The 57,671-nt window shown below is 47.1% G+C and carries 47 protein-coding genes, 6 tRNA genes, 1 other RNA gene and 2 pseudogenes (1 of these 56 running past the window's edge); 29 read left to right on the top strand and 27 right to left on the bottom strand.

Going from position 1 to position 57,671, the window contains the following annotated elements; translation table 11 throughout:
* From FTT89_RS02725 to FTT89_RS02710, 4 genes are all read left to right on the top strand, one after another.
* Positions 1 to 125: the 3' end of a hypothetical protein gene (locus FTT89_RS02725; protein WP_104484164.1), read on the top strand. 394 nt of this gene lie to the left of the window's left edge; only the last 125 of its 519 coding nucleotides appear in the window; the start codon falls outside the window, past its left edge; it ends in the stop codon at positions 123 to 125.
* Between the two features lie 62 nt (positions 126 to 187).
* Positions 188 to 1,504, top strand: a complete 1,317-nt coding sequence (locus FTT89_RS02720) for a hypothetical protein (RefSeq protein WP_005179289.1) — start codon at positions 188 to 190, stop codon at positions 1,502 to 1,504.
* 82 nt (positions 1,505 to 1,586) lie between these two features.
* Positions 1,587 to 2,246, top strand: coding sequence for an adenylate kinase (adk, locus tag FTT89_RS02715; protein WP_005179287.1), 660 nt, complete (start codon positions 1,587 to 1,589; stop codon positions 2,244 to 2,246).
* An 88-nt stretch (positions 2,247 to 2,334) separates the two neighbouring features.
* Positions 2,335 to 2,541 (top strand): hypothetical protein, encoded by a 207-nt coding sequence (locus tag FTT89_RS02710; RefSeq protein WP_104487352.1) that lies wholly within the window; start codon positions 2,335 to 2,337, stop codon positions 2,539 to 2,541.
* A 94-nt stretch (positions 2,542 to 2,635) separates the two neighbouring features.
* On the opposite strand, the gene nth is transcribed toward FTT89_RS02710, so the two are convergent.
* Together nth and FTT89_RS02700 are read right to left on the bottom strand one after the other, a co-directional pair.
* Entirely contained in the window at positions 2,636 to 3,346 is a 711-nt protein-coding gene (gene nth, locus FTT89_RS02705) for an endonuclease III (protein ID WP_180006731.1), read from the bottom strand.
* Positions 3,347 to 3,349: 3 nt separating this feature from the next.
* The gene (locus tag FTT89_RS02700) at positions 3,350 to 4,147 is read right to left on the bottom strand and encodes an RnfABCDGE type electron transport complex subunit B (RefSeq protein ID WP_104470011.1); all 798 of its coding nucleotides are present in this window, start codon (positions 4,145 to 4,147) and stop codon (positions 3,350 to 3,352) included.
* Between the two features lie 341 nt (positions 4,148 to 4,488).
* Here FTT89_RS02700 and gdhA point away from each other — a divergent pair, with 341 nt between their 5' ends.
* The gene (gdhA, locus tag FTT89_RS02695) at positions 4,489 to 5,832 is read left to right on the top strand and encodes an NADP-specific glutamate dehydrogenase (protein ID WP_160232379.1); all 1,344 of its coding nucleotides are present in this window, start codon (positions 4,489 to 4,491) and stop codon (positions 5,830 to 5,832) included.
* 78 nt (positions 5,833 to 5,910) lie between these two features.
* Here gdhA and FTT89_RS02690 read toward each other — a convergent pair whose 3' ends face one another.
* The 3 genes from FTT89_RS02690 to rlmH form a co-directional block, all read right to left on the bottom strand.
* Positions 5,911 to 6,672 (bottom strand): META and DUF4377 domain-containing protein, encoded by a 762-nt coding sequence (locus FTT89_RS02690; protein WP_168417279.1) that lies wholly within the window; start codon positions 6,670 to 6,672, stop codon positions 5,911 to 5,913.
* Between the two features lie 155 nt (positions 6,673 to 6,827).
* Complete coding sequence (locus FTT89_RS02685; RefSeq protein ID WP_087662515.1) at positions 6,828 to 7,604, bottom strand: dioxygenase; 777 nt, start codon at positions 7,602 to 7,604, stop codon at positions 6,828 to 6,830.
* Between the two features lie 112 nt (positions 7,605 to 7,716).
* Positions 7,717 to 8,199: a 23S rRNA (pseudouridine(1915)-N(3))-methyltransferase RlmH gene (rlmH, locus tag FTT89_RS02680; protein WP_005179274.1), complete on the bottom strand. Its 483-nt coding sequence runs from the start codon at positions 8,197 to 8,199 to the stop codon at positions 7,717 to 7,719.
* 152 nt (positions 8,200 to 8,351) lie between these two features.
* On the opposite strand from rlmH, the gene FTT89_RS02675 reads away from it, so the two are divergent.
* A complete protein-coding gene (locus FTT89_RS02675) occupies positions 8,352 to 9,314 on the top strand; it encodes a M28 family peptidase (protein ID WP_005179272.1) in 963 nt (320 codons plus the stop codon).
* A gap of 236 nt (positions 9,315 to 9,550) precedes the next feature.
* Here the strand turns inward: FTT89_RS02675 and lon are convergent, their stop codons facing one another.
* Together lon and FTT89_RS02665 are read right to left on the bottom strand one after the other, a co-directional pair.
* The gene (gene lon, locus FTT89_RS02670) at positions 9,551 to 11,977 is read right to left on the bottom strand and encodes an endopeptidase La (RefSeq protein WP_016659256.1); all 2,427 of its coding nucleotides are present in this window, start codon (positions 11,975 to 11,977) and stop codon (positions 9,551 to 9,553) included.
* Between the two features lie 126 nt (positions 11,978 to 12,103).
* The gene (locus FTT89_RS02665; RefSeq protein WP_180172712.1) at positions 12,104 to 12,712 is read right to left on the bottom strand and encodes a 5-formyltetrahydrofolate cyclo-ligase; all 609 of its coding nucleotides are present in this window, start codon (positions 12,710 to 12,712) and stop codon (positions 12,104 to 12,106) included.
* 274 nt (positions 12,713 to 12,986) lie between these two features.
* Here FTT89_RS02665 and FTT89_RS02660 point away from each other — a divergent pair, with 274 nt between their 5' ends.
* The 3 genes from FTT89_RS02660 (at position 12,987) to FTT89_RS02650 (ending at position 16,571) form a co-directional block, all read left to right on the top strand.
* Positions 12,987 to 14,237: a YncE family protein gene (locus FTT89_RS02660; RefSeq protein WP_104484165.1), complete on the top strand. Its 1,251-nt coding sequence runs from the start codon at positions 12,987 to 12,989 to the stop codon at positions 14,235 to 14,237.
* A 71-nt stretch (positions 14,238 to 14,308) separates the two neighbouring features.
* Positions 14,309 to 14,773 (top strand): hypothetical protein, encoded by a 465-nt coding sequence (locus FTT89_RS02655; RefSeq protein ID WP_180036469.1) that lies wholly within the window; start codon positions 14,309 to 14,311, stop codon positions 14,771 to 14,773.
* A gap of 217 nt (positions 14,774 to 14,990) precedes the next feature.
* Complete coding sequence (locus tag FTT89_RS02650) at positions 14,991 to 16,571, top strand: sensor domain-containing diguanylate cyclase (RefSeq protein WP_160241792.1); 1,581 nt, start codon at positions 14,991 to 14,993, stop codon at positions 16,569 to 16,571.
* Positions 16,572 to 16,780: 209 nt separating this feature from the next.
* On the opposite strand, the gene ssrS is transcribed toward FTT89_RS02650, so the two are convergent.
* The 3 genes from ssrS to FTT89_RS02635 form a co-directional block, all read right to left on the bottom strand.
* Positions 16,781 to 16,964, bottom strand: a non-coding RNA gene (gene ssrS, locus FTT89_RS02645) — 6S RNA.
* 97 nt (positions 16,965 to 17,061) lie between these two features.
* On the bottom strand, positions 17,062 to 17,349 hold the full coding sequence (locus tag FTT89_RS02640) for a cell division protein ZapA (RefSeq protein ID WP_168397558.1): 288 nt from the start codon (positions 17,347 to 17,349) through the stop codon (positions 17,062 to 17,064).
* Between the two features lie 2 nt (positions 17,350 to 17,351).
* Positions 17,352 to 17,903 (bottom strand): hypothetical protein, encoded by a 552-nt coding sequence (locus FTT89_RS02635; RefSeq protein ID WP_005179239.1) that lies wholly within the window; start codon positions 17,901 to 17,903, stop codon positions 17,352 to 17,354.
* A gap of 64 nt (positions 17,904 to 17,967) precedes the next feature.
* Here FTT89_RS02635 and FTT89_RS02630 point away from each other — a divergent pair, with 64 nt between their 5' ends.
* From FTT89_RS02630 to FTT89_RS02610, 5 genes are all read left to right on the top strand, one after another.
* Positions 17,968 to 18,597: a UPF0149 family protein gene (locus FTT89_RS02630; RefSeq protein WP_180108530.1), complete on the top strand. Its 630-nt coding sequence runs from the start codon at positions 17,968 to 17,970 to the stop codon at positions 18,595 to 18,597.
* A 47-nt stretch (positions 18,598 to 18,644) separates the two neighbouring features.
* On the top strand, positions 18,645 to 19,973 hold the full coding sequence (pepP, locus tag FTT89_RS02625; RefSeq protein WP_180172662.1) for a Xaa-Pro aminopeptidase: 1,329 nt from the start codon (positions 18,645 to 18,647) through the stop codon (positions 19,971 to 19,973).
* 797 nt (positions 19,974 to 20,770) lie between these two features.
* Positions 20,771 to 21,979 (top strand): 2-octaprenyl-6-methoxyphenyl hydroxylase, encoded by a 1,209-nt coding sequence (ubiH, locus tag FTT89_RS02620; protein ID WP_104499109.1) that lies wholly within the window; start codon positions 20,771 to 20,773, stop codon positions 21,977 to 21,979.
* Positions 21,976 to 23,217: an FAD-dependent monooxygenase gene (locus tag FTT89_RS02615; RefSeq protein ID WP_168398253.1), complete on the top strand. Its 1,242-nt coding sequence runs from the start codon at positions 21,976 to 21,978 to the stop codon at positions 23,215 to 23,217. The genes ubiH and FTT89_RS02615 overlap by 4 nt, the downstream gene beginning before the upstream one ends.
* A 176-nt stretch (positions 23,218 to 23,393) precedes the next feature.
* The gene (locus FTT89_RS02610) at positions 23,394 to 23,642 is read left to right on the top strand and encodes a hypothetical protein (RefSeq protein ID WP_016659239.1); all 249 of its coding nucleotides are present in this window, start codon (positions 23,394 to 23,396) and stop codon (positions 23,640 to 23,642) included.
* A gap of 53 nt (positions 23,643 to 23,695) precedes the next feature.
* Here the strand turns inward: FTT89_RS02610 and rsmI are convergent, their stop codons facing one another.
* Positions 23,696 to 24,541, bottom strand: a complete 846-nt coding sequence (rsmI, locus tag FTT89_RS02605) for a 16S rRNA (cytidine(1402)-2'-O)-methyltransferase (RefSeq protein ID WP_180172661.1) — start codon at positions 24,539 to 24,541, stop codon at positions 23,696 to 23,698.
* A gap of 11 nt (positions 24,542 to 24,552) precedes the next feature.
* Here rsmI and FTT89_RS02600 point away from each other — a divergent pair, with 11 nt between their 5' ends.
* The 4 genes from FTT89_RS02600 (at position 24,553) to FTT89_RS02585 (ending at position 27,563) form a co-directional block, all read left to right on the top strand.
* Positions 24,553 to 25,521 carry a penicillin-binding protein activator gene (locus tag FTT89_RS02600; protein ID WP_104473186.1) on the top strand — a complete coding sequence of 323 codons (969 nt, stop codon included), beginning with the start codon at positions 24,553 to 24,555 and terminating at the stop codon, positions 25,519 to 25,521.
* The gene (locus FTT89_RS02595) at positions 25,522 to 25,944 is read left to right on the top strand and encodes a YraN family protein (protein ID WP_075167708.1); all 423 of its coding nucleotides are present in this window, start codon (positions 25,522 to 25,524) and stop codon (positions 25,942 to 25,944) included.
* A 61-nt stretch (positions 25,945 to 26,005) separates the two neighbouring features.
* Positions 26,006 to 26,689 (top strand): BON domain-containing protein, encoded by a 684-nt coding sequence (locus FTT89_RS02590; protein ID WP_016659235.1) that lies wholly within the window; start codon positions 26,006 to 26,008, stop codon positions 26,687 to 26,689.
* Positions 26,679 to 27,563, top strand: a complete 885-nt coding sequence (locus FTT89_RS02585) for an alpha/beta hydrolase (RefSeq protein WP_104470026.1) — start codon at positions 26,679 to 26,681, stop codon at positions 27,561 to 27,563. Before FTT89_RS02590 ends, FTT89_RS02585 begins: the two co-directional genes overlap by 11 nt.
* An 11-nt stretch (positions 27,564 to 27,574) precedes the next feature.
* On the opposite strand, the gene nudC is transcribed toward FTT89_RS02585, so the two are convergent.
* The 3 genes from nudC to dnaQ all read right to left on the bottom strand — a co-directional run bounded on the left by nudC (position 27,575) and on the right by dnaQ (position 31,599).
* The gene (nudC, locus tag FTT89_RS02580; RefSeq protein ID WP_075167710.1) at positions 27,575 to 28,342 is read right to left on the bottom strand and encodes an NAD(+) diphosphatase; all 768 of its coding nucleotides are present in this window, start codon (positions 28,340 to 28,342) and stop codon (positions 27,575 to 27,577) included.
* Complete coding sequence (locus FTT89_RS02575; RefSeq protein ID WP_005179216.1) at positions 28,342 to 29,985, bottom strand: hypothetical protein; 1,644 nt, start codon at positions 29,983 to 29,985, stop codon at positions 28,342 to 28,344. The genes nudC and FTT89_RS02575 overlap by 1 nt, the downstream gene beginning before the upstream one ends.
* A gap of 126 nt (positions 29,986 to 30,111) precedes the next feature.
* A complete protein-coding gene (dnaQ, locus tag FTT89_RS02570) occupies positions 30,112 to 31,599 on the bottom strand; it encodes a DNA polymerase III subunit epsilon (RefSeq protein ID WP_104505759.1) in 1,488 nt (495 codons plus the stop codon).
* A 206-nt stretch (positions 31,600 to 31,805) separates the two neighbouring features.
* Here dnaQ and FTT89_RS02565 point away from each other — a divergent pair, with 206 nt between their 5' ends.
* The 6 genes from FTT89_RS02565 (at position 31,806) to FTT89_RS02540 (ending at position 41,900) form a co-directional block, all read left to right on the top strand.
* The gene (locus FTT89_RS02565) at positions 31,806 to 35,015 is read left to right on the top strand and encodes a LysM peptidoglycan-binding domain-containing protein (RefSeq protein ID WP_180172660.1); all 3,210 of its coding nucleotides are present in this window, start codon (positions 31,806 to 31,808) and stop codon (positions 35,013 to 35,015) included.
* A gap of 27 nt (positions 35,016 to 35,042) precedes the next feature.
* Positions 35,043 to 36,881 carry an extracellular solute-binding protein gene (locus FTT89_RS02560; protein WP_168395956.1) on the top strand — a complete coding sequence of 613 codons (1,839 nt, stop codon included), beginning with the start codon at positions 35,043 to 35,045 and terminating at the stop codon, positions 36,879 to 36,881.
* A gap of 29 nt (positions 36,882 to 36,910) precedes the next feature.
* The gene (locus tag FTT89_RS02555; protein WP_005179212.1) at positions 36,911 to 37,981 is read left to right on the top strand and encodes a microcin C ABC transporter permease YejB; all 1,071 of its coding nucleotides are present in this window, start codon (positions 36,911 to 36,913) and stop codon (positions 37,979 to 37,981) included.
* Positions 37,981 to 38,994, top strand: coding sequence for an ABC transporter permease (locus FTT89_RS02550; protein WP_075167714.1), 1,014 nt, complete (start codon positions 37,981 to 37,983; stop codon positions 38,992 to 38,994). The genes FTT89_RS02555 and FTT89_RS02550 overlap by 1 nt, the downstream gene beginning before the upstream one ends.
* On the top strand, positions 38,969 to 40,555 hold the full coding sequence (locus FTT89_RS02545) for an ABC transporter ATP-binding protein (RefSeq protein ID WP_180108538.1): 1,587 nt from the start codon (positions 38,969 to 38,971) through the stop codon (positions 40,553 to 40,555). Before FTT89_RS02550 ends, FTT89_RS02545 begins: the two co-directional genes overlap by 26 nt.
* 100 nt (positions 40,556 to 40,655) lie before the next feature.
* Positions 40,656 to 41,900, top strand: coding sequence for an NADH:flavin oxidoreductase/NADH oxidase family protein (locus FTT89_RS02540; protein ID WP_075174999.1), 1,245 nt, complete (start codon positions 40,656 to 40,658; stop codon positions 41,898 to 41,900).
* A 256-nt stretch (positions 41,901 to 42,156) separates the two neighbouring features.
* Here FTT89_RS02540 and FTT89_RS02535 read toward each other — a convergent pair.
* The 11 genes and pseudogenes from FTT89_RS02535 to pyrC all read right to left on the bottom strand — a co-directional run bounded on the left by FTT89_RS02535 (position 42,157) and on the right by pyrC (position 50,080).
* Positions 42,157 to 42,232 (bottom strand) — tRNA-Glu (locus FTT89_RS02535).
* A 44-nt stretch (positions 42,233 to 42,276) separates the two neighbouring features.
* Positions 42,277 to 42,352: transfer RNA gene (locus FTT89_RS02530), tRNA-Glu, on the bottom strand.
* 24 nt (positions 42,353 to 42,376) lie between these two features.
* Positions 42,377 to 42,452 (bottom strand) — tRNA-Glu (locus FTT89_RS02525).
* Between the two features lie 133 nt (positions 42,453 to 42,585).
* Positions 42,586 to 43,485: pseudogene (locus tag FTT89_RS02520) on the bottom strand (alpha/beta fold hydrolase).
* Between the two features lie 90 nt (positions 43,486 to 43,575).
* Complete coding sequence (locus FTT89_RS02515) at positions 43,576 to 44,994, bottom strand: amino acid permease (RefSeq protein ID WP_005179201.1); 1,419 nt, start codon at positions 44,992 to 44,994, stop codon at positions 43,576 to 43,578.
* A 113-nt stretch (positions 44,995 to 45,107) separates the two neighbouring features.
* Positions 45,108 to 45,183: transfer RNA gene (locus FTT89_RS02510), tRNA-Glu, on the bottom strand.
* Between the two features lie 229 nt (positions 45,184 to 45,412).
* Positions 45,413 to 45,571 (bottom strand): hypothetical protein, encoded by a 159-nt coding sequence (locus FTT89_RS02505; protein ID WP_180006721.1) that lies wholly within the window; start codon positions 45,569 to 45,571, stop codon positions 45,413 to 45,415.
* 83 nt (positions 45,572 to 45,654) lie between these two features.
* Positions 45,655 to 48,150 carry a TonB-dependent siderophore receptor gene (locus tag FTT89_RS02500; RefSeq protein ID WP_180172659.1) on the bottom strand — a complete coding sequence of 832 codons (2,496 nt, stop codon included), beginning with the start codon at positions 48,148 to 48,150 and terminating at the stop codon, positions 45,655 to 45,657.
* Positions 48,151 to 48,305: 155 nt separating this feature from the next.
* Positions 48,306 to 48,381: transfer RNA gene (locus tag FTT89_RS02495), tRNA-Glu, on the bottom strand.
* 20 nt (positions 48,382 to 48,401) lie between these two features.
* Entirely contained in the window at positions 48,402 to 49,061 is a 660-nt protein-coding gene (gene rnt / locus FTT89_RS02490) for a ribonuclease T (RefSeq protein ID WP_075167718.1), read from the bottom strand.
* Positions 49,046 to 50,080, bottom strand: coding sequence for a dihydroorotase (pyrC, locus tag FTT89_RS02485; protein ID WP_034597856.1), 1,035 nt, complete (start codon positions 50,078 to 50,080; stop codon positions 49,046 to 49,048). The genes rnt and pyrC overlap by 16 nt, the downstream gene beginning before the upstream one ends.
* A 148-nt stretch (positions 50,081 to 50,228) precedes the next feature.
* Here pyrC and FTT89_RS02480 point away from each other — a divergent pair, with 148 nt between their 5' ends.
* Positions 50,229 to 51,500: a GGDEF domain-containing protein gene (locus FTT89_RS02480; RefSeq protein WP_005179187.1), complete on the top strand. Its 1,272-nt coding sequence runs from the start codon at positions 50,229 to 50,231 to the stop codon at positions 51,498 to 51,500.
* Positions 51,501 to 51,557: 57 nt separating this feature from the next.
* Here the strand turns inward: FTT89_RS02480 and argG are convergent, their stop codons facing one another.
* Positions 51,558 to 52,898, bottom strand: a complete 1,341-nt coding sequence (gene argG / locus FTT89_RS02475; RefSeq protein WP_005179184.1) for an argininosuccinate synthase — start codon at positions 52,896 to 52,898, stop codon at positions 51,558 to 51,560.
* Between the two features lie 221 nt (positions 52,899 to 53,119).
* Between argG and FTT89_RS02470 the strand changes: the two genes are divergently transcribed.
* From FTT89_RS02470 to FTT89_RS02455, 4 genes and pseudogenes are all read left to right on the top strand, one after another.
* The gene (locus FTT89_RS02470; RefSeq protein WP_180134261.1) at positions 53,120 to 53,473 is read left to right on the top strand and encodes a hypothetical protein; all 354 of its coding nucleotides are present in this window, start codon (positions 53,120 to 53,122) and stop codon (positions 53,471 to 53,473) included.
* Between the two features lie 104 nt (positions 53,474 to 53,577).
* Positions 53,578 to 55,614, top strand: coding sequence for an NADPH-dependent 2,4-dienoyl-CoA reductase (locus FTT89_RS02465; RefSeq protein WP_180006718.1), 2,037 nt, complete (start codon positions 53,578 to 53,580; stop codon positions 55,612 to 55,614).
* A gap of 87 nt (positions 55,615 to 55,701) precedes the next feature.
* Positions 55,702 to 55,791 (top strand) — tRNA-Ser (locus FTT89_RS02460).
* A 172-nt stretch (positions 55,792 to 55,963) separates the two neighbouring features.
* A pseudogene (locus FTT89_RS02455) lies at positions 55,964 to 57,213 on the top strand (tyrosine-type recombinase/integrase).
* Positions 57,214 to 57,243: 30 nt separating this feature from the next.
* Here the strand turns inward: FTT89_RS02455 and FTT89_RS02450 are convergent.
* The gene (locus tag FTT89_RS02450) at positions 57,244 to 57,510 is read right to left on the bottom strand and encodes an AlpA family transcriptional regulator (RefSeq protein WP_180006717.1); all 267 of its coding nucleotides are present in this window, start codon (positions 57,508 to 57,510) and stop codon (positions 57,244 to 57,246) included.
* Positions 57,511 to 57,671 lie beyond the last annotated feature (161 nt).

The following is a 57,671-nucleotide window of genomic DNA, read 5'->3' as shown; positions in this document are numbered from 1 at the left end:
AACGGATCAGTACCTTTAGTGTGGGGATTGGTGCAGGTGAAAAACTGGAAGATCGGGCCGGTCGGGTGATTGCAGAAACCGAGCCAAAACTACAATTTTCCTATACTTTAAGTGTGGGTTTATAGCCAGAATAGCGAGTTAAATGCTTTTAGAATCCGGTAATTAGAAATAAATATGGAAAATATGCATGCTTGAGTACATCAATCAGTTGTGGCAAACCTTTTTGAATCGCCCGGATTTTTGGGCTGTGCTCAGCATTATCCCTGTCACCGCTTTTGTGACCTGGGCCCACGTGTGGATGGCACTGAAAATGGTGTTCTATCCCATTAATTTCTGGGGCTTTCATCTGGGGCCGTTGCCGGTGGGCTGGCAGGGGATTGTGCCGAGAAAAGCCGGGCGTATTTCAGGCATTATTACCGACAATACCTTGTCTAAACTGGGCTCATTGCGCGAATTTCTGGATGCCATGGACCCGGAAGATATGGCACGGATTATTGGCGAGCAGGTCGGTTTCGAGCTGGAGCATTTAATTGATGAGGTGATGATCGACCGCAATGCTGTGCTGTGGGAGAACCTGCCCTATTCAATTAAACGCCGCATTTATGCCCAGGCACATAAACAGCTGCCTGCGGTGCTACGTGAACTGGTCACTGAACTGACTTTGAATGTCGAGTCACTGGTGGATATGCGCGAAATGGTGGTACGCCAGATGGAAGGCGACCGCCGTTTAATGGTGCGCATGTTCCTGAAAGTGGGCCAGAAAGAAATTAACTTTATCTGGCATATCAGTGCGTTAATCGGGATGTTCTTTGGTATATTCCAGATGATTGTCTGGTTTATTGTGCCGTGGCACTGGACCGTACCATTCTGGGCCGCCATCTGGGGCTTTTTAACCAACTGGATTGCGATCTGGATGGTGTTCAACCCGATTGAACCGCATTATGTGAAGTATCCACAATTTTTTACGCGAACACAGAGTCGCAAATTTCCGTGGATTAAACCTGTTATTCCGCGCATTGGCACCTATAATGTTCAGGGTGCCTTTATGAAGCGCCAGGAAGAGGTGTCTGATGTATTTGCCAGTGTGGTCACCGAAGATTTAATTACTTTAAAATCCATTATGACCGAAATGATGTATGGCAGTAAAAAAGACAAGACCCGTCGGATTGTTAAACGCCATATTAATGAAATTATGGAAACCCCACTGGTCAGAACCTCTTTACAATTGTCTTTAGGGCCAAAAGAATACGCAAAACTCAAGACAGACTTGATCGATCGCTCAATTGAAATTACGATGGTGCCTGTATGCGACCCAGCCTTTAATGCGAGCCGTGCACAGAAAATCTATCAAATGTTTAGAGAACGTATTCTTGAACTTACACCAAGAGAGTTTCAAAATTTATTGCGTCCTGCCTTTCAGGAAGATGAATGGATCTTGATTGTATTGGGAGGGGTAACCGGTTTTATTGCTGGTTTAATACATTTGTTTGTCGCTTTCTTATAATTGGATGCTGGACAGCATGTCGAACCTGAGTTCGTCATGAACAAAGTGTCATGTACATTGTTAAAAATGAGGATGTTTTTTTATGCGCATTATCTTACTCGGACCACCTGGAGCAGGTAAAGGTACACAAGCTCAGTTGATCTGTAAGCGCTACAATATCCCACAAATTTCAACCGGTGATATGCTCCGTGCTGCGATTCGTGAAGGTACTGAATTAGGTCTACAGGCTAAAAACGTAATGGAAAGCGGTGGTCTGGTTTCAGATGAATTGATCATCGGTTTAGTGAAAGAGCGTATTGCTCAACCTGATTGTGCCAATGGCTGCATTTTTGATGGTTTCCCGCGTACCATTCCACAAGCGGAAGCGCTGGAAAAAGAAGGCATCAACATTGATCACGTGATTGAAATTGATGTACCGGACGAAGAAATCGTACAGCGTCTGTCTGGTCGCCGTCAGCACCCGGCTTCTGGTCGTGTTTATCACATCGTTTACAATCCGCCAAAAGTGGAAGGTAAAGATGATGAAACGGGTGAAGATCTGGTACAACGTCCAGATGACCAGGAAGAAACCATTCGTAAGCGTTTAGCGTCTTACCACACTGAAACTGAGCAACTGGTTGGTTTCTACCAAGGCCGCGCAGCGACAGGTGAAAATGCACCGACGTATGACAAACTTAACGGTCTGCGTCCAATTGAAGACGTACAAGCGGATCTGTTCGCAATTTTAGATCAGGCAAAATAATCACCCGCTGATTGTTTTGACTTTAAGGGAGTCCTCGGTCATAGTAGGGCTCCTTTTTTATTTGCGTGCGTATAAGGAAACTGCCTCGGTGAAAATTGGTGTGTTAATTTTAATGGTGCTGTTCCTGGCCATGTTGGTGGGTCTGTTTTATATCAGCTATAAAATGCTGCTAAAAGTGCGTCAGGAAGAACGTGCTGAAAATGCCAACCAGCCACAGCAACGTCAATTGCATCCTAAATTGCAGGCGCAATTAGAGCAGCAGAAAAAAGCGCAAGATAAAGACGCACAAGACTAAGCGGCTTTTGGTCGCCCGGCTTAGGTTAGCATTATTGAATGATCTACCTCGAATATGCAGCGCAGGTCATCTTCAAGTATAAAAAAAGCTGAATTCAGGATTCAGCTTCAATATTTTTGACTGCAATCTGGCGCGCAGCTCCAAACTCAAACCGGTCTGGCCAGTTACAGACATCGGCCACTACACATTCATAGCATTTAGGCTTGCGGGCAATACAGCAATAGCGGCCATGCAGAATTAGCCAGTGATGTGCATCAACGATAAATTCTTTCGGAATCACTTTCACCAGACGGTGCTCCACTTCCAGCACATTTTTACCCACGGCTAAACCGGTCCGGTTGCCGACACGGAAAATATGCGTGTCGACTGCCATGGTCGGTTGACCAAACGCTGTGTTCAGCACCACATTGGCTGTTTTACGCCCCACACCCGGCAAGGCTTCCAGATCGGCCCGATTTTCCGGTACCTGGCTGTTATGCTTTTCAATCAGGATTTTACAGGCCTTAATCACATTTTCCGCTTTGGAATTATATAGGCCAATGGTCTTGATATAGTCCTTTAGCCCATCAACCCCCAGTGCATAAATCGCTTCCGGAGTATTCGCTACTGGAAATAACTTATCTGTGGCTTTGTTCACGCTAACATCGGTGGCCTGCGCCGATAAGGTCACTGCCACCAGCAATTCAAACGGTGAGGAGAAATTCAGTTCGGTGGTTGGATGCGGACGCTGTTCACGCAAGCGCTCAAAAAAGGTATAGACCTGCTTTCGGGTCAAGTTTTTTACCGGTTTGACTACGCTGCTCATGAATTAGGCCTCTCCCTGTAAGTGCTGTAATTGTTGCTGAAGCTGCGCCAGTTGCGCGCGCTTGTTGGCATCTTCACGCACACTCAGCTGTTTTTCTAATTTTTTGATCTGGGTTCTGAGCTTGGCCAGCTCGATGGTGGTTTTGGCATCGTGGGTGACAGCCGGATGATCGGCTTTTTCAACCATCTGGATTTCCGGTACGGCATCGGTCTGCTGCGAGAACTGGGCGAACAGCGCGGTATCAATCTCAGCACGCACCACGGGCCCTTTACGGTGCAGGCGGCGCAGCTCTTCACGCTGAATGTGCGCATAATAGCGCTGGCGTAAATCCTTCTGCTCGCTCATCCGTTCCGCGTCTGTGGGTACGGGTTTGACATCTTCAACCAGATCAATACAGTCCACCGGGCAGGGTGGAATACACAGTTCACAGCCGGTACACAGGTCGGTCAGAATGCTGTGCATCAGTTTGCCGGAACCTAAAATGGCATCGACCGGGCAGGCATTAATACATTTGGTACAGCCAATACATTCATCTTCACGAATCACCGCTTTCATACGCTGCGGACGGCCATCGGACTGAATGGGCCAGACACTGGCTTCGGCGGTTAAGCGTTCTCTGCCTAGCAGTTTGGCCAGCGCATCGGCAACCGGTTGACCGCCCGGTACACATTTATTGGCGGCTTCACCTTCGGCAATCGACTTTGCATAGGGTAAACATCCATCCCGATGTCCACATAAACCGCATTGGGTTTGAGGAAGCAAGGCATCAATATTCTGGATGAGAGCAATTTGCGAATTCATGTAAAAACCACGGCTGCGAAGGGCGCAGAGAAAGCGAACAATAAACCTGAGCCGCAGATTCTAGCATGTTTTCAAGCATTAAGCTTGTGTACAAAGTTGGACCATAATCTGCTTTATTTTTGGGCAAAATGGCCAATTTTAAATACATATTTGCTTACAAAAAATGGAATAATTTTTCAATTTTGATCAATCTAATTTATTGAAAATATGGATTAAATAAAGTTTTTTGAAAAAAACTATTGTAGATTGTTAACAAAAGATATTTAATATTTTGCGCCAAAATAAATCATTGATTGAAATTTTGCCCAATTTTGATCCAACATTCTGCTGAGGATTAAGCGTTGAAATATAACAGCCTTAACGATTTCCTAGATTACGTTAAAACACGTGATGCCTATCAACCAGAGTTTCTACAAGCAGTAGAAGAGGTGATGACCAGCCTGTGGCCATTCATTGAAAAGAATCCTCAATACGCTGCACATGGTCTGTTAGAGCGTTTAGTCGAGCCAGAACGTGCGATCCAGTTCCGCGTTTCTTGGGTAGATGATCAGGGTCAAACTCATGTGAACCGTGCGTTCCGTGTTCAATACAACTCGGCAATTGGTCCATTCAAAGGTGGTATGCGTTTCCACCCGTCAGTGAACCTGTCTATCCTGAAATTCTTAGGTTTTGAACAGACTTTCAAAAATGCCTTAACTACTTTGCCAATGGGCGGCGGTAAAGGCGGTTCAGACTTTGACCCTAAAGGTAAATCTGAAGGCGAAATCATGCGTTTCTGCCAGGCGTTAATGATCGAGCTTTATCGTCATTTGGGTTCAGACACAGATATCCCGGCGGGTGATATTGGTGTAGGTGGCCGTGAAGTTGGCTATATGGCCGGTATGATGAAAAAGCTGAGCAATGACACTTCATGTGTGTTCACGGGCAAAGGCTTAACATTTGGTGGTTCTTTGGCACGTCCAGAAGCAACAGGTTACGGTACAGTTTATTTCGCTGAGGAAATGCTGAAAACTCGTGGCGACAGCTTCAAAGACAAAGTCGTAGCAATCTCTGGTTCAGGTAACGTCGCGCAATACGCTGCTGAAAAAGCCATGTTCCTGGGCGCGAAAGTGGTTTCACTGTCTGACTCTAACGGTACTGTGTATGTGAAAGATGGTTTCACAGACGAATTGCTGAAAGAAGTGATGGATCTGAAAAACATCAAACGTGGCCGTATCTCTGAATTTGCGTCTAAACACGGTTTTGAATACTTGGAAGGCAAACGTCCTTGGGGTATCAAGTGTGACATCGCGCTGCCATGTGCAACTCAAAACGAGTTAAACAGTGAAGATGCTGAGGTATTACTGGCTAACGGTGCAATCTGTGTGGCTGAAGGTGCCAACATGCCGTCTACTTTAGACGCAGTTGAGAAATTCGTTGAGGCGAAAATTCTGTATGCACCAGGTAAAGCATCAAATGCTGGTGGTGTAGCGACTTCTGGTCTGGAAATGTCTCAAAACGCATTACGTTTGGGCTGGACGTTTGAAGAAGTAGATGAGCGTTTACACGCAATCATGAAAGAAATTCACCGTAACTGCGTGAAATACGGTACTCAGGAAGATGGTACTGTTAACTACGTAGACGGCGCAAACATTGCAGGCTTCGTAAAAGTTGCTGATGCAATGCTGGCTCAAGGCGTATACTAAGTTTTAACTGCGTATAAGCTGAAAAAACCGAGGCACTGACCTCGGTTTTTTTATGGGTTATTTTTTTAAGATCTGCTGTTAATTGATCCGGCCAGTTTCAACCGTCATATCGTGTACATAGGCATATTTGGATTGATCAGCCGCCGGGTTTTTCAGTTCATAACGCTTGACCCGAATAATCTGGCGTTCATTTGGATTGTGCTGAAAGCCTTCAATTTGGTCATAGAATAAAGTCCAGTCCTGATCAACTTGGGTTTTCAGACCCTGTTCATTGTATTTGACTTCGCGTACCTGCAAGCAGGTTTGTGGAGCAACGCCGGTACAGGCTTTGGTTTCCGGGGAAATTTCCAGGAAGATGGTTTCACCGGCCGACTGGTATTTGGTTTCCGGCGTCATTTTGCCCTGAAAAGTATGTTGCTGGCCATCTGCAGCGGTCAAGATTAAGCTCGGTTGTTGCGTATTTTTCATGTCCAGCTGCACGCTGACAGGTTTTTGGAACAGGGCAGCAGCAAAACGTTCCTGCTGCATGGCGCTGGCTTCACAGGCCATTTCGGTACTGATTAACATACCCACCTGTAACTGGTTGTTGTTAATCTGCCAGTTACCACCCATCTGGTTACAGCTGGTGCCAATACTTAAACGGCCATTGTCATTAAAATTCAGGGTCAGGGGTTTGGCTGCACCGGTATCTAAAGACCATTGGTAAGCGCTGACAATCTTATCGGCATTTTGTTGTTGTAATACAGACACTGCAAGATCTCCTGCACGTTGCAGATCACTACTCTGGCAAGCGGCCAAGCTTAAAGGGAAAAGTAAAATAGCTAAATATTTGAGTTTCATTTTATAAATAAAGCACTTTTCGGAAATTTATCAGAATATAACCGATTTGCTATTTAAAAAAATGGATACATGTGCCCCTTTCCGGTTGCAAAATGTATCCATAAATAATTTTTTGTTAATAAATAATAAAAAGTTATGTTTGGTCGCGCTAGATTTTAGTCAAAACGGTAAATATCCATACCCAGTGCACCCATGGTAAAACTGCTATGCACAATACTAAAACGATGACCGGTGCCCATGCTAAAAAACAGGGGTGCCAGATGTTCGATAGTGGGATGGTTGCGATTGACATACGGAATGGTCGGCCAGTCCAGCACCGCATCATAGTCCTGATGTGCCAGTTTGCTGACCACATAATTACGGAAGGTCGAAGCCCATTCTGGCACCACGCTGTGCTGGTTGTCCCAAGATAGCTCTCTTAAATTGTGGGTAATACTACCTGAACCAATCAGCAGAATTTGGCGTTCACGTAACACCGCCAAGGTCTGGCCAATCTTGTACAGATCTGCAGCTTGCAGATGCATCGGCAACGACACTTCAATTACCGGAATGTCCGCTTCAGGATACATATGCAGCAAAGGCATCCATACCCCATGATCGCGCGGGCGGGTGCTGTTGGCATGCGCATTAAAACCGGCATTGGCCAGTAGCTGTAATACTTCTTCGGCCAGCTCAGGTTGTCCCGGTGCCGGATAGCGAATCTGGTACAGCTCTTCCGGGAAGCCGCGGAAATCATGCCAGGTTTCTGGACGAATACCGGTGTTGACTTCAAGACTGCGACTTTCCCAATGCGCCGACATCACCACAATCGCCTGCGGTTTGGGCAGGTTGGTGCTTAAACGGGCAAGTGCCGGCCCGACCTGTTCAGGATTGAGCGCGAGCATAGGCGAACCATGCGATATAAATAAGCCGGGAAGGGTCTGTAAATTCATAATGAAAGCCTATGTCACGATTCTGGTCCTATCATGTCAAAGCGACATGCTTTATTAAACCGGGTCGGGTTCAACAGAATGTTCTAAATACGAAACAATGGGTAGGGTTTTCTTAACCCGCCCGATGATAAGGATGATTATGGTTAATGCTCATGGCCCGGTACAGCTGTTCAATCAGCATCACTCGCACCAGTGGATGTGGCAGGGTCAGTTTAGATAAAGACCAGTGCCATGCTGCAGCTTTACGCACCGCTTCAGAATGACCATCCGGGCCGCCAATGGCCAGGGCAATATCATTGCCTTCCAGCATCCAGCCTTTCATGGTTTCAGCCAGTTTTTCGGTGCTGAATTCACGCCCACCCACTTCCAGTGCAATCAGGGTTTCATTGGCTTTCAGAGCATTTAAGATGCTATCACCTTCAATCTGCCGGTATTTTAAAATATCGGCTTCTGAATCATTTTTGCCACGTTTGGCCATCGGCAATTCAATAATCTGGGTTTGTACAAAAGGCTGTATACGTTTGAAATAATCTTCAAAACCAGTCAGTACCCAAGCCGGCATTTTTTGACCAATGGTCAGAATACGAATTTTCATAATAAAACAGGCAGGAAAATGAAAAGTAATTATAACCTTGAAAGCCGTTTGTGCAGGAGAAAAGACACAATTTGAAATTGTAATCTGTATGCTGCTGTTGCTTTAATGAGCCACAGGACAATAAAATCTGCTTTTGTATGGAACAATAATAAATGTGGTTATTTCAACAGATTAAAAACGGTTTAGGGATATTGGGTTGTACTTTGCTGCTGGGCTGGATGCAGCCGCTATCCGCCGCCATTTCATTATATGAACCGGCTGATCCGCAAAATTTGAAAGTCTATTTGCAGCAGATTATCGGGCCGCCGGGCGTGTACCGTAATCATAAAAATATTGAAGAATTGAACCGGGTTTCGGCCTGGATTAAAGAGCAGATGCGTTTATTCGGCATTCCATGCCAGTACCAGACTTATCCGGTGAATGGAAAAAGTTATCGCAATGTGGTCTGTCATTTAAAGGTTGGCCGTTCAGATCGGGTGATTTTAGGTGCGCATTATGATGTGCATGGCAACCAGAAGGGCGCTGATGACAATGCTTCCGGTGTGGCCGGATTAATTGAAATAGCGCGTATTTTAAGCCAGGAAAAAACCAAGCTGCCGCATAATGTCGAGTTTGTTTTTTATACCCTGCAAGAAGCACCGTATTATCAGACCGAGTTTATGGGCAGTCAGGTACATGCCAAATCTATTCTGGCCGAAAAAGAGCATATTCAGGCAGTCTATGTGCTGGAAATGATTGGCTACTATGATTCGCGTTTAATCCAGCAGTATCCGATGGGGTTAAAATGGATTTATCCAAGTCATGGCAATTATATTGCCGCGATCAGTAATTTTCAGTCCAATGCGCTGGGTGAGCAATACTGTCAACAGATGCGCCTGTTAGATAAATTGCAGTGTGAACGGCTGGTGATGCCGGCGTTTGTCAGTGCAGCCGGTTTCTCGGATCATCGCAGTTATTGGCAGCATGATATTCCGGCGCTACTGATTACCGATACTTCGCATTATCGTAATCCGAATTATCATACCGAAAAGGATACGCTGGATACTTTAAATGTCACCAAAATGGGCCAGGTGATTGATGGGCTGATTCATCAACTGCTCGGGGCGACGCCATAAGCGGCCATAAAAAACGCAGCCCTGAAATAGAGTAGGACTGCGGTCAAACAGGCCATTCATCTGGAGTTTGAATGGCCATACGATGAGCAGGAATAAAAAAAGAAACTTACAGCAATATGCTCTGTATTATTATAGATGGAGATGAACGGAAATTTTTCAAGTGGAACATTTCATCACCCGAAAACAACAAAAGAGAGCCGAAGCTCTCTTTTGTGGAGAAGATATGAAGGCACCACTTAGTGACGTGCAGCCTTACCCTCTTCTACCGGTTTTACAATCGGTGCTTTCACCAGTGGTTTTGGCATTGAGGTTAATGCCAGCGGTAAAATCTCATCAATGGATTTCACTGCTTTAATTTCCAGACCGTCTTTGACGTTATCCGGAATTTCCGCCAGGTCACGGACGTTTTCCTGTGGAATAAACACCAGTTTAATACCACCACGGTGTGCGGCTAACAGTTTCTCTTTCAAGCCACCAATGCGCATAGCACGACCACGCAAGCTGGTTTCACCGGTCATGGCAATATCCGGACGGATTGGAATACCGGTAAAGGCCGACACCAGCGCGGTAGTCAGCGCCAGACCTGCCGATGGACCATCTTTTGGTGTTGCACCTTCAGGTAAATGCACGTGTACATCAGTTTCAGCAAAGACTGAAGACTCAATGCCTAAAGAGTCGGCACGGGTACGCACCACAGTCATGGCTGCTTTAATCGACTCCTGCATGACATCACCGAGTGAACCGGTGGTAATGAAAGTGCCTTTGCCTTTCATGGTCGCCACTTCAATGGTCAGTAATTCACCGCCCACAGAGGTCCAGGCCAAACCATTTACGCGACCCACTTCTGCTTCTTCTTCCGCCATGCCGAAGTCGAATTTGTGTGGACCCAAGTAGTCTGGCAAGTTGCCCGCGTTGACCTCAACCTGCAGGTTTTTGGCTTTTTTGCTGACCGCTTCTTTGACCACTTTACGTGCAATTTTAGAGACTTCACGTTCCAGGCTACGCACACCGGCTTCACGGGTATAACGACGTACAATGTCACGAATCGCTTCTTCATGTACGGTCAGTTCTTTGCCACGTAAACCGTTATTCTTGATGGCTTTTGGCACCAGGTAACGATCGGCGATATTCACTTTTTCTTCTTCGGTATAACCCGGAAGACGAATCACTTCCATACGATCCAGAAGTGCTTCAGGAATATTCATGCTGTTGGCGGTACAGATAAACATCACTTCAGACAGGTCCAGGTCCAGATCTAAATAGTGATCATTGAACTTGTTGTTCTGTGATGGATCGAGTACTTCCAGCATCGCCGAGGCAGGATCGCCACGGTAGTCTTGCGCCATCTTGTCAATTTCGTCGAGCAGGAACAGCGGGTTCTTGACGCCAACTTTGGTTAAAGACTGCACAATTTTACCTGGCATCGCGCCAATATAGGTACGACGGTGACCACGGATTTCCGCTTCATCACGTACGCCGCCCAGCGCCATACGTACAAATTCACGGCCAGTGGCTTTAGCAATTGATTCACCCAAAGAGGTTTTACCAACACCCGGAGGACCTACCAGACACAGAATCGGGCCACGCAGTTTTTTCACGCGTGATTGAACCGCCAGATATTCCACAATGCGTTCTTTGACTTCGTCCAGACCATAGTGATCGGCATCCAGAATTTCCTGCGCTTTATTCAGGTTGATGCTGACTTTGCTGGCCTTGTTCCACGGCGTATCCAGAATTACTTCAAGATAGTTACGGACCACCGCCGCTTCACTCGACGCCGGTTGCATGGCTTTTAACTTGCGCAGTTCAGATTCGGCTTTTTTACGCACGTGTTCCGGTAAATCGGCTTCGGCCAAACGTTTTTCAATTTCCGCAACGTCATCTTCCGCACCGCCATTCATATCGGAAAGTTCGCGCTGAATGACTTTCATTTTTTCATTCAGGAAGTATTCGCGCTGGTTTTTTTCCATCTGGCGTTTGACAGAATCATGCAGGGTTTGCTCAATCTGCTGTTCTTCAGACTGTTGCAGCAAATAGGTCATGAGTTCCTGTAAATGTGCTTCAAACTCGTCGTGTTCCAGGAATTTCTGTTTCACTTCGATATTCAGTGGAACGCGGGTCGCCACAAAAAACAGCAATTGCAGCAGGTCATCAATTTTGTTGACCGCAGCAATCAGTTCACGCGCATTACGTAATTTTGCTTCGGCATATTGTGCAAACAGGGCACGCAATTCGAGCACACGTGTGGCCTGAACCTCACTGTCTACCGCAACCGTCATTGGGCTTAACTGATGTTCTGCTTTTAGATGGTCCTCTTCTTCGATAATTTCGACCAGCTTCGAGCGATGTAGACCTTCAATCAGGACTTTGATGCAGTTCTCATCATTTTCGTGATTCACAACTTGCACAATCTTCGCGACAGTACCGTATTGATATAAATTGTCGTGATCAATTTCTTCTGTAAGCGAATCTTTTTGCGCAACTACAAATACTAGATTGTCACTGTTACGAGCCACATCAACTGCATTGATCGATTTTTCACGACCTACAAATAGCGCAATTTGCATGTGCGGATAAACCACCACGTCACGTAGCGCTAAAAGCGGTAATACACTTGGAACCTGAGGCTCTAAGGTTTGTTCATTCATAATAATTTCAGACATGGGCACTCCTAATGAGTGACAACGGTGTTGCCATGTTTTTTATAGTGATGGGTAATTTAAAAATTACAAGGGCCGAAGCCTATAAATTGTTGGAAATTTAGCTAAGTTGATGATTTTAATTCATTGTTAATGATTATAAATCGCAAACTTGCGCTGAAAAGAATACTGGAAATGTGGGCTGATCAGGGCATCTAGCGGCTGATCCCAGGCCTCACGCACCAAAGGAATATCCACAATCTGGAAATCATGACACAGGCCGACCCGCAGCGGTGTGGTCGGGGCGCTGGCCAGCGTTTTATCATAATAGCCGCCGCCCATTCCAATCCGGGTTCCGCGTCGGTCACAGGCCAGTAAAGGCATCAAGAGCAGATCAAGTTCGGAGACATGCCGGCCACGACTGGCCATCGGTTCCTGCATACCCAAACGATGGTAGGCAAAGCGTTTATTACGATATTGACCTTGCTGGATACGCACCCAGACCAGCCGGTCATTCATATTACAGATCATTGGTAAATACACCTGTTTACCTTGGGCAAAACAGAGTTCAATGATTTTAGTGGTATGAATTTCACCAAAGGCATGTAAATACACGCCAATTTTCTGAGCCTGCCGATACGCCGGCCATGCACGTAACCGCTGCAATACCTGCTGCTCAGCCTGACGTTGCTGAAAGCGGTTTAACTGGCGGCGTTGTTTGCGCAGCTGTTTACGGAGCTGGATCAGGTCGTGGGTCACAGAGCAGGGCATAAAAACAAGTGGTGCCCGCAGTTTAATCCTTTCTGCACAACTTGCAAAGGGAGCAGGACCGTTACAGATTTTCACTAATAAGATGTATTGCAAAAACCGGAGCTTATTGATGCTCGATCTGCAAGATCAAATGGGCTTCCGTCGGATTTTACAGCAAGCGGATAGATTTCTAGGGCCTGTTGTCTTTATGCTGATGCAGTGTTGATACGTGAGTATGACAAGAACAAATTAAAAATGAACACATGGTTAGGAAAACAATAACATGGACTATAAAAATACCCTGCGTAAATATCTGCTGCCGGCCGTTTGTGCTGTCACGGCACTCAGCGCTAGCGTTGCTCAGGCAGCCTCTACAGAAATGCCTGCACCGGCCAATTCCAAACAGGTTTTCTTTGTGGGCAATAACTGGGATGGAACGGTCACAGTGATTCGTCCTTCCGGTGATTTTGGCAAGATTGGGGTGGTGAATATGATTCCGGACCGCAAACAGCGGCTGCTGGAAATTCATTTAAATCCAATCAAGCTAATTGCCTATACCTACATTCAGCAAACCGCGGGCGAGGGCAATGACCAGCTGGTCGATGATATGTACTCCACTCCAGATGGCCAGTCAATTGTGGCCTCGCGGCCAAGCTTTGCCGATGTGGTGTCAATTAATATCAAAACCGGAAAAATTAACTGGCGCACACCGGTAGAAGGCTTCCGTGCGGATCATATGGCGGTATCACCAGATGGTCAGCGTGTGGCGGTGTCAGCTTCTTCTGGTAATGTGGTGCATGTCTTGGACATTCATACCGGTAAAGAGCTGGGCCGTTTTGCAACGGGCGATAAGCCACATGAAAACATCTATTTTGCCAATGGCAGCAAAATTCTGAACTCGGCGATTGGGAATGTGGAAACCTCACTCGATGCACAGTGGCAGGATTTCACCAAGGGCAAACGCTATATTACCATCGCCGATGCCAATACCTATAAGGTGCTGAAAAAAATTGATTTGCGTCCGGCTTTAGATGCTTTTGGACGTAAAGACCTGTCGAACTCGGTACGTCCGATGGTGTTCAGTAAAGATGAAAGCAAGCTCTATGCGCAGGTATCTTTCTTTAATGGTCTGGTCGAATATGATTTAAATCAGGACAAGATTACTCGCATCGCCCAGCTGCCGGGCAGTAGCACTATTCCTAAAGACCGGACCAAATGGGTCAATGACTCGCGCCATCATGGTTTATCCATTAGTGCCGATGGGGAAAAGCTCTGTGTAGCAGGCACCATGGATGACTATGCCACTATTGTGGACCGGCGCACCTTACAGGCCACTCAGCTCATTCCGGCCGGTAAACCGTATTGGGCTACGCGCAGTCCAGATGGCAGAAGCTGTGTAATTTCAGAAAGTGAAACTGATGTAGTGACCGTGATTGATTTTGCAACGGGCAATAAAGTGCTGAGTGTGCCAGTGGGGAACCATCCGCAACGGGTTCGTGTTGGTTATGTGCCAGCCGACTGGTCGACGCCTTAATGGTTGAGCTGTGAGGAGGAGTCAGACAGCAGCAGGAATGCGCTGGCTGATTCTGCTCGTTGATTATGCCTATGAAAAAAATCAATCTTGGATTGTGGCTTGGAATTGGCCTGTTGGTGCTGTTAACCGGATTGATCTTGTGGTTTTTCCGGCCAGTATCGCAACAGGCTGTTGCTAAACCCAAGCCAGTTTCATCCTCTGTTACTGCTGTGAATCCAGCGGTAGATGTAAGTCAGGCAGAGCCGAATGTTTCTGAATCGGTAGTGGAGACCAGTACAGAGCATTCACCTGAATTGTTGGCACGCCGTGAGCAGTTATATCGGCAATTTGCTGAAATCAGTACTGGCTTTGGGCAGGGGCAAAAGCCGGAGTTGCGCGCCGTTAGTCAATTGCTGGCAGAGCAGAAAGCGCTGGTGGCAGCAAACGTTGTGCAAAAACCAGAAGCCATCAGCCTGCTGGATTTTTTACAGCAGATATTACCTGAAATGAGTCATGAAATTGAGCAGAATAAAAGGGAAATTGAAGGGATTAAATAGCAAGAAAAGTTAAATATTTATTAAGATGGTAATAGAGATAAGATTAAGACTTTTCAACCGCACCACAGCATCTCTCATCTTCCGCAAGAGCAGCGTGGCTATTTGTTAGTACAACTAAAAATGGTCAAATTAAAACCTTAATTTTAGATATCAAAATATAAAATTATGATAAAGTGATACATATCACGCTTTTTTGTCTGGTTTGGGGTTAGTGTTGCTGAAGCGTTTACTTTTATCACTAAGGCTAAATCTGCGTAAACTGATTCTGTACTCGACCATTTTAAGTGTGTCGGGCTTATTCGTGGTGAGCTTGTTTATTTTGAATTATGTGATTAAAGATCAGTTAATTCAAAACTCGCTATCAGTAAATGAAAAATATGCAGAAAAAATAGCGGTCAGCGCCAACCAGCACTTTAGTGACATGCTTAAAGAGCTGGAATATAGTGCCAAACAATTAGAACAGGATATTAATAATCCGGAATTAACCTATGCCGAAGTGAAGCGGCTCAAATATCAGTCAGATAATTTTAACAGCATTTTACTGGTCGATCCTCAACAGCAGATGCTGGCCTATGCACCCAAAAGTTTAGCTTTAAGTTTTCAGCAAACCTATAGCACGCCCGGAATTATTGAGTCCTTACAGCAGAAAAAAACCTATATTTCATCGCCTTACTGGTCGGTAAAGGGCAATCTGGTCATTCTGATGTCACAGCCAATTTATCATCAGCAGCAGTATCTGGGCATGATTAGCGGGACCATTTATCTACAACAGAAAAATGTCATTAATGACATGCTCTCGACCCAATATGATTATAAAAACAGTCATCTGTATGTACTGGATCAGGATGACCGGATTATTTTCCATCCCGATGAAAATCGTATTGGCGAAAAAATTATCAATAATAGCGGACTGGCTTATATTCGACAGCATCAGAAAGGTTCCATTCAGCTGACCAACAGTTTGGGTGTCGATAATCTTGCCGGTTTTGCCCATATTCCCAGTGTCAACTGGATCGTGATTTCACAGCAACCAACAGATGCCTTGCTGGCACAAGCGCATACTTTACTGTTCAAAGTATCGGTGGGCATTTTTATTTTCTATCTGTTTATCTTTTTGCTGGTCTGGTGGATTTCCAACTTTATTTCATCGCCTTTAAACCGCTTGGCCAAAATGGCCAGTATGCTGAATCAGCATGATATTCAGGATAAAATTAAAAAAGTCGATCCCTGGTATTTTGAGGTCTTAAAATTCAGAACCTCGTTATTACTTAGCTCGGAAAATTTTAGAAACCGAATTACGGAGCTGAAACAGCATGTCAATACCGACCCCTTGACCGGTTTATATAATCGCCGTGGTATGGAGGTGTTTTTAAAGGAGCTGGTCAATACCCAGACCGCATTTGCGGCCTTGGCCATTGATATTGATTTTTTTAAGAAAATTAATGATCAGTATGGGCATGATCAAGGTGACGTGGTACTAAAAACGCTCGCGCAAATAATGCAAACTAATTTTAGGGAACATGATATTTGCTGTCGTAGTGGTGGCGAAGAATTTTTGGTACTGATGACCACGGCAGATCCGCTTGTAGCACATAAAGCCGCTGAACGACTCAGACTAACCATGCAAGACAATCAGATTAACCAGATGGGACAAATCACGATTTCTATTGGCATCGCGTTCTGGCCAAAAGATGCCGTCGATGTGGCTGCAGTACTAAAAATTGCAGATAATAAACTTTATGAAGCAAAACATAGTGGGCGGAATTGCATCCGTTCTACAGTCAAGTCGTCTGCTTAAAAATTTTGCTGAACTGCAATCTTGTGAAGATGTTAATCAAATCGATCTTACTGATTTAATTCGGGATGGCGTTCTTTTAAGATGGGTTGTATCTACAAGAGGGCTTAACGGTTAGTTGGAAGCTTTAAAAGATTAGAGCGAGAGAATCATTACTTATAAAAAAGAGGAAATATAGAAATTCTGAGGACTGAATAGAGGATAAATCAGCTAAACCCTCCGACGGTGCCGCTGCATGTGTCGTTACCCTGAACCCGATGAGTTCAAGGTGGACGCGACGTATACTTGCTGGGCTTCCCACTCAGGGTGGGCATGCACTCTAAATATACAGAACGCAATCCATAAGTTTAAGTATCGGCAGGGGAATAGACCTGCTGGCGAACACCTCAGAGTTAGACTCAGTATAAAGGATTCAGCTTTAGACGCAAACCTATCGGCCTACAGAACTGTAAATTTAAGTGTCATTTGCACAGGCTTTATGCAAGTCAAAGCCTTATTCGGTCAGTGTTTCGACTTCTTCCAGAATTGTGGCCAGCAAGCGTTCACAATGGACATATTCCTGCAGGGACTTGTTCATCGACAGCACTTCCTGCATCAGCTCTAAGGCCACCATAATAATCAGCTTGCTTGGTTCCATGCGTGGTGCTTTACGACGGAATTCATCATATTTTTCATTCAGCAATTCTGCTGCACGTTCCAGATCCGGCCGTTTTTCAAGAGTCGTGGCCAGCTTGAAACTGTGTCCTAAAACGCGTAAATCTACAGGAATTTGTTCACTCATGCTTAAGCTTCCTCGCTGACATCAGTTGGATGGGCCAATTGCTGAATTTCCTGGGCATTCTGGTCTTGTGCAGTTCCTAAAATGGCCAGACGCTGAATAATTGCCTCGACTTTGGCTTTGGCATGCTCATTCTTCTGCAATAAACGCTCACGTTCTTGCTGCAAAGATTGCACATTCTGCAAAGTCTGACGCTGTTCATTCTGCAGTTTTTCTTTAATGACGCGTAGCTCGTTACGTTCGGCCAGCAATTCCTGAAAGCGGTTTTTAAGATCGGTGCAGCTTTTTTCCAGACGGCTATAACGGTCCGCCAATGCGGTCGCATCCTGATTTAACTGCTGAAATTGGGCCTGACTGGTGCTGAGCTGTTCACTTAAAGACTCAATTTCTTCTTGTTTTTGGGTAATCACCCCATTTCTTTGCACAATTTGTGCATGATGCTGCTCTTCAGCCTGTTGCTTGGCTTCAGCTAAAGATTGAGTTTCACTCTCATAATGCGCAAGTCGTGTTTTTAAAACACCAATATGCGCCTGTAGACGCTGTAATTCTTCTAACATATCGTGGTCGCACAGTCTTGCAAACAAAGGTAATATATACGAAGTATAGAGATTGGATAAGCGAATGCAAGACGATATTTCAGGTTGGTCCGAATGGTACCGCAATTTTTCTATGATTGAAGAAATTTCAAGTCCAAGTGAGTTACATGGTTTACTGACCGGTATAGTTTGTGTGACAAATGCACCAACTGAAACCGAGTGGCAACAGATTCTGGCGACCCTGAATGTGCCCGAACTCAGCCCGGAAGCGCTGGATATTTTAACCGGTGAAGCGGAAGATGTAGCGCATGCTTTATCTGAAGATGAACTGGATTATCTGCCCCTGTTACCGGATGATGAACACATATTACAGGAGCGGGTACAGGCGCTGGCTGACTGGTGTGCCGGCGTGGTACTGGGCTTTGGCCTGGCGTCCGGACATATCCGCAGCGATGAGCTGGAGCTGATTGAACATCTGCAAGATGTGGCAGCAGTCGAGTTTGAAGACTCGGACAATGACGAAGAAGGCGAAGAAAGCTATCAGGAATTATATGAATTTGTCCGCCTGATTCCGGTCAGCCTGTCGGTTGGCCGCAAGAAAATAGCGGTTGATGAAAGTTCTTTGTTACAAAACGTACATGCCAAGTCACGTCAGGTGGCTGCGCCAGAAAGCGGCAGTATTGTTGAAATGTTTACCCCACATCGTCCGAGCTGATTCGGGCGATACCATCCTCCCTTTATTTAGGCTGCGAAGAAAAATTAATGAAGAAACTGACCCAGGTAGAATTTAAAGAACGTCGTGACCGTCTGGCTGAACTGATGGGACCACACAGTATTGCCATTATTGCCACCAGTCCGGTGGCCATGCGTAACCGGGATGCTGACTATAAATATCGAACGGACAGCAGTTTCTTCTACTTGACCGGCTTTGCAGAACCTGAAGCGGTCGCGGTCATTGAAACCTATGAATCTATAGATGAAGGCTATACCTATAGCCTGTTTTGCCGCGAACGTAACCGGGAGATGGAAATCTGGAATGGCTATCGTGCCGGTATTGATGGCGCCATTGAACAGTATGAGGCCGATGAAGCCTATGCCATTGACCTGCTCGATGAAGAAATTCTGGAAAAACTGCTGGATAAAGACCAGCTCTTTTACCGTATTGGACAGAATGCCGAATTTGATGCGCGGGTGGCCAAATGGATTGCAGCTGCCAATGGCGAAAGCCGCCGTGGCACCTCGGCACCAGCGCAGGTGGTGCAGCTCGACCGTCTGGTCGATGAAATGCGTTTGCACAAAGACACCAAAGAGCTGGAACTGATGCAAATTGCGGCAGATATTTCTGCCGAAGCGCATATCCGGGCCATGCAAACGGTACGCCCCGGCATGATGGAATATGCGCTGGAAGCCGAACTGAATTATGTGTTTGGCCGAAATGGCTGTGTTCCATCTTATAACAGTATTGTTGGCGGCGGTGAAAATGCCTGCATTCTGCACTATGTAGAAAATGACAAAGAACTGAAAGATGGCGATTTGGTGCTAATTGATGCCGCCTGTGAATATCAGTTCTATGCTTCGGATATTACCCGAACCTTTCCGGTGAATGGTAAATTCAGCCCAGAGCAAAAAGCGCTATATAACCTTGTACTAGATGCCCAGATTGCAGCAATTAATGCCGTACAGATTGGCAACTCCTATAAAGAACCACACCATGTGGCGGTACGTATTCTGGTGCAGGGCCTGCTTGATTTAGGCATTATGCAGGGTGATCTGGACGAGATTATTGCGTCAGAAAGCTATCGTCAGTTCTATATGCATGGCACAGGCCACTGGCTGGGCATGGATGTGCATGATGTCGGAACTTATAAGGTTGATGGCGAATGGCGTGTTTATGAAGCCGGTATGGTGGTCACGGTTGAGCCGGGCCTATACATTGCCCCGGATGATGAAACGGTAGATCCAAAATGGCGTGGCATTGGCATCCGGATTGAAGATGATATTGTCGCGACCAAAAATGGTCCACTGAACTTAACTGCGAAAGTGGTGAAAACTGTAGACGAGATTGAAGCGTTGATGGCTGCGGCCCAATAAAAGCCGTACAGCTCAAAAGCCGGTCAGAAGATCGGCTTTTTTGATTTTGAATCAGCGTTAATGGGTTAAATAGAGATAGACATCCAGACTAATGAACGAAAATATGTCAAACCCATTTAAAAATATTGCCAACGCTATGAGGAAATACATAGCCTAAAACAAAACAGCAAATGACTGTAAAAATTACAATTTTAACTGAGCTTATTGTAAGACTGAGATAGAGGGAGGAAAAAATTGCTAACCCTAAACCCAAAAAAATCCCGGCGACAGCGTAGTAAAATGCCGTAATAAAACGTTCAGTATGATCCATTTATTATCCTAACATTCTAATTATTTTAAGAAATTATAGCATAGCTTTTAGAGTGAATAATAGAAGACTTAACTTGAGGCCGGAAAGCCATGAAACATCCATTGTATGCCCCACAACAGAACCAAGATTAAAACGACTAAAAAGATAAGTTCTAATTTCTTCATGTTTTAAATTTTCTACAATGAATAGCATACAGCTGATACGAATTCTTTAATTTATTTTATCTACGTCAGGGTTGTCGCTTGGTCAGCTTAAGTCTGGCGCTCCAGGCTTTGTATAGATGTTATATTACACACCATTCCAGTGTATCTTATGGAATAACATCTTTTAAACGGGATTTATGGTCAGAACATGCAAGCGCTGAAGCTCAGAAATTCCAGCCATCCACACGAATCATTATAAAAATCCAATCCCTTGATGTAATATAAAATCAATCATGATTAAGATGTATCTAAACTTTTGAGATACCACAAATAAGGATTCAAGCATGCAACAAGAAGTCATCATCGTGGGCGGCGGTATGGTGGGGCTGAGTTTGGCGCTCATGTTGGCCAAAGCCAATATTGCGGTCAAACTGCTCGAAGCAATTCAATACCCGAATTATGATGATGCCAATCTTGCCCCGTATCACTCCAGTTTTGATGCACGAAACAGTGCGCTGTCGCGTCGTAGCGTACAGATTTATCAGGAACTGGGCCTATGGGATGCCTTGCAGGAACATGCTGTCCCGATTCTGGAAGTGCACATTACCGAGCAGGGCAGTTTTGGGAAAGCGCGTCTGCAAGCCGAACAGGAAAAAGTCGAAAGTTTTGGACAGGTGATTGAAAATGCCTGGTTAGGCCGGGTGTTATTGACTCAGGTGCGCGCAGAGCCTTTAATTGAACTGATTGATGGGGTAAAAGTTACCTCGCTGACCCAAGATGCAGATCTGGCTTATCTGGAAGCGCAGCGTGGACGTGAAGTCTTAAAACTGCAATCCAAACTGGTGATTGCTGCCGATGGCCGCGATTCATTCTGCCGTAAAGCCCTAGGCATTGGGGTCGATGAACATGATTATGATCAGGTCGCCATTGTAACCACCGTACAAACCTCTAAACCACACAATCATGTCGGTTTTGAGCGTTTCAGTCCTTTAGGTCCGCTGGCATTATTGCCTTTGCCGGGTGAATATCGTCGTTCGGTGGTCTGGCCGGTGAAAAAAGGTACGGAACATGAATGGCTGGGGGAGGACAATGACCAGCATTTCCTCGATGCCTTGCAGCAGACCTATGGCGATCGGGCTGGAAAATTCCAGAAAACTGGACGCCGTTTTAGCTTCCCGCTTTCGCAGGTGCTGGCAGAAAAACAGGCCGTGGGCCGGGTAGTACTGATGGGCAATGCCGCACATACCATCCATCCGGTGGCTGGACAGGGCTTTAACCTGTGTATGCGCGATGCCTATGTGTTGGTACGTTATTTAAAAGAACAGCTGGCTCAACAGGCCGATTTGGGCGATGCCGCCATGCTGCAAGATTATGAAAAATCCCGTCTGACCGATCAGCAGCGCGTGATCAAATTCTGTGACAGCGTGGTACGCGGCTTTAGTAACCAGAATCCGGTGCTGAAACTGCTCAGAAATACCGGTCTGATTGCCTTTGATACCATTCCGGGAATTAAACCGCTTGTTGCCAACTATGCCATGGGACTAAAAGCATGAACCAGACAGCACACGTATTAGACTCCGTTATTGTGGGTGGTGGCTTGGTCGGTGGCTTAACCGCATTATTACTGGCCCAAGGTGGGGTGCAGGCCACGGTGCTGGATGCCGCACCAATTCTGGATGCAGAAAAAACCTTAAGTATGGCCAATCCGCGCGTACTGGCTTTAAGTCAGGCCACCATCCATCTGCTAAAAACCGTCGGTGTTTGGGACAAACTGGCGCGTCAGCAGCCTTATACTGGCATGCAGGTCTGGAATAAAAATGGCTATGGCGAAATCAATTTTGGTCAGCCGGCAGAAAAAACACCCGGAGTGGACCAGGCGCTGGGTTCGATGGTGGAGCCGAGTATTTTAAATCTGGCCATTCAGCAAACCATGCTGACGCAGATTCAGGATTATCGCACGCAGGTCAAAGTCACCCGGATTGAGCAGGGCATTGGCGTCTGGCATATTTTCCTGGCCGATGGCACGAAGCTCAGCACCAAATTGTTAATTGGCGCAGATGGGGCCAATTCCTTTGTCCGCGAACAGGCCTTTATTGATCTGGATGTGCTGGATTATCAGCAGGCAGGCATCAGTTGTGCCATTCGAACTGCCCAGCCACATCAGCATGTGGCGCGCCAGATTTTTCTGGAAACCGGTCCACTGGCATACCTGCCGATGAGCAGCCTCAAGCCTGAACAGGATGGCCATTGGCAATCTATTGTCTGGACGCTACCAGAGGATTATGCAGAAGAATATGCCGCATTATCCGATCAGGAATTTACCCAGCTGTTGACCCGTGAAAGCCATCACATGTTGGGTGAAGTGCTGGAAGCTACACCACGTGCCCGTTTCCCTTTAAAAGCCCGTGCTGCACAGCACTATATCGAGCCGGGACTGGCACTCATTGGTGATGCAGCGCATGTGATTCATCCGCTGGCCGGGCAGGGCGTTAATATTGGCTGTCTGGATGCCGCGGTCTTGTGTGATGTCCTGCTGCATGACCGGGCACGTGGGGTCTGGGCGCATGAGCAGACCTTGAAGCGTTATGAGCATCGTCGTAAAGGTCAAAATGACGCAATGATGCACAGCATGTCTGCAATTGGCTGGCTGGAAAGCACCCAGTTATTCCCGCTGGTTTGGGGACGTAATTTTGGCTTGAAGCAGGTTGAACAGCTGCCGGTGTTAAAGGATGCTTTTATGGCGCAGGCCAATGGTTTGCATCTGCTGAAAGACACGCGGTATGCGGTCTAGCTAGAAATAGTTATTTTTTAAACATTCATTAATACATGATTACGAATTTGGTTAAAAAAGACACGATTTTTTCGTCTTTACCTCTAGGCGAAAGGCGCAGAGATTGATAAATTTCTTCCTAATTGCATGACAACGTTCACCAGGACTCAATTGAGGTCATTTGCGGGGAGATTAAAATGACGGATATGAACGATTATGATGATGTAGAAGATACCACCGTCGATGATGATGAGGCAAAAGCGGCTGAAAAAGGTGCACTGGACAGCGAAGATGCCGTAAACGATGGTGATGTGGCGGAAGCAGAAACCTTAACCGTAACCGCTAAACAGAAGCAACGCCAAGCGTTAGAAGATGAAATTGCGGCCTTCTTGGCACGTGGGGGAAAAATTACTGAAGTCCCACCAGATGAGGCTGCACGCGAATAAGAAAAAAGCATCACTCCGGTGATGCTTTTTTTATTGTGAATCAACAGCCAAGATTAGTCATCGCGGTTTTGGTTCAGTTCCAGCGCACGCTGATAGGCCACTTTTTTCTTGATCCCGGTTAAATCGGCGGCCAGCTGTGACGCGGCTTTCACTGATAAATCCTGCAATAGTCGGGTCAGCAGCTGATCCAGCTTTTCCTGCTCCAGATCTTTTTCCGCGGTTGCACCACCCACCACCAGTACAATTTCACCTTTTTGCTGATGATGATCAGCTTCAATAAAACTGACCAGCTCACCCAGTGTCATCTTCTTGATGGTTTCAAAGGTTTTGGTAATTTCACGGGCAAAACCGACCGGACGCTCGGTGCCAAAAATACTGGCCATATCTTTAACGCTGTCCAGAATCCGGTGTGGCGCTTCATAAAAAATCAGGGTCGCGGTCTGGTCTTTAAGTTTTTCCAGACTCAAGATACGCTGTGACTGTTTTGACGGTAAAAAGCCTTCAAAGCTAAAGCGGTCACTCGGTAAACCAACGGCACTCAGCGCTGCAATTGCGGCACAGGCTCCCGGAACCGGAATCACCCGGATATTGTGTTCTTGGGCGGCGCGGACCAGTTTAAAACCGGGGTCGCTAATTAGCGGGGTACCGGCATCACTAATCAGGGCAATATTTTCGCCGTTCAGCAGGCGCTGAACCAATATATCAATTTTGTTACTTTCATTGTGTTCATGGCACGCCGTTAACGGAGTTGATATATTATAGTGCTTTAATAATTGAGCAGAGGTCCGTGTATCCTCTGCCGCAATAATATTTACAGACTTTAGAACATCAATCGCCCGATAGGTCATGTCGTCTAAGTGCCCAATTGGGGTGGCTACAACAAATAACTGAGCACTCATTAGGTTTCTCCATGTTTAGGCAAATTATTAATAACAATAAAAGACAGCTTCAAAAAGTAATCATTACCACGGCACTGTTGGGCGCAGGACTTTCAGTTGCCCAGGCCGAGATTCTGGTCATTCTACCTGAATCGGGTCCTATGGCGCGAGCCGGTTTCAGTATTCAGCAGGGTTTTATGCACGCTTATCAGGCATCGGGTGAGAAAATGCCGGTTAAATTGATTAATTCCGAGCAGCGCAAAATTGGTCCCTTACTGCGTCAGCATGTTAATGCTAGAACCCGGGTGGTGATTGGACCTTTGGCACGTGCCGATGTGGAACAGTTAATTGCGCTGCGGCCCAAAGTGCGCACACTGGCTTTAAACGAGGTGATCCAGCAGCATCCGCGGGTATTACAGTTTAGCCTGTCAAAAAAAGATGATGCACAGACCTTAAAGCAGCTGTTCCAGAAAGATCAGATCAATCATTTGTATATTCTGCGTGAACCCGGCACCGAAGCTGAACATGAGCTGTTATTGATGTCTCTGGTGTCGCAGCTGGACTATCCGGTGGAGGTGGTGGACAGTCCGCCGAGATGGCTGAAACATCAGCAGGGGGTGTTATTGCTGGGTTCAAATGGCTGGATCAATCGCCAGAACAGGTTGCCCAAAAAGCGCTTATACAGCCTGGCCAATGCCGTCGAGTCACAGCAGCAGTTACCGCAAGGCCTGCAGTTTTGTGATGCGCCGGCCTTGTATCAGTCTCACTGGGCAGATGTACAGGCCGGAATTCAGGCAGCCAAGGCGGAACACTTTTCTTTTCAGCGGCTGGTGGCCTTTGGTGGAGATGCCTGGCAGATCGCCAATTATTATCTGAAACAGCCACAATTAAACCGCATCGAGTTTGAAGGGCGAACCGGTTTAATCCGGATTCAGGACAACCAGATTCAGCGTATTCCGAAATGCTATGTGCAGCAGAAACAGCTGGTGCAGATCCTGTAAATGGCCAGTCAGCGCGCGCGTCTAGGCCAGTGGGCCGAACAGCAGGCTGCAATGTTATTAGAGCAGCAGGGTTATCAGATTCTGGCGGCCAATTACCATTGCCGTTATGGTGAAATCGACCTGATTGCCCGGCAGGATCAGCAGCTGGTGTTTGTGGAGGTAAAGGCGCGATCTTTTAGCGATTATGGCCGGGCGGTGGAGGTGGTTTCCATCTCCAAGCAGCAAAAGCTGATTAAAACGGCGCTGACCTATTTGAGCAATTCTGCACAATTACAGGATTTTTATTGTCGATTTGATGTGATTTGTTTTGATTTTACTGAACAAATTGCAAAAACAGTACAGCAAGATTTTTCCAATTTCACGTATGATCTGCAATGGATTGAAAATGCTTTTACTTTTGATTCAGAGTTCATTAATCTTTGAAGAGAATTGAAGCAAAGATGCTTGAAAACAGAAATGAATAAGTAATGAGGAGTCTTGCTGAGTGTTAAATCGTATCGCAATCACAGTGCTGTGTGTGGCAAGTTTATCCGGCTGTGCAAGTTTTATTTCCAGTGGTACGGGTTCTGCACCTGTAGGAACGGAAAGTGGCGCACGCTCACTTGGCCAGGTCTTTATTGATAACTCCATTGAACGTACAGCAAAAATTAATTTATATAAGCTGGATGCCCGTTTTAAACAGTCACGCGTTAATATTGAAAGTTTCCACGGCAATGTATTGCTGACCGGTCAGGTGCCAGATGCACATCTGAAGCAGTTGGCGGAAGACAATGTACGCGCCATGAGCGATGTCAAAACCGTACACAACTATATTACCGTGGGCAACCAGATTGGTTATAGCACCATCATGCAGGACACCACCGTGACCGCCAATACCCGTGGCCTGATTATGAAAGCGCCGGTGGTTTCTGACAGTAAAGTGCGAATTCACACCGAAGATGGCGTGCTGTATGTGATGGGCCGTTTGAATAATGCGGAAATCGCCGATTTAAATCAGGTGTTACAGCAGGTTGGTAATGTCACCAAAATTGTGACCTTAATTGACAATATTGAAGCCTCACAGGCCACATCTTCTGGTTTTGCCAGCCCGATGATGAATGTACAGCCGGATGTACAAACCCCGGTCGCCATTGATCCGGACCAGATCGAGCCAACGAATGCGCTCTAAGTTGTTCCAGTTTAAAACGCAGCTGCAATATCGTCTGGTTCAGGCCAAAAGTGTATATCAGGAATTCCGCCTGTATGATTTTGGCAGTTATGCCCTGAACCGTTTGACTCCACGACAGGGCTATACGGTAGAGAACGATCTGGCTTATGGAGCGAATGAACGCCATCAGCTGGATTTGTACCGGACTGCCCAGCCACGTCCCCAGCAGCCGTTAATTGTTTTTGTCCATGGTGGTGCCTGGTCACGGGGTGATAAAAAAGATTATCGCTTTGTTGGCGAAGCTTTTGCCCAGCAGGGTTTTGATGTTGCCGTCATTAATTATCAACTGGCGCCGCAGAATATTTTTCCGGTCTATATTGATGACCTGACTTTGGCACTGAACTATCTGCATGATCAGCAGGCAGAGTTAAGGATTAACACTGATCAGATTATCCTAATGGGGCACTCGGCCGGTGCGTTTAATATCATGTCGGTGCTGTATCATCCGCAGCCTTATGCGCTGAACTGCCGAGACAATATTCGGGCTGCGATTGGCTTGGCTGGTCCCTATCATTTTGACTATAAAGATGATCCGCTTTGTGCCGATGCATTTGATCAGACCATTCCTTATCATGATGTGATGCCGTATTACTTTGTGGAAAGTAATCACATTCGTCACTATTTGCTGGTGGCTGAGAATGACCAGATTGTGCATTTGAGTAATGCGGTTGATTTTGATCATGTGCTAAACAAGCATGGCAATCATAGTCAGCTGATCACCATTTCACGCACCGGGCATGTCAGTATTATGGGCTCGGTATCGAGTCTGTTTAGCCGTTATTTCAAGACCAAGCACACGATTATGCAGGCGCTGGAAGAAACGCTAAATTCCTGAGTAGTGTCTCTTTAGAGCCAGGCTTTGCTGTCGTCGGCGACGGCAGAGCCTTCGGTCACGTGTTTGATCATGGCATGGGCGATACTGCCTTTGAATGGAATATTCGGCAGCTGATCAAATTTAAAAAATTGTGCGTCGCTGATTTCTTCTTCCTGTAACTGCAGTTCACCACCGGCATATTCGGCTTTAAAGGCAATCATCAGGTTGCTTGGAAAAGGCCAGGGCTGACTGGCCAGATACTGAATATTCTTTAGCTGGATACCGACTTCTTCCGCGGTTTCACGGCGTACCGCTTCTTCCAAGGTTTCTCCCACCTCAACAAAACCGGCAATCAGGCCATACATATTGGTGGTGTTTCGCGCATTTTTGGCCAGCAGAATTTCATCTTCACCGCGGGTAATGACGGTAATGACACAGGGTTGTACACGTGGATATTGGCGATACTGGCAGACCGGGCAAACCATGGCATATTCGGTGGCATGCGCTTCGGTTGGATGGCCGCAGTGGCTGCAAAAACGGTGATTACGACGCCATTCTAGCAACTGGATTGCACGGCTGGCCTGTTCAAATTCGGCACTGTTCCAGAACTGTAACAGCTGGCGAATTGGCAATAATTGATAGCCTTCAGGAATGGGCTCATCGGGGAGTAAGTCGCGGGCAATCACCTGATTGCCCGTAGACAGGTCACTTGCTAATTTTTCAACTCGGGGCAGTTGAAACTGTTCATCGACCAGCAGTTGCTGTTGGTGAAAAATATAGGCAAGTGAGAGTTCAGACATTAGGCTACAGCTTTCAGTTTTTCGCTACTTGCCAATGCTACATCAAACATCGACTGTAAAACAGGCTGTTTGTTTTTTAAATTGTCAATCAGCATGTCGGCACCGGCCAAGGTGTCTAACACGGCATTCAGCTCGTCACTACTGAGCGTTTCACCGGCTTCGCATTTACGATAGATAAAGTCAGCGGCAGTCAGCAGCGCCTGCTGGCCTTTTTCTTCATTCAGGAACAGCAGGGCACCGGCCACTTCACGCAGCTGGGTACAGGTGTTTTCCAATAAACGCACATCCTGATCCTGAACGTGCTGCACCAGAATCTGCTGAGCCAGATCAATTAAGGTTTTGGTTTCGCTCAGCAATACTTCATGCGCTTCATCTAAACGGTCCAGCGAAATGTGCATGTTGTTAACGCGCAGCTGTAAACGGCTAGAGGTATGATGACGCTCCAGCACCCCAATCGAGTTCATCGCTGATAAAATGGTGTTCATCAGCTGCTGGGCAAAGCTTTCTTCTTTGAGCACTTCGGCCTGACTCAAGGCGTCGGCCTGAACCAGCAGATCACGGTGGGCTTCATTCAGGTTCAGTACTTTAAAGATGTTGGCCAGATCTTTGAGCTTGGCTTGCAACTCCTGGGTTTTTTCAGGGGTCATGTTCTGGTAGTTGTATTCGATGTCATTGCGAATCTGCGCCATTTCGCTGGTCGCCAGAGCACTGATGGTCTGCATGGTTTCAAAATCCGGACCATACAGATGACGGCTGAAGACCTGTAACTGGGTGTCAGTCAGCAGGTCTTCACCAATATTCAGCTGTTCGCGGATGTGCTGGGCCACCTGATCTTCCTGGCTAATGCACAGGCTCAGGATGTTGGCCAGATCACTTAACTGGGCCTGGAAGCTGTCTGGTGCGGCAAAGTATTGACGCATATTCAGTTCAATACTGATTAAGGTGCGTAAACGTGGTTCATTCAGCAGCAGGTTATCAATCTGGTTTAACGCCACATAGACCAGATTCCAGTATTGTTGGCTTGGATGCTGGGCGGATAGACCGGCTAAATAGGTGCCGACCAGTTTCATGGCTTGCAGATCCAGCTCGGATTCTTCCTGCTTCAGTAACTTGTACAGCGACAGTTTATACAGCTGATGCACATAGCCTGATTTTTCCAGACCGGGTGCTTGTGGCAATTTGAATTCCGGGTGAATACAGTCCAGCAGAGATTCAATATGCTGGCCTTCCTGGGTGAGTGGTTTACCCAAGGCACGTTCCAGACGGTTTAAGGTATCGAGCAGGAACTGTGGAATTTTAACTTCGCGCAGACAAATAAATTCGATGTAGCGCTTGAGCATGGTGGTGCCTTCACTTAAGGCAATCACGTCTTCAGTTTTAATTTGCGCCGGATTCCCCATAATCTTGCGCATTAATTCTGCTGAATATTGGGCAATTTTTGCCAGGCTCGACATATCAATCAGGGCCAGTACCTGGGCACATTGCTCAAACTGGTTAAGGGCATCATCAATCCCGAAAGGTAAAGTCTGATCTTCTGCCAAGGTGCTGACTGCGGATTCCACCAATTTGATTGAATTATCAACCTCATTTTTTATTATCAGTAACGCAGTCGGATCAAAATGAATAGAGGTTTGGTAAGACATGTATCTGCACCTTTCCTAGTGTTTTATCTGTTTATGGGCCTGCTGCAAAAACAGCAGACCTGTTTATCTTAACTATAACTGAACTAGGAACAGATTAAATACAAAAAATTACAATCGTCGGTTTTTTTATTTGGCAAAAAAGCAGGGCTGTCCATGCTTTTCTTCAAATTGTTTGACCCAATTCTCATGTGCTTCCAGCTCTGCGGCAGAAGGCAGAATCACCGGCAATTCCATTTCAATGCTGCGACGGCCCGATTCACCGCTTTGTTCTTCATGATGGGCCGACAGGGCATCCATATCAAAGGATACCTGGCCACCGGTCATGGCCAGATAGACATCTGCCAGAATTTCAGCATCGAGCAAGGCGCCGTGGAAGGTACGGTCACGCGCCGGAATTTCATAACGCTTCACTAAAGCATCGAGTGAGTTCTTTTGTCCCGGATGCTTGTTTTTGGCCATTATCAGCGTATCGGTGACTTCACACACCGCCGATAAATCGCCTAGACCACAGCGGTTAAACTCCATATCCAGGAAGTTCATATCGAAGGTGGCGTTATGCGCAATAATTTCCGCGCCTTTTAAATAGTCATACAGCACCGCAGCAATTTCGGCATATTTCGGTTTGTCTTTTAAAAACTCATCCGAAATACCGTGCACCACTTCCGATTCACCGACCGGTTTTTCCGGGTTGATATAAATATGAATCGAGCTGCCGGTCAGTTTGCGGTTGACCATTTCAATTGCGCCGACTTCAATAATCCGGTCACCATCCTGATAATAAAAACCGGTGGTTTCCGTATCCAGAATCAGCTGGCGTGGACCATAAGCCTGAACCGTGGCCGGGGTAATCACAATATGGGGATGCGATGACGTGTTTGCTGGCGCTGTTGCACTCTGGTTCTGGGTTTCATCTTGGATCAGGACTTCGTTCTGATTCGGGCTGTCATTTTGACTGAGGGTTTGCGTCACGGTAATGCTGTGCTGGGTCAGACTGAGATGATCCTCCTGCACCATTAGCAGTTCTTCTTCGACTTCAACGTCTAGTTGGCTGTCGTCTAGATCGAAGCCAAAAGGGTCGTCGAGCAACCAGTCAGATTCTGCTTTTTTTTTAGCCGTGCCCGGCGGGATGACTTCAGACTCAGCGCTTTTATCTTCAGTAATGATTTGTACCGGCGTCACTTTGACCTGCTGTGCAAATACCAGATCGGCCCCTTTGTTGGCCAGCTGATCGGCCATTTCATTGCCAGCATGGCCAGCGTGACCTTTAATCCAGTGCCATTCAATTTCACGACCCTGACAGATGGCATCCAGTTTTTGCCATAGGTCCGGATTTTTCACATCTTTCCAGTTTTTCTTTTTCCAGCCGGCAATCCATTCGGTCATGCCGCGTTTGACATAGTTGGAATCGGTCCAGAGAATCAGTTTGGCCTCTGCCGGGCAGAACTGAATGCCTTCAATGGCTGCCGTCAGCTCCATACGGTTGTTGGTGGTTTCCAGTTCCCCGCCATAGAGTTTGTGCTGCTGGGTTTCTGTAATGACATATGCACCCCAACCGCCCAAGCCAGGGTTTCCACGACAAGCACCATCCACATATAGTGTGATTGTTTGAGACATAAGCCAGATCCAAAAAGAGCCAAATAAAAACCGAGCCGCTATTGTATAACGCAATTGCAGATCAGAAACGCCGAAGACGTCAATTTTTTAATTTCTTGTAACATTTATATTAGAATCGCGCTAGAGTAAAACCTTGTGTCGTAGTGATGCTTCACTACAATGTCAAATCTAAAAAATAATTTATAGACGAGTTGTTTGGATTTCCTATGTATAAACCAACCACACGCATGTGGCAGCCTATGGTCCCGGCACTATTTAAAATTACAGTTTTGGGTTCAGCGCTGGCCGCGCTCGGCATCAGCACCGGCTGTACCTCTACACAAAGTGCCAGCAAAGCGTCAACGTCGAGTCAGGTTGGTTCAGGTTATCTGGACGCCAGCAGTTTAGATTCACTGGAAGATTTATTGTCGGCCACCGACATGCGCGCGGTAGAAGGCGACCGTTTACTGATTTTAAAACACGGTGATGTCTGGAAGCGTATGACCGTAGGTTTCAAAATGGATCTGGAACACTGGAATCCGCGTATTGAAGCGCAGCGCGGCTGGTTTATTTCACGTCAGCCGTATATTGACCGTTTAAGTGCGCGTGCTTCACGTTATCTGTATCACACAGTTAAAGAAGCCGAGCGCCGTGGCATGCCGACCGAACTGGCATTATTACCAGTCATTGAAAGTTCGTACGACCCGGCAGCAACCAGTAGCGCTGCTGCAGCCGGTTTATGGCAGTTTATTCCAAGTACCGGACGTATTTATGGTCTGAAACAGACCCCGCTGTATGATGGCCGCCGTGATGTGGTCGAATCGACCCGTGCTGCCTATGAATTCCTCGGTAGCCTGTATAACCAGTTTGGTTCCTGGGAGCTGGCTCTGGCCGCTTATAATGCCGGACCGGGCCGTATTCAGCAGGCGATTAACCGCAACAAGGCTGCCGGTTTACCGACCGATTACTGGTCACTGAAATTGCCACAGGAAACCATGAACTATGTGCCGCGTTTCCTGGCAGTGGCGCAAATTATTAAAAACCCAGGTGCCTACGGGGTGCGTTTGCCGCCAATTGCCAACCGTCCCCATTTCCGTGAAGTGACGGTCGGTGCGGTGAATTTAAATGATGTGGCCAATATTACTGGTCTTAGCCGTGCCGAGTTATATGCGCTGAACCCGGGCCATCGTACTGACCGAATTGACAGTGCCAGCCCGATGCGGATTCTGATTCCAGCCGATTTAAGCCCAACAGTCGATGAACGTCTGAAAAACCTGCAAGGTGGTGGATTGCTGGCCAGCAACACTCGTCCTAGTGTGACGACGCAGACCACGACCAGTGCCCCAGCTACAAAAACCACCACACCCGCTTTGACGGCCAGTGTGACTCAGCGTACTGCTACGACTACACCAGCGAGCACAGCCAAAACTGCTAGCAGCACGACTACAACCAGCACCAAACGGATCAGTACGCCACGCGGTTCATCGGCTTTGGCCTCTTTTGCGGCCAATTCAGATATTCCAAGTGCTCCACGTATTCCGGTGGCCATTACCCCGGCACAGAATATTCAGCCGGTGAAGGTCGAACCGCCAATTTCAGCAGCAGAACGTGAACAGATTCTGGCGGCAGTGAAAACTGAAGACCAGAACAAAACGGTAGAAGAGGTGTTGCAGCCGGTGGCCTCTCAGGCTGAACAGGCGCAGGTGGTGGCCGAGTTAAAAGAAATTGCACCACAAGGCACTGAAATTGTCGATCCTTATGATGGCAAAATTAAGCTGACCGCGATTCAGACCAGTCTGTCGGTGGCCGAGCAGCAAGGCAAAGAGCTGACCAAAGGTTTTGCTTACCCGAAAAGTGTCGCGGATAGCACCCGTCCAGATTCAGATGAAGCCCAGCGGAACCAGGGCAAGAACGTAATCAAGACCGACACTGAAGTGGTGGTGGTGCCGCCAAAAGGCAAGCGCAGTACCTATACGGTACAGGCCGGCGATACCCTGGTGCTGATTGCCATGAAAAATGGGGTGAACTGGCGTGATGTGGCAAAATGGAACCAGATTGATCCAAACTCGACTTTATATGCCGGTACCACCATCTATTTATATGATGCCAAACCACAAGCTGCCGCGCCAGCCAAAGCCAAAGAGCAGCCGGAATCCTATGTGGTTAAAGCTAACGATACCTTAACCGGCGTGGCCAATCAGTTTGGTTTATCGGTCAAGCAACTGGCGGATTACAATAATCTGAACACAAGCAGTGGCCTGTTTGTCGGCCAGAAGCTGAATCTGCAAGAAACAGCAGAGATGCGTGCCAAGGCAGCTGAGCAGAAAGCGGCTGAAACCAAAGTGGCCACGCAAAGCTATACGGTGAAGCGCGGTGAATATCTGAAACTGATTGCGGACCGTCATGGCTTGTCCAATGCAGAACTGGCAGCCTTAACTCCGGGTCTGACTGCGGGCAGCAGTTTGCTGGTTGGACAGCGGATTAATGTGCCTGTAAGTGACTCGAAAGCCGAAGCAAAAACTGAAACGGCCGCAGAGAGTCGTCGTGCAGCGCCAAGTACGTCAACTGCTGAGATTAAAACGGAAAACTATACTGTCCAGCGCGGCGACACCTTATCGAGTGTGGCCGCACAAAGCAAAATGAGTCTGGCTGATCTGGCCGCCTTAAACCAGATTTCGACCAATACCGGCCTGCGAATTGGACAAACTTTAAAAATTCCAGCCGGTTCGACCATCCCGGATAGTTATACAGTACAGTCGGGCGATACCTTAACTGCCATTGCCAACCGCTATAACCTGAGTCTGGAGCAGATTGCCAGTTTAAATGGCATCAGCCGGACTGCCGGTTTACGTACCGGCCAGCGCCTGAAACTCAGCGCTGAGCCAGTGCCAGTGGAAGAAAGCAAGGCCAGCACAACTGCGGCAAACTCTGATATTCATATTGTAAAATCGGGTGAGACCTTAAATAGTATTGCGCGTAAATATCATTTGCAGCTGAACTATCTGGCCGCACTAAATGATCTGCCACGTACTGCTGCACTGCGGATTGGCCAGCGTTTAAAAATTGAAGGTGATCTGGACAGCAGTAGCAACCGTGCCGCGGAAAGTGCAGCGGTGAGCACCGCCAGCACCGGTAAAGCAACCGAAGCCTATACCGTTAAAGCCGGTGAGTCCTTAAATGCCATTGCCAGCCGTACCGGTATTTCGGTCGCTGAACTGGCGGCCTTGAATGGCCTGAGTCCGCGTGCCGGTTTAAGAGTGGGACAAACCCTGCAATTGCCAAAAACCATAACGGAATATAAGGTCAAGCGCGGTGATACCCTGATTGGGCTGGCCAGCCGTTATGGTCTGGAAACCAGTGAACTGGCTGATATGAACGAGATTAAACCGAATACGCAGCTGCGTATTGGAGAGATCATCAAGGTTCCGAACCTGTAATTGCCGGGCACAAGGAGTCGTGACCGCATGAACAGATCTTTATATGGCTTGAGTGCTGTGGCAACAGCACTGGCCTTGACCTCAAGCTGGAGTTGGGCTGCGCTGCAGACCACGCCGTATATCGCGCTGCACAGCAGCCCGAAATACAGCCAGCTTGCGGCCATGCCCTATGCCAATCCGCAAGCACCGAAAGGTGGCATACTGAGTCAGTCCAGCAATGGCACTTTTGACAACCTGAACAGCATGAACGGTAAGGGCAGTGCGACCGATGGGGTGAATTATCTGTTTGATTCGCTCATGACCAGCTCGCTAGATGAGCCGGGGGTGATGTACCCACTGCTGGCAGAAAAAGTGACTTATGATCCGAAGCAGACCAAGTTTGTCATTTTTCATCTGAATCCAAAAGCACGTTTTAGTGATGGCACACCGGTCACCGCGGCTGATGTCAAATTCAGTTTTGATACCTTCCAGAGCAAATCTAATCCGGGTTTGCAGATGTATATTGCCGATTTGGATAAAACCGAGGTCTTATCCAGACATCAGGTCAAAATGACCTTTAAATCCGATAACAACAGTGAAATGCCGCTGATTTTATCGGCCTTACCGATTTATTCCCAGAAAGACTGGCAGGGCAAGGACTTTAGCCGGATTACCTTGCAGCCGATGCTGGGGTCAGGCCCGTATCTGATTGAACGCATTGATGCCGGACGCAGTATTACTTATAAGCGCAATCCGAACTATTGGGGCAAAGATCTGCCGGTAAATAAGGGCCGTTATAACTTTGACCGGCTTAAATTTGTCTATTACCGCAATATGGATGTGGCCTTTGAAGGCTTTAAGTCGGGCCAATACACGCTGCATGAAGAATATACCGCGCGCAAATGGGTGACGGAATATCAGTTCCCGGCAGTGAAAGCGGGGATGGTGGTGAAATATAAGTTCCGGCATGAAAACCCGGTGCCAACACAAAGTTTTGTGTTTAATACCCGGCGTTCACCGATGCAGGATATTCATTTCCGTCAGGCGCTCAGCCATGCCTATGATTTTGAATGGCAGAATAAAGCCCTGTTTTACGGACAGTATCAGCGTTTGCAAAGTTATTTTAGCAATAGCGAACTGGAAGCCAAAGGTCGTCCAAGCGCGGCGGAGCTGGCACTGTTAAAGCCGTATTTAAAACAGTTGCATCCGGTGCAGCGTCAGGGGGTGCTGGCCAACTGGAAATTCCCGGTCAGTGATGCCAGCGGTTTTAACCGCAGCGGTCTGCTCAAAGCCCGGCAGATCCTGCTGAATGCCGGCTATCGCTTCAAGGATGGCCGTTTGCTTGATCCGAAAGGCAACACCATCCAGCTGGAATTTTTAATTCATCAGGATGGCTTGCAGCGTACTTTAATGCCTTTTGTGCGCAATTTAAAACGTCTGGGCATTGTGGTGAATATCCGTCAGGTCGATGTGCCGCAATATATTGAACGGATGCGCCGGGCAGAATTTGACTTAAGCACCATGGTCTTGCCACAGTCCTTAAGTCCGGGCAATGAACAGGCGCAATTCTGGAGCAGTGCCGCGGCAGATCAGCCGGGCAATTATAATTATGCCGGCATCAAGAATCCGGTCATTGATGACATCATTCAGAAAATTATTTACGCGCCTGACCGCCAGCAGCTGATTGTCCGGACCAAAGTGCTGGACCGCTTATTACGCGCTGGTTATTACCAGATTCCGACCTATGGCAAAGGCGAGCACTGGCTGGCCTACTGGAATATGTACCAACAACCGAAAATAAAACCAAAACTTTCCATTGGACTTGATTACTGGTGGAGTGATGCAGCCGGGGCGCAAAAAGTAGCCCAGTATCTGCGTAAACAATAAGCTGGCTTTGCCACAAGGATGCTGAGCGCATGGGAACCTATATCCTGAAACGTGTGTTGCTGATTATTCCCACACTGTTTCTGATTTTGCTGATTAACTTTATTGTGATCCAGATTGCCCCGGGCGGTCCGGTCGAGCAGGCAATTCAGCAGGCAGAAGCCTTTCAGGGCATGGGCGGGAGTGGCAGTGCCGAAACTGCTGCGGCCGGTTCAACGCCCTATCAGGGCGCCAAAGGTCTAAGTGATGAAATGGTGGCTAAAATTGAAGCGCAATATGGGTTTGATAAACCAATTCATGAGCGTTTCTGGCTAATGCTGAGCAGCTATCTGCAATTTGATTTTGGCACCAGCTTTTTTAAAGACAAGCCGGTGACCCAGCTGCTGTGGGAAAAACTGCCGGTATCGCTGTCTTTAGGATTGTGGAGCACCTTGCTGATTTATCTGGTGTCTATTCCACTGGGGATAAAAAAAGCCCGTCAGCATGGTCTGATCTTTGATAAAGCCACGTCTATTTTGCTGGCCATTGGCTATGCCATTCCGGCCTTTGCTTTTGCGATTTTATTGATTGTATTTTTTGCCGGTGGTTCCTATTTTCAGTGGTTCCCGCTACAGGGATTGGTCTCGGAAAACTTCGATCAGCTGAGTCTGCTGGGTAAAATCAAAGACTATTTCTGGCATATGACCTTGCCGCTGCTGGCGATGGTGATTGGTGGATTTGCCGGGTTGACCTACTTAACCAAATACTCGTTTATGGAAGAACTGAATAAACAGTATGTGCTGGCGGCACGCTCCAAAGGCCTGACCGAATCGCGGGTGCTGTATGGCCATGTTTTTCGTAACGCCATGCTAATTGTGATTGCTGGCCTGCCGGAAGCATTAATTGGGATTTTCTTTGTCGGTAACCTGTTTATTGAAATTATTTTTAACCTCGATGGTCTGGGATTGCTGGGCTTTGAAGCGATTGTACAGCGTGATTATCCAGTAATTTTTGGCACCCTGTTTATTTTTACCTTGTTAGGATTAGTCCTCAGACTGATCAGCGATGTGCTGTATCAGGTCATTGATCCACGGATTAATTTTGAATCACGGGGGGCCAAATAATGTCTCCCTTAATGCAGGCGCGGCTCCAGCGTTTTAAACAGAACCGGTTGGGATTTGGTTGTTTTATCGCCTTTGCTCTGATTTTTATTTTGTCCTTAGCGGCCGAGCTGATCGCCAATGACAAGCCGCTGCTGGTCAAATATGAAAACAGCTTATATATGCCGGTGTTCAAGGCTTATCCTGAAACCACTTTTGGCGGGGTCTTTGAAACCGAGGCGGAATATAAGGACCCGGCTGTGCAGCAGCTGATTCAGGACCAGGGCTGGGCCATCTGGCCACTGATTGAATATTCTTATCAGTCACCGAATTTAGAGCTGGCTGTGCCGGTGCCGTCACCACCGACCAGCGATAACTGGCTCGGGACCGATGATCAGGGCCGAGATGTACTGGCGCGGATTCTCTATGGCCTGCGGGTATCACTGCTATTCGGATTTGCCTTAACGCTGGCCTCTGCTGCACTTGGCATTATCGTCGGGGCGATACAGGGCTATTATGGCGGCTGGGTCGATTTGCTGGGACAGCGGATTCTGGAAGTCTGGGGCGGTTTACCAATGCTGTTCATGGTAATGATTCTGGTCAGTATGTTTAGTCCGAGTGTGTACTGGCTGTTTCTGATTATGCTGCTGTTTGGCTGGCCAACCTTGGTCGGACTGGTCCGGGCCGAATTTTTAAGGGCACGTAATTTTGATTATGTCCGTGCTGCCCGCAGCCTGGGTGTGAGCGACCGTACCATCATGTTCCGGCACATCTTGCCCAATGCCATGAGTTCAAGTCTGTCACAACTACCCTTTATGCTGACTGCGAATATTACCGCGCTGACTGCACTGGATTTCCTCGGTTATGGTTTGCCGCCCGATGCTGCATCTTTAGGCGAACTGCTGCTACAGGGCAAGAATAATTTAAATGCGCCGTGGCTGGCATTGTCGGGCTTTTTTACCCTGGCAATTGTTTTATCTTTACTGATTTATATTGGAGAGGCGACCCGTGATGCATTCGATCCAAGACGCCAGTAAGCGCACGCCGGTGCTGACGGTACAGCAGCTCCAGATTCAGCATCAACAGCAGCTATTGGTGCACAATTTAAATTTTGAATTGCACGCTGGCGAAACACTGGCGCTGGTCGGTGAAAGTGGTTCGGGTAAATCGGTGAGTAGTCTGGCCTTGCTGGGCTTGTTGCCGAGTCAGCTACAGATTCAGGGGCAGGCACTGTTTCAGGGGCAGGATCTGCTACAGCTGAATCCGGTACAACTACGCCAGATTCGCGGCCAGCGCATTGCCATGATTTTTCAGGAGCCGATGACGGCATTAAATCCGCTGCATCGGGTAGAAAAAATTATTGGCGAAAGCCTGCTGTTACAGGGGCATTCCAAGGCGGAAACCCGGCAACGCGTGCTGCAATTGCTGCAAGATGTTGGCATTCCCCAGCCGGAAGATAAACTGAAGCGTTATCCGCATGAACTGTCTGGCGGGCAGCGCCAGCGGGTGATGATTGCCATGGCCTTGGCGCTTGATCCGGACATCCTGATTGCCGATGAGCCGACCACTGCGTTAGATGTGACCCTGCAGGCGCAAATTCTGGACCTGCTGCAAAGCTTACAGCGCAGCCGGCAGATGGCCATGATTTTAATCAGCCATGATTTGAATCTGGTGCGGCATTATGCCGATCAGGTCATTGTCATGAACAAAGGCCAGGTCGAGGAGCAGGGGCCGGTTGAACAGGTCTTTCATGCGCCGCAGCAGGCCTATACCCGGGAACTGCTGCATCATGATTTTGGTCAGGCTTTACAGGTAGAGGCGACTCAGCCTTTATTGCAACTGCAACAACTGGGTGTGAAGTTTCCCATTAAGCAGGGTTTACTCAATCGGGTCAAAAATTATTTTGTCGCGGTGGAGCCGCTGGATTTCAATCTGGCCCAAGGCGAATCCATCGGTATTGTCGGGGAAAGTGGTTCCGGTAAAAGCTCGCTGGCGCTGGCGATTTCGCGTTTAACTGCCAGTGAGGGCAAAATTGATTTGCTGGGCCAGGACTTGAACCAGCTTTCGGAAAAGCAGCTGCGGCCATTACGCAGTGAATTTCAGATTGTATTTCAGGACCCGTTTAGCAGCCTGAATCCGCGTTTAAATGTCGAGCAGACCATTGGCGAAGGGTTGGCCTTACAAAAGCTGTCAGCATCCGAAATTCAGCAGCGCATTGATCTGGCGCTGGAAAAAGTTGAATTGCCGGTCAGTTTTAAAACCCGTTATCCGCATGAACTATCCGGTGGACAGCGGCAACGGATTGCACTGGCACGTGCGCTGGTGCTGAAACCGAAACTGCTGATTCTGGATGAGCCGACCTCGGCGCTGGACCGCACCACACAACGCGCCATCGTTAAACTGTTGCGGCGTTTGCAGCAGCAGGAGCAGATGAGCTATCTGTTTATCAGCCATGATTTGCAGGTGGTCAAGGCCTTGTGTCAGAAGGTACTGGTACTGAAACATGCCAAGGTGATGGAATTCCAGCGTACTGAAGATCTGTTTGCACAGCCACAAACTGACTATACCCGGCAGCTGATTCAGGCCAGTCAATATTGATCTGTGACTATTTTTGACAATACGAGTTGTCAAAATTTGCTTGACCATTGGGGTAATTCAATGGAGTATTTGCTCTAGACCACAATGTCAGGATTGACCAATGAGCCAGATTGCAGATCAGCTTCAAATTAGAAAGACCACATTTAAAAACCGCATCATTAAAGGTGCTATGAGTGAGGCGCTGGCCAATACGGCTGGTCAGCCGAACCAGTTACATTTGGGCTTATATGAGGCCTGGGCCAAGGGTGGGCTGGGCTGTGCCATTACCGGCAATGTCATGGTGGATATTCGTGCCAAAAATGAACCGGGCGTGGTGGCCATTGAATCAGAACGTGATCTGGCCAAGTTGCAACAGTGGGCACAGATTGGCAAGCAGTATGGCATGGTGCAACTGGTGCAGCTGTCGCATCCGGGACGGCAATGTCCGAAAGGCCTGAACAAAGAAACCGTCGCGCCTTCCGCCGTACCGTTTAGCCCGGCCTTGGCCACCACCTTTGGCACACCGCGTGAACTGCGTGAAGATGAGATTCTTGATATTATCCAGCGCTTTGCCCGCGCAGCGCAGATCTGTGAGCAGGCCGGTTTTGAAGGGGTGCAGCTGCATGGCGCACATGGCTACTTAATCAGCCAGTTTTTATCACCGCTAACCAATAAACGCCAAGATCGTTGGGGTGGCTCGATTGACAACCGGATGCGCTTTTTGCTGGAAATTTATCAGGCGGTGCGCGCTGCGACCTCTGAAGATTTTATCATCTCAGTCAAGCTGAACTCGGCGGATTTCCAGCGCGGTGGTATTAGTGAGGAAGATGTGATTCAGGTCTTTAAAGCGATTGATGCTGCCGGAATTGACCTGATTGAAGTATCGGGGGGGACTTATGAAGCACCGGCCATGGCCGGAGTAAAAGCGGAAAAACGCAAAGCCTCGACTTTAGCGCGTGAAGCCTACTTCTTGGAGTTTGCGGAGCGGATCCGCCAGGAAGTTCGTTGTCATTTAATGGTGACCGGCGGTTTCCGGACCGTACAAGGCATGAATACGGCACTGGCCAGCGGCGCCTGTGATTTCATCGGGATTGCTCGCCCATTTGCGGTAGAGCCAGATCTGGCACATCGTTTGCTGGCAGGGCAAGATGTGCGTTATGGTGTCGATAAAATTAAGACCGGCATTCCACTGGTCGATAAAATGGCAATTATGGAAATTATCTGGTATGCCGCGCAGTTTAAGGACATTGCCCAAGGCAAACAGCCGAATCCAAAACTCTCGCCTTTAAAAGTATTTTTTAAATATTTAAAAGGCAATTTGACTGCAGTCATTAAAGGACAGATTAACTCGCGTAAATCGGCCTAAACAGAAATGGGGAATGAGGGTGATCCATCCCGATTCCCCATCTACGCTTTATTCAGCCTTTTTGAGCATTTCCATCCATATTCACAGGAGATTGTATGAAGTGGATGAGGATCTGGGTGCAGGTGGTATGACTGTTTTAAACGGGTGATAGTATTTTTCCTAGCTCCCGTTCTGTACAAATAAAAAGTTGCAGCAATAAAAAAGCCCAAGTCGCAATGCTTGGGCTTTTTTATGAATCACGTGTGTGACCCGAATATGGCGTCCCTACGGGGATTCGAACCCCGGTTACCGCCGTGAAAGGGCGATGTCCTAGGCCTCTAGACGATAGGGACAGTGCAGAAGAATATTTTAAACCGCTTCTTTTGATTGGAAGGAGTGGCGTCCCTACGGGGATTCGAACCCCGGTTACCGCCGTGAAAGGGCGATGTCCTAGGCCTCTAGACGATAGGGACTTAATAAAATATTACTTCTGAAATTGGCGTCCCTACGGGGATTCGAACCCCGGTTACCGCCGTGAAAGGGCGATGTCCTAGGCCTCTAGACGATAGGGACGTTTCAGAGGTGGGCGTATATTAGGGTGAAAAAAGGAGGGTGTCAAACGCTTTTCTACAATTTTCTGGCTGCAAGGCTTTTAAGCGAATAAATTTAGAACAATTTGCATAAATCAGGTGAAAATTCCCTCAATTTAAGCACTTTCTGGCAGTAACTCGACCAAGGCCTCTAAGACTTGGGAATGCTGTAAATAGCCATAGACTTCATGAGGACGATCTACCGGAGTTTGTACCTGCTGGTTCAGAATGGCCGGTTTAAAATGAAACGGTGGTTCCGACAGTGGAAAGGCGGTCAGAAAATCATCCGGAGAATAAAAATTAATCCAGTCGCCATGCAGGGCAGTGGGGCGCTGAATCGGCTGTTGTAAATGCTCCTGAATCACCCGACAGCGGCGAACCGAGGGTAATAAAGCGTGCAATATTCAGTTCCGGATGCTGAATTAACAGATTATAGGCAATTACCGTGCCTAAGGAATGCGCCAGAATAATATGGGTGTTATCCTGACAGAGCTGGGCATAAATCCGGCTGTGTACCTCTTGAATAAAATGCGGATCGGCCAGGTATAAATAGGCTTCGACCAGAAATTTATGCAACAAGCTGGCATGCAGTTTGGGAAAATAATTGATCAGCCGGGCAAAATTACGCAGTGCAATATCCCGGCTTAAAGCACTAAGCCATTTCAGTTTCTGGTTAAAGTTAAGTGCATCATAGACTTGCAGATGTGGAATATTGCAATCGCCGGGGCGATGTTCTTCCACCACTGTGGTCGGTTTTTGAATTTTGACTGGATGCAGCAGTGGAAAATGCGGCCAGTGCTGCGGCATCAGGGTGCTGGCATTTAAAGTGTTTTGCAGATGATGTTTGGAGAGCAAATCGCCATAAAACGGCATACAGATGGCCTGTTTTAAATCGGCAAAAAATGGGACTGCTGGCTGCGTTTTAAACCCTGCTGCAGTATTGATAACCACAGTCGACGCAGTGAATCGGCAGTCTGGTGTTGCTGATTCATCCCATGAATGCAAATAATATTCATTGTAGGGCCAGCATGTGAATAAGAATGGCTTTATTTAACAGTATAGATAAAAAAAGAGCGGCCGGGGCCGCTCTTTACTGCAAATCCTAATCAGATTTTTTTATGATAAAAACGGTAATAGCTGATATAGCAGGCTGCAATAAAGATTAAACAGCCAAAGAAACTGATGCGCATGGATGGATCAAACACCATACTCAAACAGGTAATCAGACAGAATACAAAGCCCAGAATTGGCACAATCGGGAACAATGGTGCGGCAAAGCCCAGCTCTTTCACGCTACGACCCTGTTTATACCATTCACGGCGGAAGTTGAAATGACTTAAGCAGATACTCATCCAGACCACCACCATGGTAAAGGCCGCAATACCGAGCAGGTTGGTAAAAATCAGCTCAGGTGCAAACTGCTCAGACAGCAAGCCTGGCATTGCGCCCAGCATGGTGACCATCACTGCCACATAAGGAATACCACGCGAGTTGACCTTGGAGAAAACCTGCGGCAACTGCTTCTGATACGACAATGACCACATCATCCGCGATGCTGCAAACAAACCTGAGTTGGCGGCAGACAGTAAGGCGGTAATGATCACGAAGCGGATAATATCTTCTGCGTATGGAATCCCGATGTGCTGGAACACGGTCACAAATGGACTGCTACTCACGCCCTCAGCGGCCAGACCGGCTTCCTGATGCGGCAATAACGCAGTCACCACCAGAATGGTTCCGACAAAGAAAATCAGCAGGCGGAAAATCGCGGTGTTGATGGCTTTTGGAACGTTTTTGGCCGGGTCTTTGGTTTCACCAGCGGCCACACCAATCAGTTCGGTGCCAGAGAAGGCAAAGTTCACAATCAGCATGGTGGTGAAAATCGGGAATAAACCTTCCGGGAACCAGCCCTGTGCGGTTAAATTGCTAAACAGCGGCGCAGATTCATAGCCCTGATAGCCGATCACGCCGAAAATGGCCAGCAGACCGAGCAGAATAAAGGCCACCACGGTCACGACTTTGACCAGTGCCAGCCAGAATTCCGATTCAGCAAACCAGCGGCTAGACACCATATTTAAGGTAAAGACAAATACCCCAAAAATAATGGTCCATAACCACATCGAGATGTGCGGGAACCACTCCTGCATCAGCAGGGCGGCTGCGGTAAATTCAGTCCCCAGGGTGACTGACCAGGTTAGCCAGTACAGCCAGGTGACGGTATAGCCTGTTCCGGGTCCAATATAACGTTTGGCATAAGCACCAAAAGAACCGGATTCAGGCATATGGACAGCCAGTTCGCCCAAACACAGCATAACCATGTAAGCGATCACACCGCCCAGAAAATAAGCAAGAATGGCACCTACAGGCCCCGTTTGTGCAATGACTTCACCCGAACCTAAAAATAAACCAGTTCCGATTGCACCACCAAGTGAAATCATAACCAGATGTCGAGTACTCATAGCGCGTTTTAAAGGCGCAGAATTGCCCTGATGCGTAGCATCATTCGGAGAATGAGATGTCTGCATAAGAGTAGGAGAATAAAAGAATAGAGAAGCAGGCTATTGTAGAGAAAAACTACAAATCTGCAATCAATAATCAAAACAATTGGGTTAGAAGTAATCGTCTGGCGCGATTTAGATGGCGTCCCTACGGGGATTCGAACCCCGGTTACCGCCGTGAAAGGGCGATGTCCTAGGCCTCTAGACGATAGGGACGTTGCGAGGTGAGGGCTATATTAGGGATTTGCCCCAAAGATGTCAATTTGATGACGGGAATAATTCCATGATTTGGATTTATTTGTCTAAAAAGTATCTGTTTAGGCTGTTGGAAAATTTATCGCTTGATGATGGCCGCCTGGTTTTTAATAAGCACTTCAATCTGCACCGGATTTTAACCCATGAGCATCTGCACGACTCATCGTACTGGAGATAAAAAAGACCACGTTTAGTGGTCCGGGGTTTGGTACTCAGGTGCTTGTGGCTGCGGCGCGGCCTGTTCAGCCGGTGCGGGCGCTTGCGGTACTTTACTATCACGCGACACAATGTACAGATAAAGTGCCGAAGGCAGCAAAATAATCAGGACCAGAAAAATCTTTTTTAACATTGTCTTATAAAAAAAGCATGGGAAATTACTGCAATTATAGCGGATGCACAGTCTAAAAGCGCAAGACTGTGCATATTTCCACGCTAGAATTTAAAGGTCACATCGGCAATAAACTGCCGGCCAATGTCGGGCTGGGCGCTGCCGCTGCTGTCAATAAAGCTGTTGGCGCGGTTGGTGACATTGTTAATAGTCAGACCCAAAATGGTTTGAGTATCTTTAAAAGATGGAATCCGGTAGCTGGCTTTTAAGTCCCAATAAAACTTGTTCTGGGTGGTGTACGGCGTATAGGCATCATGCTGCACGCCCTGTGCGTCGGTATAGCCTTTGGCCTCACGTTTTAGGGCATCAACATTACCCTGATAACTCAGGAAATGGCTGAGCGTTAGCGGCAGGCGGTCAAACTGCATCTCCCAGTTCAGACGCACGGTCCACGGCACATGAAACTCATGGGCAGGGCGATCCTCGGCATCAATCAGTTGCCCCTTATAATAGACTTGCGGGGTGGCGGTCAGAATATCGGTACTGTCGTAATGATCAAAATTGCGCGTGGTTTCGGTATAGTCTGCATTCAGGGCCAGACGATGCTGTGCACCTAAAAATGCCAGTGGCGCCAGGTTGCGGATGGAAAGTGAATAAATATCGGATGCAGAGCGACCGCGATTGTCATAGCTATAACTCAGATCTTCCAGATTCATTTTAGTTTTACGTAACTGGTCCTGATTGTCACGGTTGACCCATTTCAGGCTGAGTGCGGTATTGTTCAGTTTGGAACTCAGGCCGAGTACGGTTTCATCGCTATACGGGGTTTGTAGCTTGGAGCGATAGGTGAAACTGGTCTTTCCTGCGGTTTTGGGTGTCCAGCCTTGTTCCAGCTGCGCGCGTGTATATTTTTGCTCAAACTGGTCAATCCGGTCATTCAGTTCATTCACAAACGCATTTAGCCCGTAATAGCGGTTCCAGCCACCCAACAGGGTTAAGCGCTCATTACCAAAAGGACGGATTTCTAGTGCAGTTCTGGGGGCAACATTGTTCTGTTTATGGATGGAATCATAGTCACTCCGGAAGCCCAGGGTCGCGGTCAGATAGTGATTCCAGTGAATCTGGTCTTCAATAAAGGCATGCCAGCGATCCTGACGGATATCCAGTTGACCGGCATAATAGCTGGTTTTGCTGCTTAAATACTGGCCTTGATATTTTCCATCCAGACTTGGCGCAGTATCACAGGCATCATATAGAGTGCCATTATCAGACTGGCAGTCGGCACCGTTTAAATTTAAAGGCGTAGCATATGCGTGGGCAGTTTCAGGACGTTGCCAGTAGGCTTTATAATGGCCATAGCCGGCTCCGATTTTAAACTGATGCCGTAAAGATGCGGTTTCAATCGGCTCAAACAGGGCTTTAATGGTGTATTCCAGCCGGCTTTCTTGCTGGTTTAAGGCGCCCATATGACCTTCAAAGCTATATTTGTCCTTGCCCCAGTTTTTGCTGCTCGAGTTGAGCCAGCTATAGTGATTCTGGGCAGCCTGACGTCCCGCTTGCTGGCGTTGATAGTTCAGCTGCTGGGTCAGCAAGACACTGTCGAGCTGGTTGTTCAGATTAAAATACAGGTTCTGACTGTTCGAGTGCTGGGTCGATTCAGAATCACGGATATTGGATTTAAAATACAGTCCATCATTTTCCAAAAAGCTCGCACCCAGCTTAAATGAAGTACGTTCAGAGGGATCATAAAATAATTCCACACCGGCATTGCGGGCCTGACGCTGCTGTTCAAATTGCCCTGATTCGGCAAAATCTGTTTTTAAGGGAATGGCTGAATGCCGGTATGAAGCAAAGGCATTAAAACCCCATTGCTCACTGAGCCGACCATAACTGTTCAGGCTAATGCCCTGTTTGGTGAAGTAGGGCTGTGCCGACTCATCGGTCGAATCTTCAAAAGCATCCCGGCTGTCCTGAGAGGGGAAATTGACTTTTGACCAGGCATCTGAGGTGTAGTCATAACTGAGCGAACCGTGAATTTTGCCAATTTCAGTTTGCGGAGCGCAGGTTTCGGCAGAAACCACGCCGCCGGTAAATTCTCCATATTCCGCCCCGACATTACTGTCTAACACGGTCAGTTTACACAGTAGGTCGGTATTAATGGCAGCAGTCTGTGAATTGCCCATTAGCTGGTTGGGATGATTGGATTGCTGTGCGCCCACCGGATTAATCGTATTGTTGATGGAGAGGCCATTGATCAGAATCTTGTTATCGTAAGCCAATCCGCCATTAATACTGATATCGGCCGCGTTCAGTTCACCTTGCTGCAAGCTGCTGCGAAAGCGGTGACCGAGCTGCACGTTCGGATTCACCTTTAAAAATTCGGTGATGTTCTTGCTGCTATTCGGGCTTTTCTTTAAATCTTCCTGATTATAGACCGTTTTTCCCAGCGCATTTTCATCTTTGGCCTCGACCACAATGGTCGACAGTTTGAGCGAGGGAGATGGGGCGGTGTGTTCTGATTCTTGAATCTGTTCAGCAAAACTAAGGGAGCTGAAGCTGCTTAAAATGGCCACAGACAAGCTGGAATAGGCAAAACGCATGAGATGTGTTTTTTGTAAAAGATAATGCAAGCGATTATCATTAACTTGATGGGCTCAATCAATAGAAATGAGAATTATTTGCAATAACAGCTTAAATAAACAACAGTGCTGTGCAAAGAAGAATGAATAACAAACAGGAGGGGAGAGAAATGAGATGGCGTCCCTACGGGGATTCGAACCCCGGTTACCGCCGTGAAAGGGCGATGTCCTAGGCCTCTAGACGATAGGGACGTTTAGAAGATGGCGGTATCTTATTGATCCGCCACCAAGGTGTCAAGTAGATGCGGGGTGAGTTTGTTTAAAATATAACAGAACAGTTCCGCGGTCTTTTGTGTGTCGTACAGGGCAGAGTGCGCTTCTTTGCCATCAAATTCAATGCCGGCCTGAATACAGGATTTGGCCAGTACTGTTTGACCGAACATCACCGCGCTTAAGGTTACGGTATCGAGTACGGAAAAGCTGTGAAACGGATTCTGGTTTTTGGTACTGGTACGGGCAATGGCCGCCTGTAAAAAGCCCAGATCAAAATGCGCATTGTGGCCGACCAGCACTGCATGAGTACAGTTTTGCTGGCGACGCACTTCATTCACGGATTTAAAAATACGTTTCAGCGCCGTTTTTTCATCTTCAGCCATGGCCATACGCATCGGGTTGAACGGATCAATCCCGATAAAGTCGAGTGAACGACGGTCCAGATTGGCCCCTTCAAACGGATTAATATGCGCATGATAGGCCTGACCCGGAACAAAATGGCCTTCCGCATTAAACACAATCGGAATGGCGGCTATTTCAAGTAAGGCATCGGTTTGCGAATTAAAACCTGCTGTTTCGACATCGACCACAACAGGTAAGAATCCACGGAAACGCTGACCAATTAAAGGTAGAGTTTCGTCTGTCACACTTTTCTCCATTGGATGGTTTGACCGGCATATAGCGGAACAATCTGTTCACCATCCAAATAGTCTAAACTTGCAGGAATCACTTGGTCTTCTTTAACCAGGGTAATCGTACCAGTATTACGCGGCAAACCATAGAAGTCTGCGCCAAAGTGGCTGGCAAAACCTTCTAGGCGGTCCAGTTTACCGACCTGGTCAAAGGCTTGCGCATACAGCTCAATGGCGGTTGGTGCGCTATAGCAGCCGGCACAGCCACAGGCATTTTCTTTGGCATTTTTAGAATGCGGCGCACTGTCGGTTCCGAGGAAGAATTTCGGGTTGCCACTGGTCGCCACTTCCAGCAAAGTCTGCTGATGGGTTTGACGTTTTAAAATAGGCAGGCAGTAGAAGTGCGGTTTAACTCCACCAACCAGCATGTCATTGCGGTTAAACAGCAAATGCTGCGGAGTAATGGTAGCCGCTACGTTACGGTCCTGCTCCAGGACAAAGTGTGCTGCTTCGCTGGTGGTGATGTGTTCTAGCACCAGTTTCAGTTTCGGGAACTGTTTTAATAAAGGTGCCAATACTTCATCGAGGAAGCGTTTTTCACGGTCAAAAATATCGACATGCTGATGGGTTACTTCGCCGTGTAACAGCAGCGGCACCTGATGTTCTTCTAACTGTTCAATCACCGCATAGACTTTACGGATGTCGCTGACCCCATTGTCCGAGTTGGTGGTCGCACCAGCCGGATACAGCTTGATGGCATTGACATGCTCGGAGTCTTTAATTTTTTTCACTTCGGCTGGCGAAGTCTGATCGGTGAAATACAGTACCATGCGCGGATCAAACGCCACGCCTTCTGGCACATGCGCCATAATGCGTTCACGATAGCTGATCGCTTCTTCCACGGTTTTTACAGGCGGGACAAGATTCGGCATACAGATCGCACGTGCAAACTGTTTGGCAAGATCTGGAACTGTACGTTTTAATGCTAAACCGTCACGTAAGTGAGCATGCCAGTCATCTGGCTGTAAAAGAGTAATCGTATTCAAGGTGATGCCGATCGAAAAATAAATGGAATGATAATCTATAAACCTGACAATGATAACGTCAAATCTAGACAAAAGATGCCTTATATTGAATTAATTTTTATCATTTTGTGTTATTTTTAAGCGACTATAAAAATTATATTTTATGTCAATGGAATACAAATATAAGCTTGTCCAATTGCAATACGACAAGGAAAAAATAGAGGCACTGATTGCCCGGCAACGACGCAGCGCAGGTCAGGTGTTTCCGAAACAGCTGGAACAGGAATTTTGGCAGCAGTATTTGGAGCGGGCCCGGCATAATATTAACCAGTATTTCTGGTCGGGGGTGCTGGTCTATTTTATTCTGACCATGCTGGTCATTCCCGGGGATTACTGGATTATCCAGCCGCAACATTTCTGGCATGATTTTATCCGCTGTCTGCTCGGGCTACTCAATGGTGGCCTGTGTCTGCTGACGCTGTTTTTCTTTGCCCATTATAAAATCCTGCGGCGCTATTTTGCTTATGCCGCCATGGCGCTGGTGTTCTGGGCCATCCTGTCGATGACCTGGCTCACCATGACCGTGTATACCGAAGCACTGAAATATCAGGCCATGATGATCATCTGTATCATTTACATCATGGGCTATGTGCTGACCGGGGTAAAACCATTTCATATGCTGCTGACCGGATTAATGGCGGCAGTCATGACCATGGTCATGCTGTTTACCTTTTACATTCCAATTGATGTGATGGTGATGGCGCGGGTGCTCATCGGCAGCGTAGTGATGGGTTTTTTAATGAGTAAAATGCTGTGTACCCGAGAGCGGATGATCTTTCTGGTGATGCAGCAGGCGAAACTCGGCGAGAAAATTAACCGGATTAACAGTGAAGAATTGCTGCATTTAAGCCAGCATGATGCACTGACCAAAGTGTCGAACCGGCGCAACTTTGATGAAATGCTGAACAGCTATTATGAGCAGGCGCGGCATGATGAACGGCCCTTGTCCTTGCTATTTATTGATGTCGATTTCTTTAAGCTGTTTAATGATTTTTATGGCCATCAAAAAGGTGATGAAGTCATTTCATCAGTGGCCAAGTCCATTAAAGACGCGATTCGGCATATGGATTTTGTGGCGCGTTATGGCGGCGAAGAATTTGTGGTGTTGCTGCCTGAAACTGATGCGCATGGTGCTTATGCGGTGGCGTCAAATATTTTTAGGGCGATTGAACGGCTGGCCATTCCACATGAAAAATCCAGTGTGTCCGATATCATTACTATCAGCCTGGGTTTTACCGTGTATAAAGGCGAGCTCGAGATTTCCAAGGATGATCTGATTAGCCGTGCCGACCAGGCGCTGTACCGGGCGAAAAAACTCGGCCGGAACCAGATTTATTATCAGACCGCGCAGGTCAGCGATATTCTGCAGGGTCTGGAATAAATCTCAAACAGCAAGTACAAAAAAACCGCCCGAAGGCGGTTTTTTCATAGAGACAACTTATTTCTTGTCTTTTAATTGTGGAACAGCAGAACCTGTACCCACGGCCAGTAAACCAGCACCGGTATAAATGCCAAGTTTTTGACGGGTATCGGTAATGTCCAGGTTACGCATGGTTAACTGACCAATACGATCCATTGGCGTGAACATTGAATCACCTTTTTCCATGGTCAAACGCTCAGCTTCATAGGTGAGGTTTTCAGATTCAGTATTCATGATGGTGTAGTCATTACCACGACGCAGTTCTAAAGTCACTGTACCAGTAATGGCTTTTGCAACCCAACGCTGTGCAGTTTCACGCAGCATCAGTGCTTGAGAATCGAACCAGCGGCCTTGATACAGTAAACGGCCTAAACGTAAACCGTTAATACGGTATTGTTCGATTGTGTCTTCGTTATGAATACCTGTCACTAAACGCTCGTAAGCGATGTGCAGCAGCGCCATACCCGGAGCCTCGTAAATACCACGAGATTTCGCTTCAATGATACGGTTTTCGATCTGATCCGACATCCCCAGACCGTGACGGCCACCAATGCGGTTGGCTTCCAGAATGAACTCTACCGGATCTTCGATACGACGGCCATTCAGTGCAACCGGGAAACCTTCTTCAAAGGTAATTGAAACTTCTTCAGGTGCAATTTCAACGTCATCTTTCCAGAACGCAACGCCCATGATTGGCTCAACAATCTTGATACCGGCATTCAGGTATTCCAGATCTTTGGCTTCGTGCGTTGCACCCAGCATGTTCGAGTCAGTCGAGTAGGCTTTTTCTTTTGACATTTTATAGTCAAAGCCGTTGTCGATCAGGAACTGTGACATTTCTGCACGGCCGCCCAGCTCATCAATAAAGGTCTGGTCTAACCACGGCTTGTAAATTTTGAGTGCCGGGTTGGTCAGTAAGCCGTAACGGTAGAAACGCTCGATGTCGTTACCTTTATAGGTTGAACCATCACCCCAGATGTTCACGTCATCTTCTTTCATCGCTGTAACCAGCATGGTACCGGTAACTGCACGGCCTAGTGGTGTGGTGTTGAAGTAAGGCACACCACCTGTTGAAATGTGGAACGCGCCACACTGAATTGCAGCAATACCTTCAAGTGCAAGCTGTAAACGGCAGTCGATTAAGCGTGCTTTTACTGCGCCATAGGCTTCTGCTTTCTTCGGAATAGCATCGTAATCATCTTCATCTGGCTGACCCAAGTTTGCTGTGTAGGCATAAGGTTCAGCGCCTTTTTGTTTCATCCACAATAAAGCAGCAGAAGTATCTAGACCACCAGAGAAGGCGATACCCACTTTTTTGCCTACTGGTACGCTTTGCAAGATCGTTGCATTATCAGTCATTGCGAGTCCTAACTTATGAATATAGGCAACCAAAATGGTGGCCAAGGAGAATTCGAAAATGGCGCTATTGTAGCACTTTTCCGAAACGATGTTTTCTGAAAAATTTGCTTTCTGAAAAAAGTTAGACTTTTTTCATCGGTTTCAGTTTATTTTCGGCCACAGCAGCCCATTCCTGGCTTGAGTATGATAGAACAATTTATATCCACAGAGAGGAAATGCCGATGCAGCCCAATGTCACACCGCCCCCATTGATCTCCAACAATAACCGCAATGAAACCCTGGCGCTGGTTCATGGTATTTATGCCGGTTTACTCAGTTTTAGTGCGGTGGTGTTCCTGTATCTGGAATATCAGCAGCGCAGTATTGCCACAGTCAATTTAGTGATTGTGATGGCCTTGATGCTGCTGTTGATTTATCTGAATATCATCACCTGTTTAAAAGTGAAACGGGGCGATGGTGAAGGACGCACACTGTCGCGTATTTTGGCCGTGCTAATGTTATTAAGCTTTCCAATTGGCACGGTGCTCGGTGCAATTGCACTATGGAAAAGCAGCAGCAAGCAGTGGCAGAACTGACATTGGCAGTTTGTCATGATAATTTTTTGAAAATGCCATAAACAAATAATAAAAAATCGCTACAGTATTATGCAACAAGTTGCAAAGCCAGCGTACAGGAATACATGATGACAACAAGCTATGCACATCTGCTCAGTCCATTACATTTAGGTTTTACCACTCTGAAAAACCGGGTGGTGATGGGGTCCATGCATACCGGTCTGGAAGACCGTTTTTATAATTATCCGAAACTGGCGGCCTATTTTGGTGAGCGTGCCAAAGGCGGCGTTGGCCTGATTATTACGGGCGGGATTTCCCCGAACCGTCAGGGCTGGTTATTACCGGCCGGCGGCACCATGAATACCTTGGGGGATATTGCACCGCATCGACTGGTGACACATGCGGTACATAAGCATGGCGCCAAAATCCTGTTGCAGATTCTGCATGCCGGCCGTTATGGCTATCAGCCTTTTGTGGTGTCGGCTAGCCCGATTAAATCGCCAATTTCACCATTTAAACCGCGCCAACTCAGCGATAAACAGATTTTAAACACCATTCAGGACTATGTGAAAACCGCCAGTCTGGCCAAAAAAGCCGGTTATGATGGCGTGGAAATCATGGGTTCTGAAGGCTATTTGCTAAACCAGTTTTTAAGCCGTCATGTCAATCAGCGCAATGACCGTTGGGGTGGCCCGATTGAAAACCGAATGCGCTTTGCTGTGGAAATTGTCAAAGCCATTCGTGCAGAAATTGGCGATAAGTTTATTATCTGTTTCCGTCTGTCGATGCTGGATCTGGTACATGATGGCAACACTATGGATGAAGTCATCACGGTAGCCAAAGCTTTGGAACAGGCCGGTGTGACTTTACTGAATACCGGTATTGGCTGGCATGAAGCGCGTATTCCGACCATTGTGACTTCGGTGCCGCGCGCGGCGTTTGTCGATTACACCGCAGCCGTGAAACAGCAAGTGTCGATTCCGGTGATTGCTTCTAACCGGATTAATATGCCAGATACGGCCGAAGAAATTCTGGCAGCGGGCAAAGCCGACATGATTCAGATGGCGCGTCCTTTACTGGCCGATGCTTTCTGGGTCAATAAAACCGCCACCAACCGGGTCGATGAAATCAATACCTGTATTGCTTGTAATCAGGCCTGTCTGGATCATACCTTTAAAAACCAGCGCGCGACCTGTCTGGTCAATCCGCGTGCAGGTTATGAAACCGAACTGGTCTATGTTAAAACCAAACAGCCAAAACGAATTGCCGTGGTGGGCGGTGGAGTCGCTGGTATGTCTGCTGCAACGGTGGCTGCAGGCCGTGGTCATCAGGTGACATTATTTGAAGCCAATGCCGATGTCGGCGGGCAGTTTAATCTGGCCAAAGTGATTCCGGGCAAAGAAGAATTCCACGAAACCATCCGCTATTTTAAGGTGCAGCTGGAAAAAACTGGCGTAGATGTACGTCTGAATACCAAAGTTAACCGCGAGCAGCTGGAACGTGAAGGTTTTGAGGAGGTGATTGTTGCCACTGGTGTGGTGCCACGTACACTCAATATTCCGGGCAGCGATTTACCCCAAGTTCTGTCTTATGCCGAAGTGCTGAATGGCGCGCCTGTCGGTCATAAAGTGGCGGTAATTGGCGCTGGCGGCATTGGCTTTGATGTGTCCGAGTTTTTATTAAAACCGGAGCAGCAGCCACAGCCGCAACCTGTGGAGGACTGGAAACGCGAGTGGGGCGTCGATTTAAATCCACACTATGTATCTGAAGGCGGTATGCAGGCACCGGAAATTCATCCCCCTGTGCGTGAAATTTATTTGTTGCAGCGTAAAACCACGCCATTGGGTGCCGGCTTAGGTAAAACCACCGGCTGGGTGCATCGTGCACAACTGAAAAAGCACGGCGTACGCATGTTACGCGGGGTGCAATATAAAGCCATTGGTGATGAAGGCTTATGGGTAGAAATGGATGGCCATGACCAGTTATTGCGAGTCGATACCGTGGTGGTCTGTGCCGGGCAGGAATCGATCAAAGAGATTATGCCGGAAAATGGCCAGCAGACCTTGGCGCAGTATCACATTATTGGCGGGGCAAAACTGGCGGCGGAACTGGATGCCAAGCGCGCCATTCGCGAAGGTGCTGAATTGGCCGCCAAACTTTAAACATTTGATGAAATAATATTCATTTGAGTCACTTGAATGTAATTTTTACTTGTCAGATGGAAAAAAGCTTCGTATTATGGCGCACATGGAAGCGTGGCAGAGCGGTTTAATGCACCGGTCTTGAAAACCGACGAGGGTGTGAGTCCTCCGTGAGTTCGAATCTCACCGCTTCCGCCATACAACACTTTCCAACATTGCTTAGCGCAATATAAGCGATTGATTATATTGGTTAAAGTTGGAATATAACGGTACGACACACGTTGACACTTGACGTAAATCGACGGTTATAAAGTAGTAAGAAATGTAGTAAGTTAAAACTTACTACATTTTTTTTTGCGTGGTTTTTCTAATGGCACGTACTCAAAATAAGCTCACAGCGCTTCAAATTAAAAAACTTAAAGCTGATCCTCAAAAGAGCATAAAGATTGGTGATGGCGGAAATCTCTACTTTCGTGTTGATCCGAATGGTAGTCGCTATTGGATATTTAATTATACCCGCCCATATACAAACAAGCGCAATGAAGTATCCCTCGGTACGTATCCCGAAATCTCTTTAGAAGATGCACGTAGAATTAGAGATGAGTACAAGATACTTATTCAACAGGGGATTGATCCAGCAACAAAACGTTTACAAGCTAAACACCAACGCCGACATGAAATAGAAAATACCTTTGCCGTGATTGCATCTAAATGGCTAGATAAGCGAAAAGTAGAACAAAAGCAAGACAGCGAAACAATTCGTCGCTTAGAGCATGACGCACTGCCATATATAGGCAAGTTGAGCTTTGATCAATTAACATTGGAGCTACTGGAGGATCGGGTATTTCAACCTATTCTTGAGAGAAAAGCTTATGCTGTTGCTAAAAGATTAAAGTCCGACTTAAATCAAATCTTCAAATTTGCTAGAAAAAGAAAACTCATAACTTACAACCCGATTGAAGATATTGAGTTACCTACACCACCGAAAAAAATCATCCAGCCGTAACTGAGGCGAAAGACTTAAGTGCATTAGTCAAAGCGATATGGAGTTACCCTGAGCAGTTTCCTAGAAGCATGATTATGACACAAGTGGCACTCAAGATCTCATTATTGATCTTTCAACGCCCAGGCGAGATTAGAAGCCTTAAGAAAGCATATTATTATAAAGATGAACGATGCTTAAAATTTGTAAGTAGTAAAACTAAACAAGATCATATCGTACCACTGTCAATACAAGCTATTGAATTGCTTGAATCCATCATTGACTTATATCCCGAAAGTGAGTACTTCTTTATTGGACGAGATGGAAAGAACTATATTTCTGAAAATACCATGAATAAAGCACTTGAAAGATTAGGCTTTGCAGGAAAGCATACAGCCCATGGATCTAGAGCTTCAGCAAGAACAATCCTTGATGAAGTCTTAAAGAAGCGTATCGATTATATTGAGCATCAACTGGCGCATCGAGTCAAAGATCCAAATGGACTTGCTTATAACCGAGCAAAGTATTTAGAAGAGCGTAGATATATGATGCAGGATTGGGCAGATCACTTATATGAGCTTATGGGTAAACCGAGACTAAGACCTAAATATAATTTATATATATTTAAGCCTGTCTAATGACAGGCTTTAAGAGAAATAAAATAGTCGCTATGCAGCTCTATTTTTACTTGTTAACCATTCATTGATTTGATTCTCAGACCATGTAGGCATACTTGCAGTAATATAAGTGGGAGCAGGGAAGTCTCCACGTCTTACAAGCTTCCAAAGCATGGACTCTGAAATGTTCAGTAAGCCAGTGGTTGCATCACGATGGGAGAGTGTTCGTGTGCGACCAGAACGGTCTACATAGACCTTACCAGCACGTGCTGGATAGTTTACGAGATCTTTCACTCGATAAAGTTTTGTAATAGACATTGTCTGTCTACTCCTTATTTTTATAGTTAAGCAAGACTTTGTTGCACAAACCTAGCATAGACGGCTTCTTCAGCAATATAATTTTCAAATGAAGAAGCCTACACACAAAATCTACCGCACAACCAATTGGCCCGCATATAACAGAGCTCTCATTAATCGTG

It is taken from the genome of Acinetobacter sp. YH01025 (assembly GCF_013420185.1).
GTDB lineage: Bacteria > Pseudomonadota > Gammaproteobacteria > Pseudomonadales > Moraxellaceae > Acinetobacter > Acinetobacter indicus.
Note: the sequence above shows the minus strand (reverse complement) of the source record. Positions and strands in the feature narration are given on the sequence as shown.

What these genes read in the sequence shown, in the direction of transcription:
- FTT89_RS02720 (WP_005179289.1), top strand. Translation starts at nt 188, where the DNA reads ATGCTTGAGTACATCAATCAGTTGTGGCAAACCTTTTTGAATCGCCCG.
- adk (WP_005179287.1), top strand. Translation starts at nt 1,587, where the DNA reads ATGCGCATTATCTTACTCGGACCACCTGGAGCAGGTAAAGGTACACAA.
- nth (WP_180006731.1), bottom strand. Translation starts at nt 3,346, where the DNA reads ATGAGCAGCGTAGTCAAACCGGTAAAAAACTTGACCCGAAAGCAGGTC.
- FTT89_RS02700 (WP_104470011.1), bottom strand. Translation starts at nt 4,147, where the DNA reads ATGAATTCGCAAATTGCTCTCATCCAGAATATTGATGCCTTGCTTCCT.
- FTT89_RS02690 (WP_168417279.1), bottom strand. Translation starts at nt 6,672, where the DNA reads ATGAAACTCAAATATTTAGCTATTTTACTTTTCCCTTTAAGCTTGGCC.
- FTT89_RS02685 (WP_087662515.1), bottom strand. Translation starts at nt 7,604, where the DNA reads ATGAATTTACAGACCCTTCCCGGCTTATTTATATCGCATGGTTCGCCT.
- rlmH (WP_005179274.1), bottom strand. Translation starts at nt 8,199, where the DNA reads ATGAAAATTCGTATTCTGACCATTGGTCAAAAAATGCCGGCTTGGGTA.
- FTT89_RS02675 (WP_005179272.1), top strand. Translation starts at nt 8,352, where the DNA reads ATGTGGTTATTTCAACAGATTAAAAACGGTTTAGGGATATTGGGTTGT.
- lon (WP_016659256.1), bottom strand. Translation starts at nt 11,977, where the DNA reads ATGTCTGAAATTATTATGAATGAACAAACCTTAGAGCCTCAGGTTCCA.
- FTT89_RS02660 (WP_104484165.1), top strand. Translation starts at nt 12,987, where the DNA reads ATGGACTATAAAAATACCCTGCGTAAATATCTGCTGCCGGCCGTTTGT.
- FTT89_RS02655 (WP_180036469.1), top strand. Translation starts at nt 14,309, where the DNA reads ATGAAAAAAATCAATCTTGGATTGTGGCTTGGAATTGGCCTGTTGGTG.
- FTT89_RS02640 (WP_168397558.1), bottom strand. Translation starts at nt 17,349, where the DNA reads ATGAGTGAACAAATTCCTGTAGATTTACGCGTTTTAGGACACAGTTTC.
- FTT89_RS02635 (WP_005179239.1), bottom strand. Translation starts at nt 17,903, where the DNA reads ATGTTAGAAGAATTACAGCGTCTACAGGCGCATATTGGTGTTTTAAAA.
- FTT89_RS02630 (WP_180108530.1), top strand. Translation starts at nt 17,968, where the DNA reads ATGCAAGACGATATTTCAGGTTGGTCCGAATGGTACCGCAATTTTTCT.
- pepP (WP_180172662.1), top strand. Translation starts at nt 18,645, where the DNA reads ATGAAGAAACTGACCCAGGTAGAATTTAAAGAACGTCGTGACCGTCTG.
- ubiH (WP_104499109.1), top strand. Translation starts at nt 20,771, where the DNA reads ATGCAACAAGAAGTCATCATCGTGGGCGGCGGTATGGTGGGGCTGAGT.
- FTT89_RS02615 (WP_168398253.1), top strand. Translation starts at nt 21,976, where the DNA reads ATGAACCAGACAGCACACGTATTAGACTCCGTTATTGTGGGTGGTGGC.
- FTT89_RS02610 (WP_016659239.1), top strand. Translation starts at nt 23,394, where the DNA reads ATGACGGATATGAACGATTATGATGATGTAGAAGATACCACCGTCGAT.
- rsmI (WP_180172661.1), bottom strand. Translation starts at nt 24,541, where the DNA reads ATGAGTGCTCAGTTATTTGTTGTAGCCACCCCAATTGGGCACTTAGAC.
- FTT89_RS02600 (WP_104473186.1), top strand. Translation starts at nt 24,553, where the DNA reads ATGTTTAGGCAAATTATTAATAACAATAAAAGACAGCTTCAAAAAGTA.
- FTT89_RS02595 (WP_075167708.1), top strand. Translation starts at nt 25,522, where the DNA reads ATGGCCAGTCAGCGCGCGCGTCTAGGCCAGTGGGCCGAACAGCAGGCT.
- FTT89_RS02585 (WP_104470026.1), top strand. Translation starts at nt 26,679, where the DNA reads ATGCGCTCTAAGTTGTTCCAGTTTAAAACGCAGCTGCAATATCGTCTG.
- nudC (WP_075167710.1), bottom strand. Translation starts at nt 28,342, where the DNA reads ATGTCTGAACTCTCACTTGCCTATATTTTTCACCAACAGCAACTGCTG.
- FTT89_RS02575 (WP_005179216.1), bottom strand. Translation starts at nt 29,985, where the DNA reads ATGTCTTACCAAACCTCTATTCATTTTGATCCGACTGCGTTACTGATA.
- dnaQ (WP_104505759.1), bottom strand. Translation starts at nt 31,599, where the DNA reads ATGTCTCAAACAATCACACTATATGTGGATGGTGCTTGTCGTGGAAAC.
- FTT89_RS02565 (WP_180172660.1), top strand. Translation starts at nt 31,806, where the DNA reads ATGTATAAACCAACCACACGCATGTGGCAGCCTATGGTCCCGGCACTA.
- FTT89_RS02560 (WP_168395956.1), top strand. Translation starts at nt 35,043, where the DNA reads ATGAACAGATCTTTATATGGCTTGAGTGCTGTGGCAACAGCACTGGCC.
- FTT89_RS02555 (WP_005179212.1), top strand. Translation starts at nt 36,911, where the DNA reads ATGGGAACCTATATCCTGAAACGTGTGTTGCTGATTATTCCCACACTG.
- FTT89_RS02550 (WP_075167714.1), top strand. Translation starts at nt 37,981, where the DNA reads ATGTCTCCCTTAATGCAGGCGCGGCTCCAGCGTTTTAAACAGAACCGG.
- FTT89_RS02545 (WP_180108538.1), top strand. Translation starts at nt 38,969, where the DNA reads ATGCATTCGATCCAAGACGCCAGTAAGCGCACGCCGGTGCTGACGGTA.
- FTT89_RS02540 (WP_075174999.1), top strand. Translation starts at nt 40,656, where the DNA reads ATGAGCCAGATTGCAGATCAGCTTCAAATTAGAAAGACCACATTTAAA.
- FTT89_RS02515 (WP_005179201.1), bottom strand. Translation starts at nt 44,994, where the DNA reads ATGCAGACATCTCATTCTCCGAATGATGCTACGCATCAGGGCAATTCT.
- FTT89_RS02505 (WP_180006721.1), bottom strand. Translation starts at nt 45,571, where the DNA reads ATGTTAAAAAAGATTTTTCTGGTCCTGATTATTTTGCTGCCTTCGGCA.
- FTT89_RS02500 (WP_180172659.1), bottom strand. Translation starts at nt 48,150, where the DNA reads ATGCGTTTTGCCTATTCCAGCTTGTCTGTGGCCATTTTAAGCAGCTTC.
- rnt (WP_075167718.1), bottom strand. Translation starts at nt 49,061, where the DNA reads ATGGAGAAAAGTGTGACAGACGAAACTCTACCTTTAATTGGTCAGCGT.
- FTT89_RS02480 (WP_005179187.1), top strand. Translation starts at nt 50,229, where the DNA reads ATGGAATACAAATATAAGCTTGTCCAATTGCAATACGACAAGGAAAAA.
- argG (WP_005179184.1), bottom strand. Translation starts at nt 52,898, where the DNA reads ATGACTGATAATGCAACGATCTTGCAAAGCGTACCAGTAGGCAAAAAA.
- FTT89_RS02470 (WP_180134261.1), top strand. Translation starts at nt 53,120, where the DNA reads ATGCAGCCCAATGTCACACCGCCCCCATTGATCTCCAACAATAACCGC.
- FTT89_RS02465 (WP_180006718.1), top strand. Translation starts at nt 53,578, where the DNA reads ATGATGACAACAAGCTATGCACATCTGCTCAGTCCATTACATTTAGGT.
- FTT89_RS02450 (WP_180006717.1), bottom strand. Translation starts at nt 57,510, where the DNA reads ATGTCTATTACAAAACTTTATCGAGTGAAAGATCTCGTAAACTATCCA.